The 57243-nt window shown below is 71.1% G+C and carries 50 protein-coding genes and 1 riboswitch (2 of these 51 running past the window's edge); of the genes, 38 read left to right on the top strand and 12 right to left on the bottom strand.

What is annotated here, in order from left to right:
* The 11 genes from lepB (ACIRR8_RS04640) to ACIRR8_RS04590 form a co-directional block, all read left to right on the top strand.
* Positions 1 to 480, top strand: partial view of a signal peptidase I gene (lepB, locus tag ACIRR8_RS04640; RefSeq protein WP_404058934.1) — the 3' portion only. Its footprint begins 294 nt before the window's first position; 480 of the gene's 774 nt are visible here — the last part of the coding sequence; the start codon falls outside the window, past its left edge; its stop codon occupies positions 478 to 480.
* Positions 473 to 1549 carry a signal peptidase I gene (gene lepB, locus ACIRR8_RS04635; protein WP_404058932.1) on the top strand — a complete coding sequence of 359 codons (1077 nt, stop codon included), beginning with the start codon at positions 473 to 475 and terminating at the stop codon, positions 1547 to 1549. Before lepB (ACIRR8_RS04640) ends, lepB (ACIRR8_RS04635) begins: the two co-directional genes overlap by 8 nt.
* Positions 1452 to 2366: a signal peptidase I gene (gene lepB / locus ACIRR8_RS04630; RefSeq protein ID WP_404060643.1), complete on the top strand. Its 915-nt coding sequence runs from the start codon at positions 1452 to 1454 to the stop codon at positions 2364 to 2366. The genes lepB (ACIRR8_RS04635) and lepB (ACIRR8_RS04630) overlap by 98 nt, the downstream gene beginning before the upstream one ends.
* Positions 2367 to 2416: 50 nt before the next feature.
* Positions 2417 to 3169: a signal peptidase I gene (lepB, locus tag ACIRR8_RS04625; protein WP_404058929.1), complete on the top strand. Its 753-nt coding sequence runs from the start codon at positions 2417 to 2419 to the stop codon at positions 3167 to 3169.
* Positions 3166 to 3651 (top strand): NUDIX hydrolase, encoded by a 486-nt coding sequence (locus ACIRR8_RS04620; protein ID WP_404058927.1) that lies wholly within the window; start codon positions 3166 to 3168, stop codon positions 3649 to 3651. The genes lepB (ACIRR8_RS04625) and ACIRR8_RS04620 overlap by 4 nt, the downstream gene beginning before the upstream one ends.
* A gap of 64 nt (positions 3652 to 3715) precedes the next feature.
* Entirely contained in the window at positions 3716 to 4024 is a 309-nt protein-coding gene (locus ACIRR8_RS04615) for a DUF2469 domain-containing protein (protein ID WP_003965949.1), read from the top strand.
* 164 nt (positions 4025 to 4188) lie between these two features.
* Entirely contained in the window at positions 4189 to 4548 is a 360-nt protein-coding gene (locus ACIRR8_RS04610) for a YraN family protein (protein WP_356752729.1), read from the top strand.
* On the top strand, positions 4548 to 6170 hold the full coding sequence (locus tag ACIRR8_RS04605) for a YifB family Mg chelatase-like AAA ATPase (protein ID WP_404058924.1): 1623 nt from the start codon (positions 4548 to 4550) through the stop codon (positions 6168 to 6170). Before ACIRR8_RS04610 ends, ACIRR8_RS04605 begins: the two co-directional genes overlap by 1 nt.
* Before the next feature lie 164 nt (positions 6171 to 6334).
* The gene (dprA, locus tag ACIRR8_RS04600; protein ID WP_404060641.1) at positions 6335 to 7447 is read left to right on the top strand and encodes a DNA-processing protein DprA; all 1113 of its coding nucleotides are present in this window, start codon (positions 6335 to 6337) and stop codon (positions 7445 to 7447) included.
* A gap of 254 nt (positions 7448 to 7701) precedes the next feature.
* The gene (gene whiG, locus ACIRR8_RS04595; RefSeq protein ID WP_356752733.1) at positions 7702 to 8538 is read left to right on the top strand and encodes an RNA polymerase sigma factor WhiG; all 837 of its coding nucleotides are present in this window, start codon (positions 7702 to 7704) and stop codon (positions 8536 to 8538) included.
* 95 nt (positions 8539 to 8633) lie between these two features.
* Positions 8634 to 9191, top strand: coding sequence for a TetR/AcrR family transcriptional regulator (locus tag ACIRR8_RS04590; protein WP_018488723.1), 558 nt, complete (start codon positions 8634 to 8636; stop codon positions 9189 to 9191).
* Here ACIRR8_RS04590 and ACIRR8_RS04585 read toward each other — a convergent pair.
* Positions 9142 to 9975, bottom strand: a complete 834-nt coding sequence (locus ACIRR8_RS04585) for a M23 family metallopeptidase (protein ID WP_404058920.1) — start codon at positions 9973 to 9975, stop codon at positions 9142 to 9144. The two genes, ACIRR8_RS04590 and ACIRR8_RS04585, sit on opposite strands and share 50 nt — an antisense overlap.
* A gap of 278 nt (positions 9976 to 10253) precedes the next feature.
* On the opposite strand from ACIRR8_RS04585, the gene rpsB reads away from it, so the two are divergent.
* From rpsB to ACIRR8_RS04540, 9 genes are all read left to right on the top strand, one after another.
* On the top strand, positions 10254 to 11168 hold the full coding sequence (gene rpsB / locus ACIRR8_RS04580) for a 30S ribosomal protein S2 (protein ID WP_006127913.1): 915 nt from the start codon (positions 10254 to 10256) through the stop codon (positions 11166 to 11168).
* Between the two features lie 99 nt (positions 11169 to 11267).
* The gene (gene tsf / locus ACIRR8_RS04575; protein WP_404058917.1) at positions 11268 to 12104 is read left to right on the top strand and encodes a translation elongation factor Ts; all 837 of its coding nucleotides are present in this window, start codon (positions 11268 to 11270) and stop codon (positions 12102 to 12104) included.
* A gap of 161 nt (positions 12105 to 12265) precedes the next feature.
* Positions 12266 to 13039, top strand: a complete 774-nt coding sequence (pyrH, locus tag ACIRR8_RS04570) for a UMP kinase (protein ID WP_356752740.1) — start codon at positions 12266 to 12268, stop codon at positions 13037 to 13039.
* Between the two features lie 116 nt (positions 13040 to 13155).
* Positions 13156 to 13713, top strand: coding sequence for a ribosome recycling factor (gene frr, locus ACIRR8_RS04565; RefSeq protein ID WP_404060638.1), 558 nt, complete (start codon positions 13156 to 13158; stop codon positions 13711 to 13713).
* On the top strand, positions 13713 to 14798 hold the full coding sequence (locus ACIRR8_RS04560) for a phosphatidate cytidylyltransferase (protein ID WP_404058913.1): 1086 nt from the start codon (positions 13713 to 13715) through the stop codon (positions 14796 to 14798). Before frr ends, ACIRR8_RS04560 begins: the two co-directional genes overlap by 1 nt.
* A 111-nt stretch (positions 14799 to 14909) precedes the next feature.
* A complete protein-coding gene (rlmN, locus tag ACIRR8_RS04555; RefSeq protein WP_030569530.1) occupies positions 14910 to 16016 on the top strand; it encodes a 23S rRNA (adenine(2503)-C(2))-methyltransferase RlmN in 1107 nt (368 codons plus the stop codon).
* 89 nt (positions 16017 to 16105) lie between these two features.
* A riboswitch (TPP riboswitch) is annotated at positions 16106 to 16222 on the top strand.
* A 94-nt stretch (positions 16223 to 16316) separates the two neighbouring features.
* A complete protein-coding gene (locus tag ACIRR8_RS04550) occupies positions 16317 to 17420 on the top strand; it encodes a thiamine ABC transporter substrate binding subunit (RefSeq protein WP_404058910.1) in 1104 nt (367 codons plus the stop codon).
* Between the two features lie 98 nt (positions 17421 to 17518).
* Positions 17519 to 19132, top strand: coding sequence for an ABC transporter permease (locus tag ACIRR8_RS04545; protein WP_404060635.1), 1614 nt, complete (start codon positions 17519 to 17521; stop codon positions 19130 to 19132).
* A 5-nt stretch (positions 19133 to 19137) separates the two neighbouring features.
* On the top strand, positions 19138 to 20160 hold the full coding sequence (locus tag ACIRR8_RS04540; protein WP_404058908.1) for an ABC transporter ATP-binding protein: 1023 nt from the start codon (positions 19138 to 19140) through the stop codon (positions 20158 to 20160).
* A gap of 63 nt (positions 20161 to 20223) precedes the next feature.
* Here ACIRR8_RS04540 and ACIRR8_RS04535 read toward each other — a convergent pair whose 3' ends face one another.
* From ACIRR8_RS04535 to ACIRR8_RS04520, 4 genes are all read right to left on the bottom strand, one after another.
* Positions 20224 to 21384, bottom strand: a complete 1161-nt coding sequence (locus tag ACIRR8_RS04535; RefSeq protein WP_404058905.1) for a hypothetical protein — start codon at positions 21382 to 21384, stop codon at positions 20224 to 20226.
* Positions 21366 to 22103, bottom strand: a complete 738-nt coding sequence (locus ACIRR8_RS04530) for an ABC transporter ATP-binding protein (RefSeq protein ID WP_404058903.1) — start codon at positions 22101 to 22103, stop codon at positions 21366 to 21368. The genes ACIRR8_RS04535 and ACIRR8_RS04530 overlap by 19 nt, the downstream gene beginning before the upstream one ends.
* 244 nt (positions 22104 to 22347) lie before the next feature.
* Entirely contained in the window at positions 22348 to 23727 is a 1380-nt protein-coding gene (locus tag ACIRR8_RS04525) for an aspartate aminotransferase family protein (RefSeq protein ID WP_237328176.1), read from the bottom strand.
* Positions 23712 to 24218: an Lrp/AsnC family transcriptional regulator gene (locus ACIRR8_RS04520; RefSeq protein WP_404058900.1), complete on the bottom strand. Its 507-nt coding sequence runs from the start codon at positions 24216 to 24218 to the stop codon at positions 23712 to 23714. Before ACIRR8_RS04520 ends, ACIRR8_RS04525 begins: the two co-directional genes overlap by 16 nt.
* Before the next feature lie 161 nt (positions 24219 to 24379).
* Here ACIRR8_RS04520 and ACIRR8_RS04515 point away from each other — a divergent pair, with 161 nt between their 5' ends.
* Positions 24380 to 25819, top strand: a complete 1440-nt coding sequence (locus ACIRR8_RS04515; protein ID WP_404058897.1) for a gamma-aminobutyraldehyde dehydrogenase — start codon at positions 24380 to 24382, stop codon at positions 25817 to 25819.
* 166 nt (positions 25820 to 25985) lie between these two features.
* On the top strand, positions 25986 to 27149 hold the full coding sequence (locus ACIRR8_RS04510) for a spermidine/putrescine ABC transporter substrate-binding protein (protein WP_404058895.1): 1164 nt from the start codon (positions 25986 to 25988) through the stop codon (positions 27147 to 27149).
* Positions 27150 to 27168: 19 nt separating this feature from the next.
* On the opposite strand, the gene ACIRR8_RS04505 is transcribed toward ACIRR8_RS04510, so the two are convergent.
* The 3 genes from ACIRR8_RS04505 to ACIRR8_RS04495 all read right to left on the bottom strand — a co-directional run bounded on the left by ACIRR8_RS04505 (position 27169) and on the right by ACIRR8_RS04495 (position 29873).
* Complete coding sequence (locus tag ACIRR8_RS04505) at positions 27169 to 27972, bottom strand: SAM-dependent methyltransferase (RefSeq protein WP_404058892.1); 804 nt, start codon at positions 27970 to 27972, stop codon at positions 27169 to 27171.
* A gap of 59 nt (positions 27973 to 28031) precedes the next feature.
* Positions 28032 to 28745 (bottom strand): glycerophosphodiester phosphodiesterase, encoded by a 714-nt coding sequence (locus ACIRR8_RS04500; protein WP_404058889.1) that lies wholly within the window; start codon positions 28743 to 28745, stop codon positions 28032 to 28034.
* 93 nt (positions 28746 to 28838) lie between these two features.
* Positions 28839 to 29873, bottom strand: a complete 1035-nt coding sequence (locus ACIRR8_RS04495; RefSeq protein WP_404058886.1) for an adenosine deaminase — start codon at positions 29871 to 29873, stop codon at positions 28839 to 28841.
* A 139-nt stretch (positions 29874 to 30012) separates the two neighbouring features.
* On the opposite strand from ACIRR8_RS04495, the gene ACIRR8_RS04490 reads away from it, so the two are divergent.
* On the top strand, positions 30013 to 30708 hold the full coding sequence (locus ACIRR8_RS04490) for a DUF4190 domain-containing protein (RefSeq protein ID WP_404058883.1): 696 nt from the start codon (positions 30013 to 30015) through the stop codon (positions 30706 to 30708).
* 89 nt (positions 30709 to 30797) lie between these two features.
* On the opposite strand, the gene ACIRR8_RS04485 is transcribed toward ACIRR8_RS04490, so the two are convergent.
* Positions 30798 to 31346, bottom strand: a complete 549-nt coding sequence (locus ACIRR8_RS04485) for an NADAR family protein (RefSeq protein ID WP_404058880.1) — start codon at positions 31344 to 31346, stop codon at positions 30798 to 30800.
* A gap of 207 nt (positions 31347 to 31553) precedes the next feature.
* Between ACIRR8_RS04485 and ACIRR8_RS04480 the strand changes: the two genes are divergently transcribed.
* From ACIRR8_RS04480 to ACIRR8_RS04445, 8 genes are all read left to right on the top strand, one after another.
* Positions 31554 to 33068, top strand: a complete 1515-nt coding sequence (locus ACIRR8_RS04480) for a gamma-aminobutyraldehyde dehydrogenase (protein WP_404058877.1) — start codon at positions 31554 to 31556, stop codon at positions 33066 to 33068.
* Positions 33069 to 33138: 70 nt separating this feature from the next.
* A complete protein-coding gene (locus ACIRR8_RS04475) occupies positions 33139 to 34383 on the top strand; it encodes a PotD/PotF family extracellular solute-binding protein (RefSeq protein WP_404058875.1) in 1245 nt (414 codons plus the stop codon).
* 73 nt (positions 34384 to 34456) lie between these two features.
* Positions 34457 to 35611: an ABC transporter ATP-binding protein gene (locus tag ACIRR8_RS04470; RefSeq protein WP_404058873.1), complete on the top strand. Its 1155-nt coding sequence runs from the start codon at positions 34457 to 34459 to the stop codon at positions 35609 to 35611.
* Complete coding sequence (locus ACIRR8_RS04465) at positions 35608 to 36549, top strand: ABC transporter permease (RefSeq protein WP_404058870.1); 942 nt, start codon at positions 35608 to 35610, stop codon at positions 36547 to 36549. The genes ACIRR8_RS04470 and ACIRR8_RS04465 overlap by 4 nt, the downstream gene beginning before the upstream one ends.
* Complete coding sequence (locus ACIRR8_RS04460) at positions 36549 to 37352, top strand: ABC transporter permease (protein WP_404058867.1); 804 nt, start codon at positions 36549 to 36551, stop codon at positions 37350 to 37352. Before ACIRR8_RS04465 ends, ACIRR8_RS04460 begins: the two co-directional genes overlap by 1 nt.
* 23 nt (positions 37353 to 37375) lie before the next feature.
* A complete protein-coding gene (locus tag ACIRR8_RS04455) occupies positions 37376 to 38791 on the top strand; it encodes an NAD(P)/FAD-dependent oxidoreductase (RefSeq protein ID WP_404058865.1) in 1416 nt (471 codons plus the stop codon).
* A 136-nt stretch (positions 38792 to 38927) separates the two neighbouring features.
* Positions 38928 to 39392 (top strand): hypothetical protein, encoded by a 465-nt coding sequence (locus tag ACIRR8_RS04450; RefSeq protein WP_404058863.1) that lies wholly within the window; start codon positions 38928 to 38930, stop codon positions 39390 to 39392.
* Between the two features lie 143 nt (positions 39393 to 39535).
* Positions 39536 to 41362, top strand: a complete 1827-nt coding sequence (locus tag ACIRR8_RS04445; protein ID WP_404058861.1) for a chitinase — start codon at positions 39536 to 39538, stop codon at positions 41360 to 41362.
* A 206-nt stretch (positions 41363 to 41568) separates the two neighbouring features.
* Here ACIRR8_RS04445 and ACIRR8_RS04440 read toward each other — a convergent pair whose 3' ends face one another.
* Positions 41569 to 42144, bottom strand: coding sequence for a phosphatase PAP2 family protein (locus ACIRR8_RS04440; RefSeq protein ID WP_404058858.1), 576 nt, complete (start codon positions 42142 to 42144; stop codon positions 41569 to 41571).
* Positions 42145 to 42553: 409 nt separating this feature from the next.
* Entirely contained in the window at positions 42554 to 43894 is a 1341-nt protein-coding gene (gene gabT / locus ACIRR8_RS04435; RefSeq protein WP_404058856.1) for a 4-aminobutyrate--2-oxoglutarate transaminase, read from the bottom strand.
* Positions 43895 to 44174: 280 nt separating this feature from the next.
* On the opposite strand from gabT, the gene ACIRR8_RS04430 reads away from it, so the two are divergent.
* From ACIRR8_RS04430 to ACIRR8_RS04420, 3 genes are all read left to right on the top strand, one after another.
* Positions 44175 to 46742 carry an ATP/GTP-binding protein gene (locus ACIRR8_RS04430; protein WP_404058853.1) on the top strand — a complete coding sequence of 856 codons (2568 nt, stop codon included), beginning with the start codon at positions 44175 to 44177 and terminating at the stop codon, positions 46740 to 46742.
* Positions 46743 to 46899: 157 nt separating this feature from the next.
* Positions 46900 to 48474 (top strand): PucR family transcriptional regulator, encoded by a 1575-nt coding sequence (locus tag ACIRR8_RS04425; protein WP_404058850.1) that lies wholly within the window; start codon positions 46900 to 46902, stop codon positions 48472 to 48474.
* 223 nt (positions 48475 to 48697) lie between these two features.
* On the top strand, positions 48698 to 50143 hold the full coding sequence (locus ACIRR8_RS04420) for an aldehyde dehydrogenase family protein (protein ID WP_404058847.1): 1446 nt from the start codon (positions 48698 to 48700) through the stop codon (positions 50141 to 50143).
* Positions 50144 to 50554: 411 nt separating this feature from the next.
* On the opposite strand, the gene ACIRR8_RS04415 is transcribed toward ACIRR8_RS04420, so the two are convergent.
* Entirely contained in the window at positions 50555 to 51139 is a 585-nt protein-coding gene (locus ACIRR8_RS04415; RefSeq protein ID WP_404058845.1) for a DinB family protein, read from the bottom strand.
* Positions 51140 to 51607: 468 nt separating this feature from the next.
* Between ACIRR8_RS04415 and ACIRR8_RS04410 the strand changes: the two genes are divergently transcribed.
* The 4 genes from ACIRR8_RS04410 to ispG all read left to right on the top strand — a co-directional run.
* Positions 51608 to 53563 carry an acyl-CoA dehydrogenase family protein gene (locus ACIRR8_RS04410; protein ID WP_404058842.1) on the top strand — a complete coding sequence of 652 codons (1956 nt, stop codon included), beginning with the start codon at positions 51608 to 51610 and terminating at the stop codon, positions 53561 to 53563.
* A gap of 132 nt (positions 53564 to 53695) precedes the next feature.
* Positions 53696 to 54949, top strand: a complete 1254-nt coding sequence (gene dxr, locus ACIRR8_RS04405) for a 1-deoxy-D-xylulose-5-phosphate reductoisomerase (RefSeq protein ID WP_404058840.1) — start codon at positions 53696 to 53698, stop codon at positions 54947 to 54949.
* Positions 54946 to 56256 carry a M50 family metallopeptidase gene (locus tag ACIRR8_RS04400; RefSeq protein ID WP_404058837.1) on the top strand — a complete coding sequence of 437 codons (1311 nt, stop codon included), beginning with the start codon at positions 54946 to 54948 and terminating at the stop codon, positions 56254 to 56256. Before dxr ends, ACIRR8_RS04400 begins: the two co-directional genes overlap by 4 nt.
* Positions 56257 to 56432: 176 nt before the next feature.
* Positions 56433 to 57243, top strand: the 5' portion of a protein-coding gene (ispG, locus tag ACIRR8_RS04395) for a flavodoxin-dependent (E)-4-hydroxy-3-methylbut-2-enyl-diphosphate synthase (protein WP_404058835.1). It continues 347 nt past the right edge of the window; the window shows 811 of its 1158 coding nt (coding positions 1–811); the start codon lies at positions 56433 to 56435; its stop codon lies beyond the right edge, outside the window.

Genomic DNA, 57243 nt, shown 5'->3' with positions numbered 1-57243 from the left:
GACGTCGTGGTCTTCGACGGGACCGGTTCCTTCGTACGGGAGGACCTGGACGCGAACCCGGTGGCCGAGCTGGCGCGCGGGGTGGCCGCCTCCCTGGGCCTCACCGCGCCTCCTGACACCGACTTCGTGAAGCGTGTGGCGGGCGTGGGCGGCGACCGGGTCGTCTGCTGCGACGCGCGGGGGAGGCTCCGGGTGAACGGGGTGGCGGTGGACGAGACGTACCTCCAGCCCGGGGACACCGCCTCCGAGGCCCCCTTCGACATCGTCGTCCCGCAGGGCACGCTCTGGATGCTGGGCGACCACCGCAGCCGCTCCAGCGACTCCCGCGACCACCTCGGATCGCCCGGCGGCGGGATGGTTCCCGTCGAGCGCGTGATCGGCCGGGTGGACTGGCTGGGCTGGCCGCCCGCCCGGATCGGCGGCCTGGAGGGGGCCGGCGCCTTCGACGGCGTACGGGAGCCCGGCAGGGCGCATGGGTAACCGGGGGCGCCCGCGCGGCGCCCCGGCCCCCGACGCGTCCCTGCCGACCGGGAGCCGGCCCACCACGCCCCGCTCGCTGCCGACCCGGGCCGAGCGCCGCAGGCTCGCCAAGAAGGTCCGGCGCAAGCGGCGCAGGTCCGCGGTGAAGGAGATACCGGTCCTCATCGTGATGGCGCTGCTGATCGCGCTCGTCCTGAAGACCTTCCTCGTCCAGGCGTTCGTGATCCCGTCCGGATCGATGGAACAGACCATCAAGATCGGCGACCGCGTCCTGGTCGACAAGCTGACCCCGAACTTCGGGGCGAAGCCGCAGCGCGGTGACGTCGTCGTCTTCAAGGACCCCGGCGGCTGGCTCCAGCAGGAGAACGCGGCCGGCAAGGAGGACCCGCCCATCGGCGTCAAGCAGGTGACCGAGGCACTGAAGTTCATCGGGCTGCTGCCCTCCGACGACGAGCAGGACCTGATCAAGCGCGTGGTGGCCGTCGGCGGCGACACCGTGAAGTGCTGCGGCACCGACGGCCGCGTCACCGTCAACGGCGTACCGCTGAACGAGGCCTATCTGCACCCGGACGACCGGCCCTCGACCGTCCAGTTCGAGGTGGAGGTTCCGGCGGGCCGCCTCTTCATGATGGGTGACCACCGGTCCAACTCCGCCGACTCCCGCTTCCATCTCGACGAGCCCGGCAAGGGCACGGTCTCCGAGGAAGAGGTGGTGGGACGGGCCGTCGTGATCGCCTGGCCGTTCTCCAACTGGACCACTCTGGAGGAGCGCGAGACCTTCGCCGCCGTGGCGCGGGCGAGCGGATCGGAGGCTGCGATTCCGGGGCCGTCGCATAGGGTTGCCACTCTGGATCGCGACGGAATGGTCCGGCTCCCGACCCCTGCGGAACTCCCGCTCGTTATGGGAGTGGTGGGCCTGCACCGGATCGGTCGCGGGCAGTGGCACGTACTGAGGAGTGGATGTGGGGGATTTGGCGGTCGGCGCACGATCCGGACACGACGAACCCGAGGACCGGCCGGAGCGCGACGACTCTCCCGCGGGCGGGGCGGCGGTCCCGCCGGACGGTGACGGCGGTGGTGGTCCGGGCGGTGACGGCGGCACTCCGGGCGGTGGCAGGCCTCCCCGGAAGCAGCGCTCCTTCTGGATGGAGCTGCCGCTGCTCATCGGGATCGCGCTGATTCTGGCGCTGTTGATCAAGACCTTCCTCATCCAGGCGTTCTCGATCCCCTCGGACTCGATGCAGAACACGCTGCAGCGTGGCGACCGGGTGCTGGTCGACAAGCTGACGCCCTGGTTCGGCTCCGAGCCGGAGCGCGGCGAGGTCGTGGTCTTCCACGATCCGGGCGGCTGGCTGCAGGACACCGCGACTCCGGAACCCAACGTCGCGCAGAAGTTCCTCAGCTTCATCGGACTGATGCCCTCCTCCGAGGACAAGGACCTGATCAAGCGGGTCATCGCGGTCGGCGGCGACACCGTCGAGTGCAAGGAGAACGGGCCGGTCACGGTCAACGGCAAGGTGCTCGACGAGAAGTCGTTCATCTTCCCGGGCAACACCCCGTGCAACGACAAGCCCTTCGGCCCGATCAAGGTCGAGGAGGGCCGGATCTTCGTCATGGGCGACCACCGGCAGAACTCCCTGGACTCCCGCTACCACCAGGAGCTCCCCGGCAAGGGCACCGTCTCCAACGACGAGGTCGTCGGCCGCGCCATCGTCGTCGCCTGGCCCGTGGGCCGCTGGGCGACGCTGCCGATCCCCAGCACGTTCGACCAGCCCGGGCTGAACGCCGCCGCCGCGATGGCCCCGGCCGCACTGGGAGTGGCCGGAGCGCTGCCCCTCGTGCTCTGGCGGCGCCGGAGGCTGACCGTCGGGCGTACCGCCGGGTAGGGTGCCGACTCGGATCAGCGATTGTCGATCTCCGATGGGGGAGCGCTGGGATGAGCCGTACGCAACGTGAGGACGACGGCCGCGGCCGGACCGGCACCATGGTGTCCGGCCTGGCCGTGGCCGTCGGCTGTGTCCTCTTCCTCGGAGGTTTCCTCTGGGCGGCGGTGGTGTACAAGCCGTACGCCGTCCCGACCGACTCCATGTCTCCCACGGTCAACGCCGGCGACCGGATACTCGCGGAGCGGATAGGCGGCGCCGATGTCCGGCGCGGTGACGTGGTGGTCTTCACCGACAGCGTCTGGGGCGACACCCCGATGGTGAAGCGCGTGGTCGGCGTCGGCGGGGACACGGTCGCCTGCTGCGACCAGGACGGCCGCCTCACCGTCGGCGGGATCCCGGTGGAGGAGCCGTACATCGACCGTGGGCCCGCCGCCGCGGGGACACGTGCGCCCGCCTCGCCGCAGGACTTCTCCGCCAAGGTGCCGGAGGGCCAGATCTTCCTGCTCGGCGACGAGCGGTCCACCTCGCTGGACTCCCGGGTCCATCTGGAGGACGCCGGGCAGGGCTCCGTACCGCTGAGCGCCGTCCAGGCCCGGGTCGACGCGGTGGCCTGGCCGATGAACGGCATGATCGGCCGCCCCGCCTCGTTCGCCGCGCTGCCCGGCGGGGTCTCCGCCGACGGCCCGCTCCCGCTCCAGGTGGGGGCGGTGCTGGTCGGCGTGGTCCTCATCCTGGGCGGAGCGGCGTACGGACCCGTCGCCGCCCGCTCCGCCCGCAGGCGGAGAGCCGGGTCCGCCCGGTGACCGCCGTGCGCAGGGTCGCCCGGGTGGTGCTCCTGGACCCCGACGACCGCATCCTCCTGCTCCACGGCCATGAGCCCGGCGATCCCGGGAACGACTGGTGGTTCACGCCCGGTGGCGGCCTGGAGGGCGACGAGACCCATGAGGAGGCGGCCCGCCGCGAGCTGGCAGAGGAGACCGGGATCACCGACATCGAGCTGGGCCCGGTGCTCTGGAAGCGGACCTGCTCCTTCCCGTTCGACGGGCGGCGCTGGGACCAGGACGAGTGGTACTTCCTCGCCCGTACGGCACAGACCGCCACCGCCCCGCAGGGCCTCACCGAGCTCGAATTGCGCAGCGTCTCCGGTCTGAGGTGGTGGACTTCCGCCGAACTTCTCGCGGCGCGTGAGACGGTGTACCCGACCAGACTCGCCGAGCTGCTGCGCACGCTCCTCGACGAGGGTCCCCCGAGTATTCCGTTGGTCCTCGCCGCCGAGATCGCCTGATCGTCCAGGGGCGCCGGAGGCTGACGCACAATGGGGGGACGCACGGCTGAAGGGGAAACATGCCATGAGCGCCGAGGACCTCGAGAAGTACGAGACCGAGATGGAGCTGAAGCTCTACCGGGAGTACCGCGATGTCGTCGGTCTGTTCAAATATGTGATCGAGACCGAACGGCGCTTCTACCTCACCAACGACTACGAGATGCAGGTGCACTCCGTCCAGGGTGAGGTTTTCTTCGAGGTGTCCATGGCGGACGCCTGGGTCTGGGACATGTACCGGCCCGCGAGGTTCGTCAAGCAGGTCCGTGTGCTGACCTTCAAGGACGTCAACATCGAAGAGCTCAACAAGAGCGATCTGGAACTTCCGGGAGGCTGACCCCGCGCGGTCCGCACGTCCTGGGACCGCCGACTCGTGCGAGATGCGGAACAGACCCGGTCACCCGTGAGGGTGGCCGGGTTTTCCACATCCGGAGGGTTATCCACCAAGATCCACAACTTCCGGCCGGCCGGGTCAGAGTCGGTGGCGGAGGTGGTGCCGATATGAACGCACGGGGGGCACTCGGGCGGTACGGCGAGGATCTGGCGGCACGGCTGCTGACCGACGCCGGAATGGCCGTGATCGAGCGCAACTGGCGGTGTCGCGCCGGTGAGGTCGACATCGTCGCCAGGGACGGTGACGCACTGGTCTTCTGCGAGGTGAAGACCCGGAGGTCGGACGCGTTCGAACATCCGATGGCCGCGGTCACGCCGGTCAAGGCGGACCGGCTGCGCCGGCTCGCCGAGATCTGGCTGGAGCGGCACGGCGGACCGCCGGCCGGCGGGGTCCGGATCGATCTGATCGGCGTGATCGTGCCCCGGCGAGGGGCGCCCGTCACCGAGCACGCACGGGGGGTGTCCTGATGGGGTACGCACGGGCGTGTTCCGTGGCGCTGGTGGGTGTCGAGGGCGTGGTGGTGGAGGTCCAGGCGGACCTGGAGCCCGGGGTGGCGGCCTTCACGCTGGTCGGGCTGCCGGACAAGAGCCTGATCGAGAGCCGGGACCGGGTGCGGGCCGCGGTGGTCAACTCCGGGGCCGAGTGGCCGCAGAAGAAGCTCACGGTGGGGCTCTCGCCGGCCTCGGTCCCCAAAAGCGGATCGGGTTTCGACCTCGCCGTCGCGTGTGCGGTGCTCGGCGCGGCGGAGCGGATCGACCCTGCCGCGCTCGCCGACGTGGTGATGATCGGCGAGCTGGGGCTGGACGGCCGGGTCCGTCCCGTACGGGGAGTGCTGCCGGCCGTCCTCGCGGCGGCCGAGGCCGGATACCAGCAGGTCGTCGTCCCCGAGCAGACGGCCGGTGAGGCGGCCCTGGTCCCGGGCGTCTCGGTCCTCGGCGTCCGGAGCCTGCGCCAGCTCATCGCGATCCTCTGCGACGAACCGGTCCCGGACGAGCCCGTCGACGACCGGGGGCGCCCCGACGCCATGCTCGCGGGACTCATGGTCCCGGGCACGGGCCTCGGCGCGGGCCTGGCCCCGGCCTCGGTGCGCGGCGAGGGCCACACGCCGGACCTGGCGGACGTGGCGGGGCAGCCGCGCCCGCGCAAGGCGCTGGAGGTGGCGGCGGCAGGGGGACACCATCTGCTTCTCTCGGGTCCGCCGGGCGCGGGCAAGACGATGCTGGCCGAGCGGCTCCCGGCGGTCCTGCCGCCGCTGACCCGGCAGGAGTCCCTCGAAGTGACGGCGGTCCACTCCGTGGCGGGCATCCTTCCGCCGGGTGAACCGCTCGTCTCCCGGCCGCCCTACTGCGCTCCGCACCACTCGGCGACCATGCAGTCCCTGGTGGGCGGCGGCAACGGGATGCCGAGGCCGGGAGCTGTGTCGCTGGCTCACCGCGGGGTGCTGTTCCTGGACGAAGCGCCCGAATTCTCGGGCAAGGCGCTGGACGCGCTGCGGCAGCCGCTGGAGTCGGGCCATGTGGTGGTGGCGCGGGCGGCGGGGGTGGTGCGGTTGCCGGCGCGGTTCCTGATGGTGCTGGCCGCCAACCCGTGCCCGTGCGGCCGGCACACCCTCTCCGGTGCGGGCTGCGAGTGCCCGCCCTCGGTGGTCCGCCGCTACCAGGCCCGGCTGTCCGGCCCGCTTCTCGACCGGGTCGACCTCCGGGTCGAGGTGGAGCCGGTCGATCGGGCGGACCTGCTGGATCAGGGCGGCCGGGGGGAGCCGACGGCGGTGGTGGCGGCGCGGGTGCGGGAGGCCAGGGCGCGGGCGGCGGAGCGGCTGACCGGGACGCCGTGGACGACGAACAGCGAGGTGCCCGGCCACGAGCTGCGGACCCGTCTTCTGGTGGCACCCGGAGCACTGGTCGCGGCGGAACGGGACCTGGAGCGCGGAATCCTCACGGCCCGGGGTCTGGACCGGGTGCTGAGGGTGGCATGGACGGTGGCCGACCTGAGAGGCGCTCCCCGGCCGGAGGCCCGCGACGTCGCGGTGGCCCTGGAGCTGCGGACCGGCATCCAGCGGGGGGTCGCGATGGGGGCGGGGGCGCTGTGAGGGGGGTTTCGGTTCGGGAGGAGGTTACGGAGCTTGATGCGGCGGGTCCGGAGCTACCGGGGCCCGGGTCCGGTGTGGACCGGGGCCGGCCGGTGCAGGGGCCGGAGCCGCCGGGGGAGCCGGTCCTCGAACCTGAGCGGGTGGCGCGGGCCGCCTTGACCCGGGTGCTGGAGCCAGGTGACGAGCGGGCCGGGGCGTGGCTGCGGCAGGTGGGTCCTGTCGCGCTGCTGCGCGCGCTGCGCGTCGCGGACGGCGCGGCGCGGAAGCTGCCCGGGATGACCGCCGTACGGCTGGAGGGCTGCCGGCTCCGGGCGGCGGCGGCCGAACCCGAGCGGGACCTGGCGGCGGTGGCAGCCCTGGGCGGGCGCCTCGTCTGCCCGGGGGACCGGGAGTGGCCGAGCCAGCTTGACGACCTGGGGGACGCTCGGCCCGTCGGACTCTGGGTGCGGGGCCGGCCCGACCTGCGGCTGTGGGCCCTGCGCTCGGTCGCGGTGGTCGGTGCGCGGGCCTGCACGCCGTACGGGGCGCACATGGCGGCGACCCTCGGTGCCGGGCTCGCGGAGCGCGGCTGGGTGGTGGTGTCGGGCGCCGCGTTCGGCGTGGACGGGGCGGCGCACCGCGGGGTCCTGGCGGCGGGCGGCGCGACGGCAGCGGTGCTGGCCTGCGGGGTCGACGTCCCATATCCGCGCGGCCACGCGGAGTTGATCGGCCGGGTGGCCCAACAGGGCTTGGTGGTGGCGGAGTTGCCGCCCGGCTCCCACCCCACCCGCAGCCGGTTCGTCCTCCGCAACCGTGTGATCGCCGCGCTGACCAGAGGAACGGTCGTCGTGGAGGCCGAGTACCGCAGCGGCTCCCTCGCCACCGCCCGTCAGGCCCAGCGCCTCGGCCGGTTCGTGATGGGCGTGCCGGGACCCGCCACCAGCGGACTGTCGGCCGGAGTCCATGAACTGCTCCGCGGCGAGGGGGTGCTGGTCACCGACGCGTCCGATGTCGCCGAGCTGATCGGCGACATCGGCGACCTGGCACCGGACCGCCGCGGCCCGGTACTGCCGCGGGACCGGCTGGACCCGGTGGCGGCGAGGGTCCTTGACGCCCTCCCGTACCACGGCCTGATCAGCCCCCGTGACCTCGCCCGCGGCGCCGGGACCTCCGCCGATGAGACGCTCGGGCGGCTGTACGAACTGCACTCACTGGGGTTCGTCGAACGCGAGGGCGACCACTGGCGGTTGACGCCTTCGTCACCTCGCGACGGCGACGCGCGGCGAGGCGGTTCTTGACCTGGAGCATTCGGGTGAAAAGGTAAGGCCGATGACCTCGCACGATCGATCGGTGACGTGCTGGGGGCCGTCGCTTGTCGCGATGGCCCCGGCTCCCGGCAGGCGCGGGTGGTGTGAACGGCGGAACGCCATCACGCGGCCCCGATCTCCGCTCCTGTGCGGACTGCGACACCGCAGTCACGCTACGCTCACAGGGATTCCGCCCCAGACAGAAGTCCCCCAGCACTTCACGGCAGAACGGCTCAAGGCACCACATGCCCCAGCACACCTCCGGGTCTGACCGCGCGGCAGTACCACCGGTTGCGCGTGGCACTGTGCGCCCTCCCGCCCCCTCCTCGCTCGACGAACTGTGGCGTTCGTACAAGACCACCGGCGACGAGCGGCTGCGGGAGCAGCTGATCCTGCACTACTCGCCGCTCGTCAAGTACGTCGCGGGCCGGGTGAGCGTGGGACTGCCGTCCAACGTCGAGCAGGCGGACTTCGTCTCCTCCGGGGTCTTCGGACTGATCGACGCCATCGAGAAGTTCGACATCGAGCGGGCCATCAAGTTCGAGACGTACGCGATCACGCGGATCCGCGGCGCGATGATCGACGAACTGCGCGCGCTCGACTGGATTCCACGCTCCGTGCGGCAGAAGGCGCGGAATGTGGAGCGCGCCTACGCCACGCTGGAGGCGCAGCTGCGGCGTACCCCGTCCGAGTCCGAGGTCGCCGCGGAGATGGGCATCGCCCTGGAGGAACTGCACGCGGTATTCAGCCAGTTGTCCCTGGCCAACGTGGTCGCCCTGGAGGAGCTGCTGCACGTGGGCGGTGAGGGGGGCGACCGGCTGAGCCTGATGGACACCCTGGAGGACACCGCCGCCGACAATCCGGTGGAGGTCGCCGAGGACCGCGAGCTCAGACGGCTGCTCGCACGCGCCATCAACACGCTCCCCGACCGTGAGAAGACGGTCGTGACCCTCTACTACTACGAGGGCCTGACTCTTGCGGAGATCGGCAACGTCCTCGGCGTCACCGAGAGCCGCGTCAGCCAGATCCACACCAAATCCGTCCTCCAGCTCCGGGCCAAACTGGCCGACGCCGGACGCTGAATCCGTCCCCTCCGGCCCCCGGAGAGAGGCTGAGCCCTTCCCTCCGGCAGCCGCCGCCGTAGAGTGGATGCGTGCCCAGGATTCGAGCGGCCTCCGTGGCCGAGCACCGGACCATGCAGCGCGGCGCCCTCCTGGACGCCGCGCGCTCCCTGCTGTCCGAGGGCGGTACGGAGGCGCTGACCTTCCCCGCACTCGCCGAGCGCACGGGCCTCGCCCGGTCCTCCGTGTACGAGTACTTCCGCTCCCGCGCCGCCGTCGTCGAGGAGCTCTGCGCCGTCGACTTCCCCGTCTGGGCTGCCGAGGTCGAGAACGCGATGGAGCGCGCCGAGACCCCCGAGGCGAAGATCGAGGCGTATGTGCGCCGCCAGCTCGACCTCGTCGGCGACCGCCGCCACCGCGCGGTCGTCGCGATCTCCGCGAGCGAGCTGGACGCCGGAGCCCGGGAGAAGATCCGGGCCGCGCACGGCGGGCTGATCGCCATGATCGTCGAGGCGCTCGGCGACCTCGGCCACACCCAGCCGAGGCTCGCCGCGATGCTCCTCCAGGGCTCGGTGGACGCCGCGGTGCGCCGGATCGAGCTGAGCGTGGCGGAGGAGCCCGGCGTCATCGCGGACACCGCCGTCGCGATGATCCTGCGCGGCGTACGCGGCTGAACGCGTCGGTCCCCGCCGCCGCTCCCGGTCCCGCCGCCGCCACCTCTTCCGGCTCCGGCACCCCGAACACCGGCAGCAGCCGCGACGGGCCGCGCCGCAGCAGGGAGGGTGGCAGAAGGGAGAGCGGGTCGAGGTAGGCGTCGCCCCGCCGCAGCCCCCAGTGCAGACAGCCCTCCGCGCAGTGGAACGGCCCCGCCTCCAGCAGGCCGACCGCCCGCCCCGCGGCCACCTCGTCACCCCTCGCCACCAGTGCCCGCACCGGCTCGTACGTCGTGCGCAGCGCGGGCGTCCCGCTCCCGGCCAGCTCGACGACGACCACCCCGCGCCCGGCCACCCGCCCCGCGAAGGAGACCCGGCCGGTGGCGGCGGCCAGTACCGCGTCGCCCGGCCGGGCCGCCAGGTCGACGCCGCGGTGACCGGGCCCGTACGGGCCGGCGGGCGGCTCCCACCCCCGTAACACCGCAGGCCTTCCGGCCAGCGGCCAGACCGGCCCACCGTCCAGCTCGGCGTATCTCCCCTCGAAGCCGTCTCCGCCCCCGCCCGCACCCTCTGTCGACGAGGGCACCTCATCGGCCACCCCCGCCTCCGGCGGTACCTCCTCCCCGGCCCGGACCGCCGGAAGAAGCCGAGCCTCGGCGGACAGCCCCACCGAGGGCGGCGGCAACGCGGCCGCCGACAGCACGACGGCCAGCAGCACCGTCGGCAGGCCCCACCGGCGCGGGCCGGTGGAACGGGACGGGAGCCGCAAGCATCGCGGCAATCGCTGGAATCGCTGGAATCGCATGGATCAACGCTCCCCCGGAGGCCCGGATTCCGGGGATCTTGGTCCGCGCCTGTGGACTACCCGCCGGTTGTGGATATCGCCGTCACCCGGCACCCGGCGGGTCCCGTACACTTCTTACGGCGATCCGGGTCACCGGGTCGACTTCGCACGCCCCGCCACCTCCCTCTTCCGGGACGGTGGCCGCGCCCCTCGGTCCCTTGTGGCACGGCGCGATCGGGGCGTCAGGCGCGAACGCAAACCTGCGGTCGCGATAACCGAGCACCTCAAGGAGTACGGCCATGGCCGTCGTCACGATGCGGGAGCTGCTGGAAAGCGGCGTCCACTTCGGTCACCAGACCCGTCGCTGGAACCCGAAGATGAAGCGCTTCATCTTCACCGAGCGCAACGGCATCTACATCATCGACCTGCTCCAGTCGCTGTCGTACATCGACCGCGCCTACGAGTTCGTCAAGGAGACCGTCGCGCACGGCGGCTCCATCATGTTCGTGGGTACGAAGAAGCAGGCCCAGGAGGCCATCGCCGAGCAGGCGACGCGCGTCGGCATGCCGTACGTCAACCAGCGTTGGCTCGGTGGCATGCTCACCAACTTCTCCACCGTCTACAAGCGCCTTCAGCGTCTGAAGGAGCTCGAGCTCATCGACTTCGAGGACGTGGCCGCCTCCGGCCTCACCAAGAAGGAGCTCCTGGTCCTCTCGCGTGAGAAGGCCAAGCTGGAGAAGACCCTCGGTGGTATCCGCGAGATGCAGAAGGTGCCCAGCGCCGTCTGGATCGTCGACACCAAGAAGGAGCACATCGCCGTCGGTGAGGCGCGCAAGCTCCACATCCCGGTCGTCGCGATCCTCGACACCAACTGCGACCCCGACGAGGTCGACTACAAGATTCCGGGCAACGACGACGCGATCCGCTCCGTCACCCTGCTCACCCGCGTGATCGCCGACGCCGTCGCCGAGGGCCTCATCGCCCGCTCCGGTGCCGCCACCGGTGACTCGAAGCCGGGCGAGAAGGCCGCCGGCGAGCCGCTGGCCGAGTGGGAGCGCGACCTGCTCGAGGGCGACAAGAAGGACGAGACCGCGGCTGCCGCCGAGGTCCAGTCCTCCGCCGAGACCGAGAAGGTCGCGGACGCCGAGAAGCCGGCCGAGGCCGTCGCCGAGGCCGAGGCTCCGGCCGCCGACGCGGACGCCGAGCAGGCCTGACACCCGTCACGGCTGCTGACGGCGGGGGCCGGCGCCACCAGCGCGGCCCCCGCCGTTCACCCGTAGATCTTTCAGACTTCGAGAGAGACATACAGACTCATGGCGAACTACACCGCCGCTGACGTCAAGAAGCTCCGCGAGCTCACCGGCGCCGGCATGATGGACTGCAAGAAGGCGCTCGACGAGGCCGACGGCAACGTCGACAAGGCCGTCGAGGCGCTCCGTATCAAGGGCCAGAAGGGCGTCGCCAAGCGCGAGGGCCGTTCCGCCGAGAACGGTGCCGTCGTCTCCCTCATCTCCGAGGACAAGACGTCCGGCGTCCTCCTGGAGCTGAAGTGCGAGACGGACTTCGTCGCCAAGGGTGACAAGTTCCAGACCGTCGCCAACACGCTCGCCGCGCACGTCGCCGCGACCTCCCCGGCCGACATCGCCGCGCTCCTCGCTTCCGAGATCGAGCCCGGCAAGACCGTCCAGGCGTACGTGGACGAGGCCAACGCCAACCTCGGCGAGAAGATCGTCCTGGACCGCTTCGCGCAGTTCACCGGCGACTTCGTCTCCGTGTACATGCACCGCACCATGCCCGACCTGCCCCCGCAGATCGGTGTCCTGGTCGAGCTGGACAAGGCCGACGCCGAGCTGGCCAAGGGCATCGCCCAGCACATCGCCGCCTTCGCGCCGAAGTACCTCTCCCGCGAGGACGTCCCGGCCGAGGTCGTCGAGGCCGAGCGCCGCGTCGCCGAGGAGACCACCCGCGCCGAGGGCAAGCCCGAGGCCGCCCTCCCGAAGATCGTGGAGGGTCGCGTCAACGGCTTCTTCAAGGAGGCCACGCTCCTCGGCCAGCCGTACGCGCTGGACGCCAAGAAGTCCGTCCAGAAGGTCCTGGACGAGGCCGGTGTCACCCTGAAGCGCTTCTCGCGCATCAAGGTCGGCATCTGAGTCCGTCCGGGCGAACAGCACCGGACCCGATAGGGTCTGGTGCAGTCGACGGCCGCACCCACGCCGGACGACCGCAGATCTGACGAGGAGGCCATTGCCGCTGTAGGGACACCAGACCCACCGGCAATGGCCTTCTTCGTATGTGCACGAGGAGAATTTTCATGGACATGGGCGCGGACGCCACTCAGGCCGACGACAAGCGCGACGACACGTTTTCCGGGCGCTTCATGCTGAAGCTCTCCGGCGAGGCCTTCGCCGGCGGTGGCGGCCTCGGCGTCGACCCCGACGTCGTGCACACCATCGCCCGCGAGATCGCCGCCGTCGTACGCGACGGCGCCCAGATCGCGGTGGTCATCGGGGGAGGCAACTTCTTCCGCGGTGCCGAGCTCCAGCAGCGCGGCATGGACCGGGCCCGGTCCGACTACATGGGCATGCTCGGCACCGTCATGAACTGCCTGGCGCTCCAGGACTTCCTGGAGAAGGAAGGCATCGACTCGCGCGTCCAGACCGCCATCACCATGGGCCAGGTCGCCGAGCCGTACATCCCGCTCCGCGCCGTACGGCACCTGGAGAAGGGGCGCGTCGTCATCTTCGGCGCCGGCATGGGCATGCCGTACTTCTCCACCGACACCACCGCCGCCCAGCGCGCCCTGGAGATCGATGCCGAGGCGCTGCTCATGGGGAAGAACGGTGTGGACGGGGTCTACGACTCCGACCCGAAGGCCAACCCCGACGCGGTGAAGTTCGACGCGCTGGAGTACAGCGAGGTGATCACGCGCGACCTGAAGGTCGCCGACGCCACCGCCATCACGCTCTGCCGTGACAACAAGCTGCCGATCCTCGTCTTCGAGCTGACCGCCGAGGGCAATATCGCCCGTGCCGTCAAGGGTGAGAAGATCGGCACGCTCGTCAGCGACGAGAGCACCCGGGCCTGACGGCCCCCCAGGATGGACAACGGCCTGCCGGTCGGACACCGTGCAGGTGAGGACGCGACTCAGGACCCGCAGGGCCCGTCGATGACGGGTCCGCTCAAGACACGCAGGAGCACGTGGTGATCGAAGAAATCCTCCTCGAAGCCGAGGAGAAGATGGAGAAGGCCGTCGTCGTCGCGAAAGAGGACTTCGCCGCGATCCGTACCGGCCGTGCGCACCCGGCGATGTTCAACAAGATCGTCGCCGACTACTACGGCGCGCTGACCCCGATCAACCAGCTGGCCTCGTTCTCGGTTCCCGAGGCGCGGATGGCCGTCGTGACGCCGTTCGACAAGTCCGCGCTGCGCAACATCGAGCAGGCGATCCGTGACTCCGACCTCGGCGTCAACCCGAGCAACGACGGCAACATCATCCGGGTGACGTTCCCCGAGCTCACCCAGGACCGCCGCAAGGAGTACATCAAGGTCGCCAAGACCAAGGCCGAGGACTCCAAGATCTCCATCCGCTCCATCCGCCGCAAGGCCAAGGAAGCGCTCGACAAGCTCGTCAAGGACAAGGAGTCCGGCGAGGACGAGGTGCGCCGCGCCGAGAAGGAGCTCGACGACACCACCGCGAAGTACGTCGCGCAGGTGGACGAGCTGCTCAAGCACAAGGAAGCCGAGCTGCTCGAAGTCTGATGAACGACTCTTCCTGGGGTGCACCGCAGGGAGCCGGTCACCGGGGTGCCCCCGAGATGGGGGTCGCTCCGGCGGGTCCCGCTTACGATGCGCATGAAGCCCAGCAGACTCGGCCCATGCCCAACGTGCCGGACGTCCCCGACGCAGGTAGAGACGCACAGAGCCGCGCCAACCGGAACGGGGACGCCGCGCACGTCGGCGGCCCCCTGTTCCGTGACGAGATGCCGCAGGAGCCCATGTCCACCCCGCTGCCGTCCCCGCCGCAGAAGAAGCGTGCGGGGCGTGATCTGCGCGCCGCCATAGGGGTCGGCGTGGGGCTCGGCGCCGTCATCGTCGCCTCGCTGTTCATCGTGAAGGCCGTCTTCGTCGGTGTCGTCGCCGTCGCCGTCGTCGTCGGCCTCTGGGAGCTCACCTCCCGGCTCCAGGAGCAGAAGGGCATCAAGGCGCCCCTGATCCCGCTGGCCGTCGGCGGGGCCGCGATGGTCGTCGCCGGCTACGCGCGCGGTGCGGAGGGCGCCTGGGTCGCCATGGCGCTGACGGCCCTGGCGGTGCTGGTCTGGCGGATGACCGAGCCGCCGGAGGGGTATCTCAAGGACGTCACGGCGGGCGTCTTCGCCGCGTTCTACGTCCCGTTCCTGGCCACCTTCGTCGCCATGATGCTGACGGCGGACGACGGGCACTGGCGGGTCCTGGTCTTCCTCGTCCTCACGGTCGTCAGCGACACCGGGGCGTACGCGGTCGGCTGGCGCTACGGCACCCACAAGCTCGCCCCCCGCATCAGCCCAGGCAAGACCCGCGAGGGCCTGCTCGGCGCCGTCTCCTTCGCGATGGTGGCCGGTGCGCTGTGCATGGAGTTCCTCATCGACGGCGGCGCCTGGTGGCAGGGCCTGCTCCTCGGCCTCGCGGTCGCCGTCAGCGCCACCCTCGGCGACCTGGGTGAGTCCATGATCAAGCGGGACCTCGGGATCAAGGACATGGGCACCCTGCTCCCCGGCCACGGCGGCATCATGGACCGGCTGGACTCGCTGCTGCCGACCGCGCCGGTGGTCTGGCTGCTGCTGGTGCTGTTCGTCGGCTCCGGCTGAGCGTCCCTTCAGGGCCGCGCACCACGTCTCACCTGCACGTTCCACGAGTGAGGGTCCGTCGTCCACAGGGCGGCGGGCCCTCACCCGTCTGTCTGCGACACTGGATGAACCATGCCTAAGCCCGGAGAACTCACTTTCGTCGCGCCCCGCGGAGCCAAGAAGCCGCCGCGGCATCTCGCCGACCTCACGCCCGCCGAGCGCAAGGAAGCGGTCGCCGCGACCGGCGAGAAGCCGTTCCGCGCCCAGCAGCTCTCGCAGCACTACTTCGCGCGGTACGCGCACGACCCGGAGCAGTGGACCAACATCCCCGCCGGGTCCCGGGAGAAGCTCGCCGAGGCGCTGTTCCCCGACCTGATGTCCGTGGTGCGGCACATCAGCTGCGACGACGACACCACCCGCAAGACGCTGTGGAAGCTGCACGACGGGACGCTCGTCGAGTCCGTCCTGATGCGCTACCCGGAGCGCGTCACCATGTGCATCTCCTCGCAGGCGGGCTGCGGGATGAACTGCCCGTTCTGCGCCACCGGGCAGGCCGGTCTCGACCGCAACCTGTCGACCGCCGAGATCGTGCACCAGATCGTCGACGGCATGCGCGCCCTGCGCGACGGCGAGGTGCCCGGTGGTCCGGCCCGGCTCTCCAACATCGTCTTCATGGGCATGGGCGAGCCGCTCGCCAACTACAACCGGGTCGTCGGCGCCATCCGCCGGCTCACCGACCCCGAGCCGGACGGCCTCGGCCTCTCCCAGCGCGGGATCACCGTCTCGACGGTCGGGCTCGTCCCGGCCATGCTGCGCTTCTCCGACGAGGGGTTCAAGTGCCGCCTCGCCGTCTCACTGCACGCCCCGGACGACGAGCTGCGCGACACCCTCGTCCCGGTCAACACCCGGTGGAACGTACGCGAGGTGCTCGACGCCGCCTGGGAGTACGCGGAGAAGTCCGGCCGCCGCATCTCCATCGAGTACGCCCTGATCCGGGACATCAACGACCAGGCCTGGCGCGGCGACCTGCTCGGCCGGCTGCTCAAGGGCAAGCGGGTGCACGTCAACCTGATCCCGCTGAACCCCACGCCCGGCTCCAAGTGGACCGCCTCGCGGCCCGAGGACGAGAAGGCGTTCGTCGAGGCCATCGCGGCCCACGGCGTGCCCGTCACCGTCCGGGACACCCGCGGCCAGGAGATCGACGGGGCCTGCGGACAGCTGGCGGCCTCCGAGCGCTGATCACACGGCGGCTTCCGAGCGCCGATCACACAGCGGCCTCAGGCGACCGGCCGGAACCGCCGGTGTAGCCTGAGCGCGAAATCAACTTCATATTCCGACAGGGGAGCGCCACAGCGCTGAGAGTGCGGCACCAAGGACAGGTTGGCCGCAGACCCTCTGAACCTCGCCCGGGTCATTCCAGGTAGGAAGTTCGGACCTTACTCAAGCTGTTGCGCCCTGCCCGCTTCCGGTTACGTCTGTCACGTCTCCGGAGGGCGGGCGGGGCCGCGTCTCTTCCTGGTCACCTCCAGGAGGAATCACATGAACACCACCAAGAAGTACGCCGCAGCCGCGCTCGCCGCGGCGCTCGGCGTCACCGTCCTCGCGGGCTGCGGCGACTCCGGCGACGACACCTCGGCGGGCTCCGGCGCGTCGAAGGGCAGCGGCTCCAAGACCGTCACCCTGGTCACCCACGACTCCTTCAACGCCTCGGAAGACGTGCTGAAGCAGTTCACCAAGGAGAGCGGCTACACCGTCGAGCTCCTCAAGAGCGGCGACGCCGGTGCCGCCCTCAACCAGGAGATCCTCACCAAGGGCTCCCCGCGCGGCGACGTGTTCTTCGGCGTCGACAACACCCTGCTCTCCCGAGCCCTCGACAACGGCCTCTTCACCGCGTACGAGGCCAAGGGCCTGGACCGGGTCGCGAAGGGCACCGAGCAGGACGACCAGCACCGCGTCACGCCCGTCGACACCGGTGACATCTGCGTCAACTACGACAAGAAGTACTTCGCCGGCAAGAAGCTCGCGCCGCCGCAGACCTTCGAGGACCTGCTCAAGCCCGCGTACAAGAACCTCCTCGTCACCGAGAACGCGGCCGGCTCCTCGCCCGGCCTCGGCTTCCTCCTCGGCACCATCGCCTCCCAGGGCGAGGACGGCTACCAGGACTACTGGAAGAAGCTGAAGGCCAACGGCGTCAAGGTCGTCGACGGCTGGGAGCAGGCCTACAACGAGGAGTTCTCGGGCTCCGCGGGCGGCAAGAAGGCCAAGGCGGACCGGCCGCTCGTCGTCAGTTACGCCTCCAGCCCGCCCGTCGAGGTCCTCTACGCAGACCCGCAGCCCAAGGAGGCCCCCACCGGCGTCTCCACCGGGACCTGCTTCCGGCAGACCGAGTACGCCGGGCTGCTGAAGGGCGCGAAGAACGAGGCGGGCGGCAAGGCGCTGCTCGACTTCCTGATCAGCAAGACGTTCCAGGAGGACGTGCCGCTGAACATGTTCGTCAACCCGGTCGTCACCGACGCGAAGCTGCCGGAGATCTTCACCGAGTTCGGTGAGACCGTCGACAAGCCGGCCACGGTGGCCCCGGACAAGATCGCCGCCAACCGTGAGCAGTGGGTCCAGGCGTGGCACTCGATCGCCGTGAAGTAGACGGCCCCACCAAGGCCGACGAAGCCGCCGAGCCCGCCGCCGGGTCCAAGGGTGGGACCGGCGGCGGGCGGCGCGGAGCGGCGGTGCGGCTCGGCCTGATGGCCGTGCCCGTCGCGTTCTTCGCCGTCTTCTTCGCCTACCCCGTCTCCGCGATCGTCGGACGCGGGCTGAAGGCGGACGGTGTCTGGCAGTTCGGGCGGATCGGCGAGGTGCTGTCCCGCCCGGACATCCTCGACGTCCTCTGGTTCACCACCTGGCAGGCGCTCGCCTCCACCGCGCTCACCCTGCTGGTCGCGCTGCCCGGCGCGTACGTCTTCGCGCGCTTCGACTTCCCCGGAAAGCAGGTGCTGCGCGCGGTCGTCACCGTGCCGTTCGTGCTGCCCACGGTCGTCGTCGGCACCGCGTTCCTGGCGCTGCTCGGGCGCGGCGGGCTCCTGGACGAGCTGTGGGGTCTGCGGCTCGACACCACGGTGTGGGCGATTCTGCTCGCGCACGTCTTCTTCAACTACGCCGTCGTCGTGCGGACGGTCGGCGGCCTCTGGTCGCAGCTCGACCCGCGTCAGGAGGAGGCTGCCCGGGTCCTCGGCGCCGGACGGTTCGCCGCCTGGCGCCGGGTGACGCTGCCCGCGCTCGGTCCGGCGGTGGCGGCGGCCGCGCTGATGGTCTTCCTCTTCACGTTCACCTCGTTCGGTGTCGTGCAGATCCTCGGCGGCCCCGCCTACTCCACCCTGGAGGTGGAGGTCTACCGCCAGACCGCCCAGCTCCTCGACCTGCCGACGGCCGCCGTGCTGACCATGGTCCAGTTCGTGGCGGTCGGCGGGATCCTCGCCGTGCACGCCGTGACCGTACGCCGCCGGGAACGGGCGCTGAAGCTCGTCGACCCGGCCCAGACCTCCCGCCGGCCGCACGGCGCCGGACAGTGGGCGCTGCTCGGCGGGGTGCTGCTCACCGCGCTGCTGCTGATCCTGCTGCCGCTCGGCGTGCTGGTGGAGCGGTCGTTCGACGGGCCGCAGGGGTACGGCCTCGGCTACTACGAGGCACTCCAGACGGCCGACGGCAGCGGCTCGACCTTCCTCGTACCGCCGCTGGAGGCCGTCGGCAACTCCCTCCGGTACGCGTTCGTCGCCACCTTCATCGCCCTGGTCGTCGGAGGTCTCGCGGCGGCCGCCCTGACCCGCCGGGCGGGACGGCTCGTACGCGGCTTCGACGCGCTGCTCATGCTGCCGCTCGGGGTCTCCGCCGTCACCGTCGGCTTCGGCTTCCTCATCACCCTCGACCAACCGCCGCTGGACCTGAGGACCTCCTGGATCCTGGTCCCGCTGGCCCAGGCGCTGGTGGGCGTCCCCTTCGTCGTACGCACCATGCTTCCCGTCCTCCGCGCGGTGGACGACCGGCTGCGCGAGGCCGCCGCCGTGCTGGGGGCCTCGCCGCTGCGGGCCTGGCGCGAGGTCGATCTGCCCTTGGTGCGGCGGGCGGTGCTGGTCGCGGCGGGCTTCGCGTTCGCCGTGTCGCTCGGCGAGTTCGGCGCCACCGTCTTCATCGCCCGGCCCGACAACCCGACCCTGCCGGTCGCCGTGGCCCGGCTGCTGGGCCGGTCCGGTGAACTCAACTACGGGCAGGCGATGGCCCTCAGCACGATCCTGATGCTGGTGTGCGCAGTGTCGCTGCTGCTCCTCGAACGCATCCGTACCGACCGATCCGGGGAGTTCTGACCACCATGCTGAGCTTGCAGGCAGCCACCGTACGGTTCGGGAAGCGGGCCGCGCTCGACGCGGTCGACCTGGAGGTCGCCGAGCACCGCATCGTCTGCGTGCTCGGCCCCAGCGGCAGCGGCAAGTCCACCCTGCTCCGGGCCGTTGCCGGGCTCCAGCCGATGGACGGCGGCCGGGTGCTGCTGGCCGGGCAGGACCAGGCGGGCGTCCCGGTGCACCGGCGCGGCCTCGGCCTGATGTTCCAGGACCACCAGCTCTTTCCGCACCGTGACGTCGGCGCCAACGTCGCCTTCGGGCTGCGGATGCACGGCACCGGCCGAGCGGAGTCCGAGCGCCGGGTCCGTGAACTCCTGGAGCTGGTCGGCCTTCCCGGCGCCGAACGCCGTGCCGTCGCCGCCCTCTCCGGCGGCGAGCAGCAGCGCGTCGCCCTGGCCCGGGCGCTGGCCCCGCGCCCCAAGCTCCTGATGCTGGACGAACCCCTCGGCCAGCTCGACCGCAGCCTGCGCGAACGGCTCGTCATCGAACTGCGCACCCTGTTCCAGGAGTTGGGCACGACCGTGCTGGCCGTCACCCACGACCAGGGTGAGGCGTTCGCACTCGCCGACCGGGTCGTCGTGATGCGGGACGGCCGGATCGCCCAGGAGGGCAGCCCGCTGGACGTCTGGCAGCGCCCCGCCTCCGCGTTCGTCGCCCGCTTCCTCGGCTTCGACAACGTGACCCCGGCGACGGTGACCGGCCGGGCTGCCGCGACCGCCTGGGGCAAGGTGCCGGTCCCGGAGGGCTCGCCCCAGGGCGAGGTGGACCTGCTGGTCCGCCCGGCCGGGGTGCTGGTCGGCGCCCAGGAGGACGGGCTGCGCTGCACGGTCGGCGTCCGCACCTTCCGCGGGAACCACGTGACCGTGCGGCTGACCCCGGAGAACGCCCCGGTGCTGGAGGCCGAGTGCGCCCTGCGGGACACCCCGGACGAGGGTGCGGTGGTGGGTGTGCGGTTCGACGCGGCGGAGACGGTGGTGCTGGCGGGGGAGTGACAGGGCCTTCACGAGCCGCGCCCACCGGTGAGCCGCCCGTCCCTGAGCTCCGCCCCCCCCGGCCTACCCAGCCAGCGGCAGCGCCGCCAGTTCCGCGATCACCCAGGTCAGCGGGGCGAACAGGGCCAGCAGCGCGGCGGCCCGTAGCGCGGTCGCGGAGCGCAGGGTGGAGGCCGGGGCGCCCATCCGCAGCAGCGCCTCGGCGGTGTGGGCGCGGGCCTGCTTCGCCTCCAGGGCCGAGGTCAGCAGCGTCGCCACCGTGCAGCCGAGGACCAGCACCGCACCGAGCGCGGTGAGCGGGCCGTAAGGGCGCTCGTCGCCTCCGTACAGCGCCGAGGCGGCGATCACCGCGGCGACCACCGCGCAGACGATGCCGAGCGGGCGGCCGATCCGGCGCGCCTCGTCCATCAGGACCCGGCCCGCCAGCAGACGTACGGCACCGGGACGCACCGCCTGGAGCGCCTTCCCGCACAGGTAGGTCAGCCCCGGCCCCGCCATGGCCAGGCCGGCCGCGGCCAGCGTCCAGCCGGCCAGTACCGCCACCGGAGTGGCGTCGAACCGGCCCGGCAGCGGGAACGCGCTCCCCGACCCGTCCCGGGACGCGTACGCCTCGACCGCCAGCCCGGCGGCCACCAGCGCCACCCCCCACGGCAGCCCGCTCGGCACAGGTGCGGGCTCCGGCAGCTCCTCGGAGCCGAAGGTGGCCCGGGCAGGGTCGGGCCGGGAACGCAAGGCCAGCGCGCTCGCCGTCGCCGACAGCACCGGTACGAGGGCGAGCAGCATCAACGCGGCGGCCAGCGGCAGCGGGGTGCCCGCGCCGAGGAACTCGGCCGCGCCGCCGTCGAACGGCATCCCGGTCAGATCGCCCCGCAGATGCAGGAAGAAGAGCAGCGCCACCATCGAGCCGAGCGTCGTGGAGACGGCCGTCGAGACCGCGGCCAGCACCGAGAGCCGCACCGGACCGAGGCCCAGTGAGGAGAGACCGGGGCGGGGCCGGGTGCTCGGATCCGTGCGGGCCACCGCCACGGCGAACATCACGGTGGCGGCGAGCGGGACGAAGCACCACAGCAGCCGCAGCACCGAACCGGCGGAGGCGGGATGCGCCGAGGCGTATCCGAGCGAGCAGAGGAGGAGGAAGCCGACACCGGCCGATGCGGCGGCGACGAGCAGCCGCCGGACCAGGACGAGGGGATGCGTACCGAGGGTCAGACGGAGAGCGAGCACGCCGCGCTGCCCTCCGCATCGGGTTCGGCGGGGAGGGCGACGGTGGAGACGCGGCGGCCGTCCAGCAGCCGCACGGTCCGGTCGGCGAGGGCGGCGACCTCGGCGTCATGGGTGGCCAGGACCATCGTGATGCCGTGCGAGCGGGCCGCGGCGGTCAGGGTGCGCAGGAGCTGCGAGCGCTCGGCGCGGTGCAGGGTCGCGGTGGGCTCGTCGGCGAAGACGACCGTCGGCTGCGCGCAGAGGGCCCGGGCGACGGAGACGCGCTGGCGTTCGGCCTGGAGGAGCGCGTGCGGGCGCTTCTTGGCGAGCGGCGCGATGTCCATGCGCTCCAGCCACTCGGTGGCGGCCTTCTTCGCGGCCCGGTGCGAGGCGCCGCGCAGCAGCAGCGGAAGGGCCGCGTTCTCCCAGGTGGTCAGCTCGAGGACGAGCTCGGGGTCGGCGCCGATCCAGCCGAACCGCTCCCTCCGCAGCTGCTCGCGCACTCGGGGGGCCATGGTGTGCACGGGGACGCTGTTGAACCAGACCTCGCCCTGGTCGGGCACCAGACGGCCCGACAGGCAGTGCAGCAGCGTGCTCTTTCCGCTGCCGCGCGGGCCGGTCACGGCCAGGATCTCGGCGTCGCGGACGGAGACGGAGACACCGCCGAGACCGGGCGATCCGTTGTGGGAGTGGTGCAGGGAACGTGCCCAGATCACGTCGTTGTCCGGCGGGGCCACCATGGCGTACACCTCGGTTCGGATGAGTTTTCCCGTTCCCCCGTACGGGGGAACGAGGACGCGGCCGATCGGTCACTGGGCACCGTAGATAGTCGGACCGGTGAGTGCGCACAGCACGCGGCCCGGACGCTCCCCTTCTCACTCGAAAGGGCGCATCCGGGCCGGGTGGACCGTATGAAATGACCGCTGAATGATGATCATCCAGAGAGGGTCATGAGGGTCATGAGGGGCGCGAGGGCCCCGGAGGTCAGAGCTTCGTCCACGCTTCCGTCAGCACGGCCCGCAGGATGCCCTCGATCTCGTCGAACGTCGACTGGTCCGAGATCAGCGGCGGCGCGAGCTGCACGACCGGGTCACCGCGGTCGTCGGCCCGGCAGTACAGGCCGTTCTCGTACAGCGCCTTGGAGAGGAAGCCGTACAGGACGCGCTCGGTCTCCTCGTCGGTGAACGTCTCCTTGGTGGCCTTGTCCTTCACCAGCTCGATGCCGTAGAAGTACCCGTTGCCGCGGACGTCGCCGACGATCGGCAGGTCGTGCAGCTTCTGCAGCGTGGTGAGGAAGGCGTTCTCGTTGTCCAGGACGTGCTGCGTGAGGTTCTCGCGCTCGAAGATGTCCAGGTTGGCGAGGCCGACCGCCGCGGAGACCGGGTGGCCGCCGAAGGTGTAGCCGTGCAGGAAGGTGTTGCCGCCCTTGTAGAACGGCTCGGCGATCTTGTCCGAGACGATGCAGGCACCGATCGGGGAGTAGCCGGAGGTCATGCCCTTCGCGCAGGTGATCATGTCCGGCACGTAGCCGAACTTGTCGCAGGCGAAGATCGTGCCGAGGCGGCCGAAGGCGCAGATGACCTCGTCGGAGACGAGCAGCACGTCGTACTGGTCGCAGATCTCGCGGACCCGCTGGAAGTACCCGGGCGGCGGCGGGAAGCAGCCGCCCGCGTTCTGCACGGGCTCCAGGAAGACCGCCGCGACGGTCTCCGGGCCCTCGAAGAGGATCTCCTGCTCGATCTGGTCGGCGGCCCAGCGGCCGAAGGCCTCCGGGTCGTCGCCGAAGAGCGGGGCGCGGTAGATGTTGGTGTTCGGCACCTTGTGCGCGCCGGGGACCAGCGGCTCGAAGGGGGCCTTCAGGGCCGGGAGGCCGGTGATGGACAGGGCGCCCTGCGGGGTGCCGTGGTAGGCGACCGCACGCGAGATGACCTTGTACTTGGTCGGCTGGCCCTTGAGCTTGAAGTACTGCTTGGCCAGCTTCCAGGCGGTCTCGACGGCCTCGCCGCCACCGGTGGTGAAGAAGACCTTGTTGAGGTCGCCCGGCGCGTAGTCGGCGAGACGCTCGGCCAGCTCGACGGCCTTCGGGTGGGCGTAGGACCACACCGGGAAGAAGGCGAGCTCCTGGCCCTGCTTGTACGCCGTCTCGGCGAGCTCGTGGCGGCCGTGGCCGGCGTTGACCACGAACAGGCCGGAGAGGCCGTCCAGGTAGCGCTTGCCCTTGTCGTCGAAGATGTACGTTCCCTCGCCACGCACGATGGTGGGAACGGGCGCGTTCTCGTAGTCCGACATGCGGGTGAAGTGCATCCACAGGTGGTCGTACGCGGTCCGGCTGAGGTCCTTGCTCACGGCTATCGGGTTCCCCACATATAGGTCTGCTTCTTGAGCTTGAGGTAAACAAAGCTCTCGGTGGAGCGCACGCCGGGAAGGCTCCGGATGCGTTTGTTGATCGTCTCCAGCAGGTGGTCGTCGTCCTCGCAGACGACCTCCACCATCAGGTCGAAGGAGCCCGCGGTCATCACCACGTACTCGCACTCGGCCATGGCCGCCAGGGCTTCGGCCACCGGATCGAGGTCGCCCTCGACATTGACGCCGACCATCGCCTGGCGCCGGAACCCCACGGTGAGCGGGTCCGTGACGGCGACGATCTGCATCACGCCCTGGTCGAGCAGCTTCTGCACCCGCTGGCGCACAGCCGCTTCGGAGAGGCCGACGGCCTTGCCGATCGCGGCGTACGGACGGCGTCCGTCCTCCTGGAGCTGCTCGATGATCGCGAGGGAGACGGCATCGACCGCTGGCGGTGATCCGTTCCCGTTCCTGGAGTCTGCGCTGCGACTGGCCACACATCCACTGTGCACCGCACTCGTCTGTCTCGCAACCCCAGATCGATGAAATTCGTTGAGTGCGTGCGCAGAACCGACTGAATCCGAAGCTGGGGGTGGTTACCTATGTCGAAAGCGTCACCGGAACGATTAGGGTGGGTGTCTCACCCATCGGACAGCCGACAGGAGGGGTGGTCATGACCACCGAGGTGCGCCGTCTGCGCAACTACATCAACGGGGAGTTCCGGGACGCCGCGGACGGGCGGACCATCGATGTGGTCAGCCCGGTGACGGAAGAGGTCTACGCGACCTCGCCGCTCTCCGGCCAGGCCGATGTCGATGCCGCCATGGAAGCCGCCGCGGCCGCCTTCCCGGCCTGGCGCGACACGACGCCCGCCGAGCGCCAGAAGGCCCTGCTCAAGATCGCGGACGCGATCGAGGAGCGCGCGGAGGACCTGATCGCGGCCGAGTCGGAGAACACCGGCAAGCCGATCGGGCTCACCCGCACCGAAGAGATTCCGCCGATGGTCGACCAGATCCGCTTCTTCGCGGGCGCCGCCCGGCTGCTCGAAGGCCGCTCGGCCGGCGAGTACATGGAGGGCCTGACCTCCATCGTGCGCCGCGAGCCCGTCGGCGTATGCGCGCAGGTCGCGCCGTGGAACTACCCGATGATGATGGCCGTCTGGAAGTTCGCCCCGGCGCTCGCCGCGGGCAACACCGTCGTCATCAAGCCGTCCGACACCACTCCGGCGTCGACCGTGCTGATGGCCGAGATCATGGGCCAGATCCTGCCCAAGGGCGTCTTCAACGTCCTGTGCGGCGACCGGGACACCGGCCGCGCGATGGTCGAGCACCCGACCCCGGCGATGGCCTCCATCACCGGTTCGGTCCGGGCCGGCATCCAGGTCGCCGAGTCCGCCGCCAAGGACGTCAAGCGCGTCCACCTGGAGCTCGGCGGCAAGGCGCCGGTCGTCGTCTTCGAGGACGCCGACATCGCCAAGACCGTCTCGGGCGTCTCGGAGGCGGGCTTCTTCAACGCGGGCCAGGACTGTACGGCCGCGACCCGCGTCCTGGTCCACGAGTCCATCCACGACGAGTTCGTGACCGCGCTCGCCAAGGCCGCCGCCGACACGAAGACCGGGCAGCCGGACGACGAGGACGTGACGTACGGCCCGCTCAACAACGCCAACCAGCTGAAGCAGGTCAGCGGCTTCATCGAGCGGCTCCCGGCTCACGCCAAGGTCGAGGCGGGCGGCCACCGGGTCGGCGAGAAGGGCTACTTCTACGCCCCGACCGTCGTCTCCGGCCTCAAGCAGGACGACGAGATCATCCAGAACGAGGTCTTCGGGCCCGTCATCACGGTCCAGTCGTTCAGCGACGAGAAGCAGGCCGTGGAGTACGCGAACGGCGTCGACTACGCGCTCGCCTCCTCCGTCTGGACGACGAACCACTCCCGCGCCATGCGCATGTCCAAGAACCTGGACTTCGGCTGCGTGTGGATCAACACGCACATCCCGCTGGTCGCGGAGATGCCGCACGGCGGGTTCAAGAAGTCCGGCTACGGCAAGGACCTCTCGGCGTACGGCTTCGAGGACTACACCCGCGTCAAGCACGTCATGACGTCCATCGAGGACTGATCCGCGGATCGTCGTCACGCGTACGGCCCCGGGCTCCGGCCCGGGGCCGTACGCGCATCTGGACAACGTGTGCGGAACGGTCCCGTCCCGCTGGACGCTTGGTCCATTGCCCGCCGCCGTGGCCGAGGGGCATCCTGCGCGGGTGCCAGTGATCCCGAAGAACCCCATGTCCCGCCGTTCCCTGCTGCGCGCCCTCGGGGCCGGGGCCGCCGGGGCCTCCCTGGCCGGCTGCGGGGTGCCCGCGGCCTATGTCGAGCCGGGGGACCGGGCCGGACGCGACAGTTCCGCGACCGACCACAGCCTGCACTTCGCCAACTGGCCGCTCTACATCGACACCGACGACGAGAACACCTCGAAGCGGCCCACGCTGGACGCCTTCACCGAGCGGACCGGGATCTCCGTCACGTACACCGAGGAGATCAACGACAACGACGAGTTCTTCGGGAAGATCAGCCCGGCCCTGATGAACCGCCAGCAGACCGGCCGGGACCTGATCGTCATCAGCGACTGGATGGCCGCCCGCTTCGTCCGGCTCGGCTGGGTCCAGGAGATGGACCGGGCCAAGCAGCCGAACGTCGCCAAGTACCTGGACCCGCAGCTGCGTTCGCCCGCCTTCGACGCCGGGCGGCGCCACAGCGTCCCGTGGCAGTCCGGGATCACCGGCATCGCGTACAACCGCAAGCGCCTCGGCCGCGAACTCCGCTCCACCAGCGACCTGTGGGCCGACGACCTGCGCGGCAAGGTGACGCTGCTGTCCGGGCTCGACGAGTCGTTCGCACTGCTCATGCAGGGCGACGGCGTCGACATCACCCGGTGGACCGCCGACGACTTCCACACCATGTGCGAGCACATCGAGAAGCGGGTCCGGTCCAAGCACATCCGCCGCTTCACCGGCAACGACTACATCAAGGACCTCTCCACCGGCGATGTGCTGGCCTGCCAGGCGTACTCCGGCGACGTCATCCAACTCCAGGCGGACAACCCGGACATCGAGTTCCTCGTGCCCGAGGAGGGCGCCGAACTCTGGGCCGAGTCGCTGATGATCCCCAACCTCGCCCGCCACAAGCGCAACGCGGAACGGCTGGTCGACCACTACTACGACCCCCAGATCGCCGCCGAACTCGCCACCTGGGTCAACTACGTCTGCCCGGTGCCCGCCGCCCGTGACATCCTCGCCTCGTCCAAGGACGAGGAGACCGCCGCGCTCGCCGAGGACCCGCTGATCTTCCCCGACGACGCGATGCGCGAACGGCTCGCCATCGCGCGCGACATCACCGCCGAGGAGCGGACGGACTTCGCCAAGAAGTGGAACGCCATCGTCGGGTTGTGAAATGCGTGGCTCCGGGACCTCACGGCTTCCGGGCCACCACGCCGAACTGCGCCACCTCCGGCTCCCGCGGGTTCGTACGCCAGCGGGAGCAGGAGACGAGGCCCGGCTCCAGCAGGTCGAGGCCGTCCAGGAAGGACGCGACCTCGTCGCGGGTGCGGGCGGTGATCGGCGGAGTGGCGTTCTCGTTCCAGAAGCGCATCGCCGCCTCGTTGCCCTCGCCGCCCAGCTCCAGCGTCGGGTGGGTGAGCACCAGGTGGCTGCCCGAGGGGACGGCCGTCATCAGCGTGCGGACGATGGAGCGCGCCTCGTCCGTGTCCAGCACGAAGTTGAGGATGCCGAGCATCATCACCGCGACCGGCCGGCCCAGGTCCAGCGTGGGCTCGGCCGCCTTCAGGATCCGCTCCGGATCGTGCGCGTCCGCGTCGACGTACTCCGTCGCGCCCTCCAGCGAACCGCTGAGCAGGGCCCGCGCGTGGGCCAGCACGATCGGGTCGTTGTCGACGTAGACGACCCGGGCGTGCGGCGCGGTGTGCTGGGCGATCTCGTGGGTGTTGTCGGCCGTCGGCAGGCCGGTGCCGATGTCCAGGAACTGGTCGACGCCCACGTCCCCGGCCAGGTGCCGCACCACCCGGCCGAGGAACGCCCGGTCGGCGCGGGCCACTTCACCGATGCTCGGGTACATCCCGGTCACCTGGTCGCCCACCGCCCGGTCCACCGGGTAGTGGTCCTTGCCGCCCAGCCAGTAGTTCCACACCCGGGCGTTGTGCGCGACGTCGGAACGTATCCGGGCCGGGGCCTCGGCCCGCGGTCGGCTCTCACTCACGTCTGATGCTCCTCGTCCCCGTCCGGCGCTTCACGGCACCGACCATCATGCCGGACGAATCAAGAGGCCCTCAGCGCAGGGGAGTTGGAACGCACCTGGTGCAGCGCGTCGATCCGGTTGGTGGTGATCGAGTCGACGCCCCGCTCGATCAGCCGGCGCATCGTGCGCTTGGTGTCGGCCGTCCAGGCGGAGACGAGGAGCCCGTCCCGGTGCGCCCGCTCGGCCAGTTCGCGGCTGACGAGCCCGAAGCGGTAGTTCAGCCAGCGCGGCTTCACCGCCGCCAGCAGGACCGGACGCGGCGGAGCGAGGGTGTTCCAGGTCAGCGCGATCTCCGCGGCCGGATCCGCTCCGCGCACCCGCAGCATCGCGTCCGCGCCGGCGCAGTAGTACGCCCGGTCGCCCGCCCCGTACTCCAGGACCGTACCGACGACCTTCTTCACCGAGGCGTCCGTGGAGCCGGGCAGGTCCACCATCACCCGGTGCCCCTCGGTGGCCTCCAGCGCCTCGCGCAGGGTCGGCACCCCGCCGCCGGTCAGCTCCAGCACCTCCTGGTGGGTCAGCCGGTCGACGCGCCGGTCATGGCCCCACAGCCGCTCCAGCGTCGTGTCGTGGAGCAGGACGGGCACGCCGTCGCGGGTCACCCGTACGTCGATCTCGACCGCGTCCGCCCCCCGGTCGAGGGCGGAGCGGATCGAGGGCAGCGTGTTCTCGCGGGCCCGGTACGGATCGCCGCGGTGCGCCACGGCGGTGAGGCGGGAGGTGGTGTCGGCCATGGGGCCATTGTGACGACCGGGGCGCGCGGGCGGGGCGCCGGAGGCGATTCTCCGGGTACGTGTCCCGGTCAGCGGGGCGGTTGCGTGTCCGGGTCAGCGGGCGGGGCCCCGGAGCCAGTTCGCCGTGTACGTGTCGATCTCCTCGGCCAGCCGGCGCTTGCCGGCCGGGTCCAGGAACGAGGCCTCCACCGCGTTCTTCGCGAGGACGGCGATGCCCTGCTCGTCCAGCTTCAACAGCCGGGCGGCGACCGCGTACTCGTTGTTGAGGTCGGTGCCGAACATGGGCGGGTCGTCGCTGTTGACGGTGACCAGGACACCCGCCTGCACCATCTCCCGGATCGGGTGGAGCTCGATGTCGGTGACCGCGCGGGTCGCGATGTTCGACGTCGGGCAGACCTCCAGGGCGATGCGGTGCTCGGCCAGGTGCTCCAGCAGCTTCGGGTCCTGGACGGAGCTGGTGCCGTGGCCGATGCGCTCGGCGCGCAGCTCGGTGAGCGCGTCCCAGACGGTCTGCGGTCCGGTGGTCTCCCCGGCGTGCGGCACCGAGTGGAGGCCCGCGTCGATGGCCCGGTCGAAGTAGGGCTTGAACTGCGGACGCTCCACCCCGATCTCCGGCCCGCCGAGGCCGAAGGAGACGAGTCCCTCGGGCCGCAGGTCCACCGCCAGCCGGGCGGTCTCGTCGGCGGCCGGGGTCCCCAGCTCACCCGGGATGTCGAAGCACCAGCGCAGGATGACGCCCAGCTCGGCCTCGGCCGACTTGCGGGCGTCCTCGATGGCCTCCATGAAGGCCACCTCCGGGATGCCGCGCAGGGTCGAGCTGAACGGGGTCACGGTCAGCTCCGCGTACCGGATGTTCTGCCGTGCCATGTCCCGCGCCACCTCGAAGGTGAGCAGCCGGACGTCCTCGGGGGTGCGGATCAGCTCCACCACCGAGAGGTAGACCTCGATGAAGTGCGCGAAGTCGGTGAAGGTGAAGTAGTCGGTCAGCGCCTCCGGGTCCGTGGGGACCTTCGAGTCCGAGTGCCGGGCGGCCAGTTCGGCGACGATCCGGGGTGAGGCGGACCCGACATGGTGGACGTGGAGCTCGGCCTTGGGCAGCCCGGCGATGAAGGGGTGCGGATCGGTCATGTGTCTGTCTCCCACAGTTCGGCGTGTACGTCGGCGGAGCCCCAGGGGTGGTCCCGGCCGGCTGCACCGATCATCGTAGGCGGGGTGAGGCGGTGCGGAACCGGGCCGTAGCATGACGGGACCACGATGGGGGAGGCCCATGTCAGACAACACAGAGCAGCCCGGGGGCGGGGCCGCGCCGCGCGATCCGTGGGCACCGCCGGACAGCAGGGTGGAGCTGGGCAAGCAGGACGCCGCTCCGCCGCCGCCCGCCGTCCATGACCAGCAGACCGTGACGTCGATGCCGAGCGCGGGGCCCGCCGCCGACGGCACCGGCCCGATACCGACGGGCGGCGGCTTCGGCCCGCCGCCCTCGGCCGTACCGCCGCCGCCGATCGGCCCGGGCGGCCCCGGCCACCAGCCACCGCCGCCCCCGACCACCGGGCACTACGGCTACCCGGCCCCGCCGGCGCAGCCGTACGGCGGCTACCCGGGCTATGACGCCTACGGCGGCCAGCAGCCCTGGGGGCCGCAGCCCTCGAACGGCCTCGGCACGGCCGCGCTGGTGCTCGGCATCATCTCGATCGTCGGGTTCTGCATGTACGGGGTGAACATCATCCTCGGCATCCTGGCGCTGATCTTCGGCCTCATCGGCCTCGGCCGGGCCAAGCGCGGCGAGGCCACCAACCGGGGCATGGCGATCGCCGGGATCATCACGGGATCCGTCGGCATCGTGGTCGGATCCGTGCTCCTCGGCTTCATCATCTGGGCCATCGCCAACGGCGACTCCAGCTTCGACGAGACCTACGACGACGACCCGTTCGCCACGTCGCTGGTCATCGAGGGCCGCGGCTAGCCACCGGGACGTACCGCATCCGCCGCCCGGTCCGGCAGGGAACCCCTCCCCGCCGGACCGGGCGGCGCTGTCGTACCAGAGGGTGGGGGCTAAGCCACCCGCAGCCGCTCCCGGGCCTCCATCAGCGCGAACCCCAGCAGATTCAGCCCCTGCCACTCCTGCGGCCGCTCCACCCGCTCGTCGTCCGCCGCCAGCCCGATGCCCCAGATCCGGTCCAGCGGAGACGCCTCCACCAGCACCCGGTCGCCCGTGGACAGCAGATAGCCGGCCAGCTCAGGGCTCTGCCCGAACTTGTGGACGCTGCCCTCCACGACCAGGGCGAACCGCTCCCGTATCCACCGGTCCTCGTCGAAGCCGCGCACCAGCCGCCCGGCCTTCTTCGCCGCCGCCGGGCTCGACGCCGTGACGGCCGCCTGCTCCGCCTCCGTATCGCCGAAGAGGCGAGCCTTGCCGGCCATCATCCAGTGCTCGGCGCCGGCGTACGTCACCCCGTCCACCGTGAAGGGCGAGGGCCACCACTGGCTCAGGCAGCTCGGCCCCAGCCGGCCGTCCGGGCGCGGGCGGTGGCCCCAGAACGGCAGATACTTCACCCGCTTGCCCCGCGCCACGTCCGCCACAAGCTCATCGATCGGTCCCATGGCATGTGAGTGTGGCATCCGCCACTGACACTCCGTACGGGGATTTCCGCACCGACACGACACATGGTCGACAGATTCCGTCGCGTAACCAAAAGGCAACAACGGAATCACTTGTTGGGCCTGGACCCCTCTGTCAGGATCGGCACTCAATTCACGAAGAGGCTACGCCGACCCCGCGCAGCGGGTACAGCGGCGGAGGAGAGCGTCATGAGCAACGGCTTCCAGGTTCAGGACCGCTTCGCGGAAGGTGCGCAGTACATCGGCGGCAAGCTGCTCCCGGGCACGTCCGGCCGCCACCACGACGTGGTGGACCCCGCGACCGGCGAGAGCGTCCTGCGGTACGAGCTGGCGGGCACCGAGGACGTGGACGCGGCCGTCGCCGCCGCCCGCGCCGCCTTCCCCGGCTGGTCGGGCGCCACCCCCGGCGAGCGCTCCGAGGCCCTGCACCGGTTCGCCGCCGTCCTCGCCGAGCGGGCCGACGACTTCGCGTACGCCGAGTCCCTCCAGTGCGGCAAGCCGCTCAAGCTCTCCACCGAGTTCGACGTGCCCGGGACCGTCGACAACGCCGCCTTCTTCGCGGGCGCCGCCCGCCACCTGGAGGGCAAGGCCGCCGCCGAGTACGACGGTGACCACACCTCGTACGTACGCCGAGAGGCGATCGGCGTCGTCGGCTCCATCGCACCCTGGAACTACCCCCTCCAGATGGCCGCCTGGAAGATCCTCCCGGCCGTCGCCGCGGGCAACACCATCGTCCTCAAGCCCGCCGAGCTGACCCCGCTCACCTCGCTGATGTTCGCCCAGGCCGCCACCGAGGCCGGCATCCCGGACGGCGTGATCAACATCGTCAACGGCGCCGGAAAGGAGGCCGGAGAGCACCTCGTCGGCCACCCGGACGTCGTCATGACCTCCTTCACCGGCTCCACCGCCGTCGGCAAGCGGGTCGCGGAGATCGCCACCGCCACCGTCAAGCGCCTCCACCTGGAGCTCGGCGGCAAGGCCCCCTTCGTGGTCTTCGACGACGCCGACCTGGAGGCCGCCGTGCACGGCGCGGTCGCCGGTTCGCTCATCAACACCGGCCAGGACTGCACCGCCGCCACCCGCGCCTATGTCCAGCGCCCGCTGTACGACGCCTTCGTCCGAGACGTCGCCGCCCTCATGGAGACCGTCCGCCTCGGCTCGCCCTTCGACGCGTCCACCGACCTCGGCCCCCTCATCAGCCACGCCCAGCGCGACCGCGTCGCCGCCTTCGTCGAGCGGGCCCGCGGCTACGCCCAGGTCGTCACCGGCGGCGAGGCACCCGGCGGCGACCTCGCGGACGGCGCGTACTACCGGCCGACACTGATCGCGGGCGCCGCCCAGGACAGCGAGATCGTCCAGTCGGAGATCTTCGGCCCGGTCCTCGTCGTCCTCCCCTTCGACACCGACGACGAGGGCATCGCGCTCGCCAACGACACCCCGTACGGACTGGCCGCCTCCGCCTGGACCCGCGACCTGTACCGCGCGAACCGCGCCACCCGCGAGATCCAGGCGGGCTGTGTGTGGGTGAACGACCACATCCCGATCCTCTCCGAGATGCCGCACGGCGGATACAAGGCCAGCGGCTTCGGCAAGGACATGTCGGCGTACTCCTTCGAGGAGTACACGCAGGTCAAGCACGTCATGTACGACAACACCGCGGTCGCCCGCAAGGACTGGCACCGCACGATCTTCGGGGACCGATAGCAGCTGCCGCACGATCGGGGCCTGTTCACGGCAGGCCCCGGCGGCCTCCCACCCGAAAGGGCACACGCGTATGGAGAGTTACGAGCCCGAGCGCCTCTCGCCGGTCCAGCTGGCGGCCATGAGGCGTTCCCTGACCAGCGGCCGGGGCGCCCTCACCCGCCGCTCCCTGCTGCGCGCCTCCGGTATGGGCGCCCTCGCGCTGGGCGGGATAGCCACCCTCGGCGCCTGCGGCATCCCGCCCGCCGGACGCGCCGAGGGAGCCGCCGCCGACGACCACTCGGAGAAGGAGAAGGAGGTCGCCTTCTCCAACTGGACCGAGTACATGGACGTCAGCGACGACGAGAAGACCCGCCCCACCCTCGCCGCGTTCACCAAGCGCACCGGGATCAGGGTCAAGTACACCGAGGACATCAACGACAACGTCGAGTTCTTCGGGAAGATCAAACCGCAGCTCGCCGCCGGCCAGAACACCGGCCGCGACCTCATCTGCGTCACCGACTGGCTGGCCGCCCGCATCATCCGGCTCGGCTGGGCGCAGAAGCTCGACCCCTCGAACCTCCCGCACGCCTTCGCCAACATCTCCGCCCAGTTCCGCACCCCCGACTGGGACCCCGGCCGCGCCTACTCCTACCCCTGGACCGGCATCCCCACGGTCATCGCGTACAACGCGAAGGCGACCGGCGGCCGGAAGGTCGACTCGGTCACCCAGCTCCTCGACGACCCGAAGCTCAAGGGACGCGTCTCCTTCCTCTCCGAGATGCGCGACACCATCGGCATGACCCTCCTCGACCAGGGCAAGGACCCGGGGAAGTTCACCGACACCGACTTCGACGGGGCGATCGGCCGGCTCCAGAAGGCCGTCGACAAGAAGCAGATCCGCCGCTTCACCGGCAACGACTACACCGCCGACCTCAGCAAGGGCGACATCGCCGCCTGCGTCGGCTGGGCCGGGGACATCATCCAGCTCCAGGCCGACAACCCGGACATCAAGTTCGCCATTCCGGCCGCCGGTTACATCACCTCCAGCGACAACCTCCTGGTCCCCGCGCAGGCCCGGCACAAGACCAACGCCGAGAAGCTCATCGACTACTACTACGAGCCGCCGGTCGCCGCCCAGCTCGCCGCGTACATCAACTACGTCTGCCCGGTCGACGGCGTACGCGACGAACTCGCCAAGATCGACGAGTCGATGGCCTCCAACACGCTGATCCTCCCCGACCGGGAGATGGCGGCGAAGTCCCGCTCCTTCCGCTCCCTGAGCACGGAGGAAGAGACGGCATACGAAGAGAAGTTCACCAAACTCATCGGCGCCTGACCCGGTAACCGCCGGTACCCCACCGGCCCCGCCTCTCTCCGAACTCCCCCCGAACACACTGGGACCGCGACCCATGACACAGCAGCAGCAGACCGCGGGCGGCGATGTCCGCCTCGTCGGGATCAGCAAGACCTACGGCTCCTTCACCGCCGTCCAGCCGCTCGACCTGACCGTCCCCGAGGGCTCCTTCTTCGCCCTGCTCGGCGCCTCCGGCTGCGGCAAGACCACCACCCTGCGGATGATCGCGGGGCTGGAGGAGGCCACCACCGGCACGGTCTACCTCGGCGGCAAGGACATCACCGACCTGCCCCCGTACAAGCGGCCGGTCAACACCGTCTTCCAGAGCTACGCGCTCTTCCCGCACCTGGACATCACCGAGAACGTCGCTTTCGGGCTGCGCCGGCGCGGCATCAAGTCGGTGAAGAAGCAGGTCGACGAGATGCTGGAGCTGGTCCAGCTCGGCGACTTCGCCCGCCGCAAACCGCACCAGCTCTCCGGCGGCCAGCAGCAGCGCGTCGCCGTGGCCCGCGCGCTCATCAACCACCCGCAGGTCCTGCTGCTCGACGAACCGCTCGGCGCTCTCGACCTCAAGCTGCGCCGTCAGATGCAGCTGGAGCTCAAGCGGATCCAGACCGAGGTCGGCATCACCTTCGTGCACGTCACCCACGACCAGGAGGAGGCCATGACCATGGCCGACACCGTCGCGGTGATGAACGGGGGACGTGTCGAGCAGCTCGGCGCCCCCGCCGACCTCTACGAGAACCCGCGCACCACCTTCGTCGCCAACTTCCTCGGCACCTCCAACCTCATCGCGGGCGAGATCGTGTCGAGCGGCGAGGACCTGGTGGTGGCCGCGGGCGGCGGGAAGCTCACGCTGCCCCGCGAGCGATGTTCGGCGCCGATCACGAGCGGCGGCCGGCTCCTCCTCGGCATCCGGCCCGAGAAGATCTCCCTGGCCCACGCGGACGACGCGGATGCCATCGCCGCAGGCCGCAACCGCGTCACCGGCCGCATCACCGACTCCAGCTTCATCGGCGTCTCCACGCAGTACGTGGTCGAGAGCCCGGCCGGAACGGCCCTCCAGGTGTACGAGCAGAACGTCGACAGGCGCGCGGGACTCCTTCCCGGTGCCGAGGTCGTCCTGCACTGGAACCCCGCCCACACCTTCGGCCTCGACGCCGCCCAGGACATCGACGCGGGAGCGACGAGCGTGGAGGACGCGGAGTGAGCGCCACGAAGGCGCCGCCGGCGCCGTCCCCCGGCCCCGAGGAGCCCCGGGAGCTCACGCTCCGCAAGCCCTCCACCCGTAAACGGCTCATCCCGTACTGGCTGCTGCTCCCCGGCATCCTCTGGCTGCTCGTCTTCTTCGCGCTGCCGCTGGTCTACCAGGCCTCCACCTCCGTACAGACCGGCTCCCTGGAGCAGGGCTTCGAGGTCACCTGGCACTTCCAGACGTACGTGGACGCGCTGCGCGACTACTACCCGCAGTTCATCCGGTCCCTGCTGTACGCGGGCACCGCCACGATCCTGTGCCTGCTGCTCGGCTACCCGCTCGCCTACCTCATCGCCTTCAAGGCGGGCCGCTGGCGCAACCTGGTGCTGGTGCTGGTCATCGCCCCGTTCTTCACCAGCTTCCTCATCCGTACGCTGGCGTGGAAGACGATCCTCGCCGACGGCGGCGCGGTCGTGGACGTGCTCAACACGCTGCACGTCCTGGACGTCACCAGCTGGCTCGGCTGGACCGAGTCCAACCGGGTCCTCGCCACCCCGATGGCCGTCGTCTGCGGCCTGACGTACAACTTCCTGCCGTTCATGATCCTGCCGCTCTACACCTCGCTGGAGCGGATCGACGGCCGGCTGCACGAGGCGGCGGGCGACCTCTACGCCACCCCCGCCACCACCTTCCGCAAGGTGACGTTCCCGCTCTCCATGCCCGGCGTCGTCTCCGGCACCCTGCTGACCTTCATCCCGGCCAGCGGCGACTACGTCAACGCCGAGCTGCTGGGCTCCACCGACACCAAGATGGTCGGCTCCGTCATCCAGAGCCAGTTCCTGCGGGTCCTGGACTATCCGACGGCCGCCGCGCTCTCGTTCATCCTCATGGCGATCGTCCTGCTGATGGTCACCTTCTACATCCGCCGCTCCGGGACGGAGGACCTGGTCTGATGCCCGTACTGCGCTGGATACGCCGGAACCTGATCGTCATCGCGGGTCTGCTGACCCTCGCGTACATGATCCTGCCGAACATCGTCGTGATGGTGTTCTCGTTCAACAAGCCCAACGGGCGCTTCAACTACGAGTGGCAGCGGTTCTCGCTGGACGCGTGGAAGGACCCCTGCGGCGTAGCCGATCTCTGCGGCTCCCTTTCCCTCTCGCTCCAGATCGCCTTCTGGGCGACGCTCGGGGCCACCGCGCTCGGCACGGCGGTCGCCTTCGCGCTGGTCCGCTACCGCTTCCGGGCGCGCGGCGCGATCAGCTCGCTGATCTTCCTGCCGATGGCGATGCCCGAGGTCGTCATGGCCGCGTCGCTGCTCACGCTCTTCCTGAACATGGGCGCCCAGCTCGGCTTCTGGACCGTGCTGATCGCGCACATCATGTTCTGCCTCAGCTTCGTGGTGACGGCCGTCAAGGCACGCGTGATGTCGATGGACCCGAGACTGGAGGAAGCCGCCCGCGACCTCTACGCGGGACCCGTGCAGACTTTCCTCAGGGTGACCCTTCCCATCGCCGCACCGGGAATCGCGGCGGGCGCGCTGCTTGCCTTCGCGCTCTCCTTCGACGATTTCATCATCACGAATTTCAACGCGGGCTCCACCGTCACGTTCCCCATGTTCGTCTGGGGATCGGCGCAGCGCGGCACGCCCGTGCAGATCAACGTCATCGGCACCGCGATGTTCATCATTGCGGTACTGATGGTCCTCGGCGGTCAGCTCATCGCGAGCCGCCGAAAGAGCAACGCTCGAAACTGAAAGTTCTGAAGGAGTTGGAAACCATGGCCCCAGCTGCCATGAGTATCGCCGCCCGATCACTCTCCGGCGCCAAGCCGGTCTCCTACTGGCTCGACGACCCGGCCAAACCCGCCGCGCTGCCCGCCCTCACCGGCGACGAGCACGCCGACCTCCTGGTCATCGGCGGCGGCTACAGCGGCCTGTGGACCGCGCTCATCGCGAAGGAGCGCGACCCCGGCCGGGACGTCGTCCTCATCGAGGGGCACGAGGTGGGCTGGGCCGCCTCGGGCCGCAACGGCGGCTTCTGCGCCGCCTCCCTCACGCACGGCCTGGCCAACGGCGTCGAGCGGTGGCCGGACGAGATCGCGAAACTGGAGGAGCTGGGGGAGCGGAACCTCGACGCCATCGAGGCCGCCGTCGCCCGCTACGGCATCGACTGCGAGTTCGAGCGGACCGGCGAGATCGACGTCGCCACCGAGCCGCACCAGCTCGAAGAGCTGCGGGAATGGCACGAGGAGATCGTCAAGCTCGGCATCACCGGCGTGGACTTCCTGGACCGTGAGGCCCTGTGCGCCGAGGTCGACTCGCCCACCTTCCTCGGCGGCCTCTGGGACCGGAACGGCGTCGCGATGCTGCACCCGGCCAAGCTCGCCTGGGGCCTGAAGCGGGCCTGCGAGGAGCTGGGCGTACGGATCTACGAGCACACGCCGGGGCTGGACCTGGTCCGCTCCGGGACCGGGATGGCGGTGCGCACGCCGTACGGCCGGATCTTCGCCCGCCGGGTCGCGCTCGGCACCAACATCTTCCCGTCGCTCGTCAAGCGGGTCCGCCCGTACACCGTTCCGGTCTACGACTACGCGCTGATGACCGAACCGCTCACGCCCGAACAGCTCGAATCCATCGGCTGGAAGGGCCGCCAGGGACTCGGCGACAGCGCTAACCAGTTCCATTACTTCCGGCTCTCCGCGGACAACCGGATCCTGTGGGGCGGATACGACGCGATCTATCCGTACGGAGGCCGTCTCAGCGCCGATCTGGACCAGCGGCCGGAGACGTTCCTCAAGCTCGCGGAGCAGTTCTTCGACTGTTTTCCGCAGCTTTTCGGAGTGAATTTCTCGCACGCCTGGGGCGGTGCGATCGATACGTGCTCGCGCTTCACGGCTTTCTTCGGAACGGCCCACCAGGGACGGGTCGCCTATGCCGCCGGATACACGGGACTCGGCGTCGGCTCCACGCGTTTCGGAGCCGATGTGATGCTCGATCTGCTCGCCGGTGAGGAGACCGAGCGGACCCGCCTGGAGATGGTCCGCTCGAAGCCGATGCCGTTCCCGCCGGAGCCCTTCGCCTGGGCCGGGATCGAGATCACCAAGCGGTCCCTCGCCCACGCCGACGCCAACGGCGGGCACCGCAATCTCTGGCTGAAGACCATGGACAAGCTGGGGCTCGGCTTCGACAGCTGACACCTTGTCCAACAGTGTGACTCACGTCACGGTCATTCGTGGCCCCGACCCGCGTCATAGTCGGGGCTGACCGCTCTCTCGCACGTGTACCCACCGGTAGACCCCTGCCGGTGTTCACGTCAACGGGAGGCTGGTCATGACGGGACCGGAAACGAAAGCCGCGATCGAGTGGCTCACATCAGTGGCACCGGACCCCGCCGCCTGCCGGTGGGAATGGGAGCGCAACCCCCAGGGGATCGCTCTTCTTCCCGCCGGCAGGCGCTGGGACGTGCTGATCCTCCCCGGTGAGCTCGGCTATCCGACGCTCGACGTGCTCACCCGTCTCATCGACCGGCCCGGGCCGGTCCTCGCCGACTTCGGCGAGTCCCGCATGGGCTTCTTCGTCCCGCCCGGCACCGCGTCCCGCTGGCTCGGCACCGGCATCCGCGGCGCGGGCCCCGGCACCTGGATCGTCGTTCCGCACCCGGGCCGCGCCGCCGGAGGGGTGCGCTGGCTGATCCCGCCGGACGGCTCGGGAACCCTTACGGACGCGGCGCTGCTGGAGCTGGCGATGCACGAGGCGGCCGGAGCCGCCGCCCAGGACGACCGGGAGGGAGGATGACCCGCCGCCGGAGGTCGTGAGGGGCGTGATCCCGCCAGGGGCCGCGAAAGGGCGGTCCCATCGCCAGAGGTCTTGACAACCTGATTGGTCTGGACCATGTTGTGCGCACGCCACACCCAATTTCCCCCTGCACGGAGGCTGTTGTGGAACGCACCGGACCAACCGTCAGATTTTCCGGACTTCTGGCCACCTGTACGGCCGCGGTGCTCGCCGCCGGTGCCCTGGTCGCCACGGCACCGGCGGCGAGCGCGGCGGACGTGGACGTGGCGCGCAACGGCGGCTTCGAGGCCGGTCTCGACGGCTGGAGCTGCACCGCGGGCAGCGGAGCGGCCGTCTCCACCCCCGTACACGGCGGTACGAAGGCGCTGAAGGCGACGCCTGCGGGCAACGACAACGCCCGGTGCTCCCAGCCGGTCACGGTCAAGCCCAACTCCCGCTACACGCTGAGCGCCTGGGTGCAGGGCAGCCCGGTCTACCTCGGCGCCACCGGCACCGGCACCACCGACGTCTCCACCTGGACCCAGTCCACCGGCGCCTGGAAGCAGCTCACCACCAGCTTCACCACCGGCCCCTCCACCACCTCCGTGAGCGTCTACACCCACGGCTGGTACGGCACCCCCGCCCACTACGTCGACGACCTCACCCTCGTCGGCCCCGGCGGCGACCCGGTGGTCGTCCCCGCAGTCCCCGCGGGCCTGCGCACCACCGCGATCACCTCCTCCTCGGTCGCGCTCTCCTGGAACGCCGTCTCCGGCGCGACCGGCTACAACGTCTACCGAGGCGGTACGAAGGTGGCCTCGGCCACCGGCCCCTCCGCCACCGTGACCGGGCTGACCGCCTCCACCGCGTACAGCTTCCAGGTCACCGCCACCAACGCGGCCGGCGAGTCCGCGAAGTCGGCCGCCGTCACCGCGACCACCGCGACGGGCGGCGGAGGCGGCGGCGGCACCAAGCTCCCCGCCCGCGCGCTGGTCGGCTACCTCCACTCCAGCTTCGCCAACGGCTCCGGCTACACCCGCATGGCGGACGTTCCCGCCTCCTGGGACGTCATCAACCTCGCCTTCGGTGAGCCCACCACCGTGACCTCCGGCGACATCCGCTTTTCGCTCTGCCCGGTCACCGAGTGCCCGAACGTCGAGTCTGAGGCGGAGTTCAAGGCCGCCATCAAGGCCAAGCAGGCGGCGGGCAAGAAGGTCCTGATCTCCATCGGCGGCCAGAACGGCCAGGTGCAGCTCGCCTCCACCGCCGCCCGGGACGCCTTCGTCACCTCGGTCTCGAAGATCATCGACACCTACGGCCTGGACGGCCTGGACATCGACTTCGAGGGCCACTCCCTCTCGCTGAACACCGGCGACACCGACTTCCGCGCCCCGACCTCACCGGTGATCGTCAACCTGATCTCGGCGGTGAAGACCCTCAAGGCGAAGTACGGCTCCGACTTCATCCTGACCATGGCGCCGGAGACCTTCTTCGTGCAGCTGGGCTACCAGTTCTACGGCTCCGGCCCCTGGGGCGGCCAGGACCCGCGCGCCGGCGCCTACCTGCCGGTCATCCACGCCCTGCGCGACGACCTGACCCTGCTCCACGTCCAGGACTACAACTCGGGTCCGATCATGGGCCTGGACAACCAGTACCACTCGATGGGCGGCGCGGACTTCCACATCGCGATGACCGACATGCTGCTCGCCGGCTTCCCGGTCGCGGGCAACACCAGCCGGGTCTTCCCGGGCCTGCGCCCCGACCAGGTCGCCATCGGCCTCCCGGCCTCGACCAACGCGGGCAACGGCCACACCTCACCGGCCGAGGTCAACAAGGCGCTCAACTGCCTGATCAAGAAGACCGACTGCGGCTCCTACCAGACGCACGGCACCTGGACGGACCTGCGGGGCCTGATGACCTGGTCGATCAACTGGGACCGGTTCAACAACTGGGAGTTCAGCCGGAACTTCAACTCCTACTTCGGCCGCTGAGGCACCCCTGAGGCAGCCCACCAGACCGATGCCCGTCGCCGGGGTGAAGAGGATCGCGGCGACGGGCATCATCCATGCCGTCCTGCCCGTCCTGGGGTGATCACGCGCGGAGGGGTGCTACGAGGCGCTGGGCACGGGTACGGCAGAGCACCTGCATCCGCACCTCTGCGGCCGCTTCGCCACGATCGGCCACGACACCCCGGAGCTCACCGAGTGGCTCGCGGCCCACTTCGACGCCATCGGCTGACCCACCACAGCGGCGCGAGCAGCACCGGCCCCAGGCACCAGCTCGCCAGCACGTCCAGCGGCCAGTGGTAGCCGTGCAGCACCAGCCCGACGCCCGTCACCGCCGTCAGCAGCACCGCGGCGGCGGGCGGCATCCACGCACGCAGCCACGCCGGCCGGTCCACCGCGAGGAGGAGCAGCGCCGAAGCCCCGTACGCCACCGCCGCCGTCGCCGTATGGCCCGACGGGTAGTAGTTGACGGCCTCGGTCAGCGGACCCTGCCGGGCGGTGGCCACCTTCAGCGGGATCACCAGCGCCGGGACGGCCGCCATGGTGAGGGCCGCGTACACCGGCAGCCGCCGCGCACCGCGCCAGAGCGCGTACGCCATCGCGCAGACGAGCACCGGGAGCGCCACCGGCACCCCGCCGAGGTCGGAGAAGAGCTGGGTCAGAGCGGCCGGGCCGCGCCGGAAGAGGCTGTCGCCGACGCGTTCGTCCAGCCGGACCAGCGGGCCGTCGGCCACCACCTGCCAGGTGATCAGCCCGAACAGGGCCACCAGGACCACCAGCGGGGCGAGAACGAGAGAGGCCGGCCACCCGGGAACAGGGGGGGTTGTTCCGGGATGGCCGGCGGGACCGGTTCGCCGCGCGCCCCGGGGGGTGTGGGGCGGGCGGCCGTCCGATCGGTGAGGAGTACCGGAGCGCGAGGCTCCGGCGCCGTGCCCGAGGGCACGCCCGGGACGGTGCTGGGGAAGCCCCGACCCGGAATCACCCGCGGTTTCCCGTGGGCGATGTGTTTCTCTCATCTGCAGAAACCGTACGGCAGCGGAGGGGTGGCCGACAGCCGCAGCCGCCACCCGCCATCGCCCCCGCACACCTTCTTCACAGGCCCTCACCCGGATGCCGTACGGCGGCGGCGCGGGACCACCGCCGTACGGCATCCGGGTCCGAAGGATCCGCAGAGGATCAGAGCGTGCCGAAAGCCTGCTCGATCACGTCGAGGCCCTCGCCGAGGAGGTCCTCACCGATCACCAGCGGCGGCAGGAAGCGCAGGACGTTGCCGTAGGTGCCGCAGGTCAGGACCATGACGCCCTCGGCGTGGCAGGCCTTGGCGAGCGCGCCGGCCGCCTCCGGGTTCGGGTCCTTCGTGCCGGACTTGACCAGCTCGATCGCGATCATGGCGCCACGGCCGCGGATGTCGCCGATGATGTCGCCGTTCGGGAGCTTCGCCTGCATCTGCGCGAGGCGGTCCTTCATGACCTCCTCGATCCGCTTGGCCTTCGCGTTCAGGTCCAGCTCGCGCATCGTCTCGATCGCGCCGAGCGCCCCCGCGCAGGCGACCGGGTTGCCGCCGTACGTACCGCCGAGGCCGCCCGCGTGCGCGGCGTCCATGATCTCGGCGCGGCCGGTCACGGCGGAGAGCGGCAGACCGCCGGCGATGCCCTTGGCGGTGGTGATCAGGTCCGGGACGATGCCCTCGTCCTCGCAGGCGAACCACTGGCCGGTGCGGCAGAAGCCGGACTGGATCTCGTCCGCGACGAAGACGATGCCGTTGTCCTTGGCGAACCGCGCGATCGCCGGGAGGAAGCCCCTGGCCGGCTCGATGAAGCCGCCCTCGCCGAGCACCGGCTCGATGATGATCGCGGCGACGTTCTCCGCGCCGATCTGCTTGGTGATCGCGTCGACGGCCTGGGCGGACGCCTCGGCACCGGCGTTGTCGGCGCCGGTCGGCCAGCGGTAGCCGTAGGCGACCGGGACGCGGTAGACCTCGGGCGCGAACGGGCCGAAGCCCTGCTTGTACGGCATGTTCTTGGCCGTCATACCCATGGTGAGGTTCGTCCGGCCGTGGTAGCCGTGGTCGAAGACGACGACGGCGGTGCGCTTGGTGTAGGCGCGGGCGATCTTCACCGCGTTCTCGACGGCCTCGGCGCCCGAGTTGAACAGCGCCGACTTCTTCGCGTGGTCGCCCGGCGTCAGCTCGGCGAGCTGCTCGCAGACCTCGACGTACCCCTCGTACGGCGTGACCATGAAACAGGTGTGGGTGAAGTCCGCGAGCTGCGCGGAGGCGCGGCGTACGACGGCCTCGGCGGAGGCGCCGACCGAGGTCACGGCGATGCCGGAGCCGAAGTCGATCAGCCGGTTGCCGTCCACGTCCTCGATGATCCCGCCGCCCGCGCGGGCGGTGAACACCGGCAGGGTGGAGCCCACACCTGCGGCGACGGCGGCGAGCCGGCGAGCCTGGAGCTCGACGGACTTCGGGCCGGGGATGGCAGTGACGACGCGGCGCTCCTGCGGGATTGCGGTCATGAGGGGCTCCTGGGGGTGTTTCGGACGCTCTTCTCATCGCAGGCTAGGGGTGGGTGGCGGACCCGGGCATGCTCCGATCGGGAGTGGTGGGTGCGTGTCGTTGTCCGTCGCGGACAGAAGGCGGTGTGCAGCCCCGCCGACCTGGTGCGATGCGGATCCGTGGCGGCCGGTGGCGGCCCGGGGACGGTCGCTCTTCGGGCGGGTTGCTGAACTCCCCGTGCGCGCGCACTAGATTGACCGGGGCAGCGGACGGACCGGCAGGTCAAGGGGGCAGTGGTTCATGGACGACGAGGGCACGCGGGGCGTACGGGGCACGAACGCGGACAGGGTGCCCGGCCAGGCCGTGCCACCACCGCCGCCGGAGCCGCCGCGGGCGGAGCCGCCCGCGCACCCCGGGGCATCGTGGGCGGCTCCGCCTGCGGACCCGGGGGCGGCATGGGGCGGGCAGCAGTCCGCCGGGCAGCCCTCGCCGGGACGGGCTGCGGCCGGGGAGCCCGCCGCGCCGCCGTTCGGGCAGCCCTCCGCGTGGACCTCCCCGCCCCCGCCCGGACCGCCCCCCGCCCGCCCCGCCACCCCACCACCCCCCGTCGAGCAGCCCGCCGCCGGCGCCCCGGCCCTCGACGCCTGGCTGCGTACACCCCGCCCACCCCAGGCCCCCGGCGTCTGGCGGTTCGGGTTCACACCGCGCCCGGCCGAGCAGAGCGAGGAGGTCTCCGACCGCTCCCTCCTCGTGGGCGCCGTCATCACCCTCCTCTCCGCCCTCCTCCTCTGGTCGCTCTGGCGCAACGGCTACCTCCCGTACCGCCTCGTCCCCCTCAAGCTCTTCACCCCCGGTGAGTGGTGGAACCCGGGCACCTCCGGCGGCCCCCGCACCATCGAGGGCTCCGACGCGCTCACGGTGTACGAGGCACTCCTCTTCGGGCTCCTCGTGTACGGGTGCGGCCGGATCGGCAACTTCTCCGAGCTCTTCCGCCGCCATGTCGTCCAGCGCGGGCAGCCCTTCCTCGCCCTCGCGGCGGCCGTGGCGGCGGGCCTCACCCAGCTCCTGGTCTGGAAGGAGACCCTGCCGGTCGTCCGCCCGGTCCTGGTGCTGGTCGCCGCCGTCGCGGGCGGCGAGATCTACCAGAGCCAGACCGTCGTCAACGTCATCTACGCGCTGATCACCGCCGCCGTGCTGTACCCCTTCGCCCGCCTCGGCCGCTGGCGCGAACTCCTCGCCGCCCGCAAGGGTGCCGAAACCCCCGCCCCGGCCGATACCACCCCGGCCCCCGCCACCGCGACCTCCGCCGACCAGTGGCCCGAGCTGCGCGCGGCCGGCTGGACCGACGCGGCGGAGACCCTCACCGCCGAGGTCCGCACCGGCCGCATGAACGACGTGGACGTGGCCCGGCTGCGTCACGCCTGGACGCAGGCCACGCGCAGCCCCGACCGCCTCGCCCCCCTCGCTGAGGCCGTCCTGCGCACCGGGGGAGCGGCCGCCCCGCACCCCTCCGGCGACCGCGACCTGCCCCGCCGCACCGCCCGCCACGACGTGCTCACCGGCCAGGTCCGCATCGGCCGCTGCGCGGACGACCCGCACAACCCCTACGCCCGCCGGTCCACCGGTATCGCCCTGGACCCCACCCTGCTCGGCACCTCGCTGCTGGCCGTCGGCCCGCCCGGCTCCGGCAAGTCCGCCCGGCTGGTGCGCCCCGCCGTGGAGGCCCTCGGGCTGCGCGCCCTGGCCGGCCAGGCGGCCGTCCTCGCCGTCGGCGGCACGGGCGCGCCCGTCGGCCCGGACGAGGCCTTCGACGTCGTCGTACGCGTCGGCAACCCCGCCTCCGCCCACGACCTCGACCTCTACGGCGGCACCTCCGACCCCGACGAGGCCGCCGCCGTCCTCGCGGAGGGGCTCGTCGGCGATGTCGGCAGCCTGGACAGCCGCCGCGCGGCCACCGTACTGGCCCAGCTGCTCGGCCCGTACCGGACGGCCCACGGCCACTTCCCCTCCGTACCGGAACTGCGCGAACTCCTCGACGGCACCCCGGCCGCGCTCACCGCGCTGCGTGCCACGCTCGAAGCCGCCGGACACCACGCGATGCTCCGCGAGCTGGAGGCCCGGACCCGTCAGGCGGGCGGCCCCGGCGACCCCGCACCGGCCCTCGCGGACCGGGTGGCGCTGCTGGACCGGCCCGCGTTCGCCGGATTCTTCGCCACCGGCCCGGACGCCCGGCCCTTCGCGCTGCGCTCGCTCGGCCAGTACCCGCTGCGGGTCCGCGTCGACCTGCCGGAGCGCGGCCACGCGGAAGCGTCCCGCCTCCTCACCCGGCTGCTGCTCGCCCAGTTCACCGCGATCACCGCCGCCCGCACCGACACCACGCTCTTCGTCGGCCTGGTCCTGGACGACGCGACCCACGCGGTGACCGCCGAGACCGTACGCGGCATCCGCCGGCTGCGCTCCGTCAACGCGGGGGCCGTCCTCACCCTCCGTACCGTCGACGACGTCCCCGAACCCCTGCACACCCCGCTTCTCGGCGCGGTCGGCTGCACGGCTGCCCTCTCCGGCATCACCACCTGGGACGGCAAGCGGTTCGCCGAGGCCTGGGGCAAGGAGTGGGTGGAGACCCGCGAGGTCGCCCAGCACACCGTCTTCGCCGACCAGCCGTTCACCCGCGCCCTGCACGCGCTGCGCAAGCTGGTGACCGGCAAGGCGGTGACGACGGACGCGGTGACCGTACGGCAGGTGGAGAAGGAGCGCTGGTCGGCCTCGGAGCTGGCGTACGCGGTCCCGGCCAGCCACGCGGTGATCCGGCTGACCACGGTCGACGGCGAGCACGCACCGCCGCTGCTGGTGGAGCTGGGCGGCTGAGAAAGGCCCCCGAGGACGGAGAGCGGTTACCGGAACTCTGCCGCCCTGGCAGAATCGGTGGCAGCCGTTCATACGGGACGGCGTAATAGCCACCACCGATCCGGCAGGGCAGCCCCTCGCCGGCCACGCGTCTCCGACACCGAGAGTTCCCGCTCCCATGCCCCCCACGCTCGCCTCGCTCGTCCAGCACTCGGCGCTCAAGCTCACGGTGCGGGCGGGCGCGGACCGGCTCGACACCCCGGTGCGCTGGGCCCATGCCAGCGAGCTCGCCGACCCCGTCCCGTACATGGACGGCGGCGAACTGCTCCTGGTGACCGCCACCAACCTGGACGCCGAGAACGCCGAGTCCATGCGCCGGTACGTGCGGCGGCTGGCCGGAGCGGGCGTCGCCGGGGTCGGCTTCGCGGTCGGCGTCAACTACGAGGACGTCCCGGACGCGCTCGTCGAAGCCGCCGAGGAAGCGGGACTTCCGCTCCTCGAAGTGCCGCGCCGCACGCCGTTCCTCGCCATCAGCAAGGCCGTATCCGCCGCCATCGCCGCCGACCAGTACCGCGCGGTCACCGCCGGCTTCGAGGCCCAGCGCGAGCTGACGAAGGCCGCGCTCGCCGGTGACGGCCCCGCCGGCCTCCTCGCCCGCCTCGCCACCCACATCGACGGGTGGGCCGCGCTGTACGACACCTCCGGCGCGGTGCTCGCCGCCGCCCCCGACTGGGCCGCGCGCCGGGCCGCCCGCCTCACGCCGGACGTCGAACGCCTCCGGGACAGACCCGCGCCCGCCAGCGTCGTCGTCGGCGACAGCGAGGACCGGGTCGAACTCCAGTCGCTCGGCACGGGCCGCCGGGCGCGCGGCGCACTGGCCGTCGGCACGGGAGCGGCCCTGGGCACCGCCGAGCGGTACGCGGTCCACTCCGCCGTCGCCCTCCTCACCCTCACCACCGCACGCTCCGGCGCGCTCCAGGGCGCCGAACAGCGCCTGGGCGCCGCCGTCCTGCGCATGCTGCTGGCCGGCCAGCCCGACCACGCCCGCGCGGTCGCCGGAGATCTGTACGGCGAGCTGCTCGACGCGCCATTCCGGCTGATCATCGCGGAGACGGTCGCGCCCGCCGCGTACGAACTGCTCACCGAGACCATGGAGGCCGCCGCCGCCCGCTCCGGCGAGGCGCTGCTCATGGTCCCCGAAGGCGAGCGCGTGGTGATCCTGGCGGCCGACGGCGGCACGGCGGTCGCCGCCTGCGCGGCCTACGCCGAGGCCCAGGACGACCGCGCGCCGCGCGAGGGAGCCGCCGAGGACAGCGACGTGATCGTGGGCCTCTCCGCCCCGTGCGGCCCGATCGCCGTCTCCGCCGCGTACAAGCAGGCGGAGCAGGCCCTCTCGGTCGCGCGCCGCCGGGGCAGGGCCCTGGTCGAGCACGAGGAGCTGGCGGCCGGGTCGGTCCTGCCGCTCCTCGCGGACGACGCCGTACGGGCCTTCGCCGACGGCATGCTCCGCGCCCTGTACGAGCACGACGCCAAGGGCCGTGGCGACCTCGTGGCCTCCCTGCGCGCCTGGCTCTCCCGCCACGGCCAGTGGGACGCGGCCGCCGCCGACCTCGGCGTACACCGCCACACCCTGCGCTACCGCATGCGCCGGGTGGAGGAGATCCTGGGCCGCTCGCTGGACGACCCGGACGTGCGGATGGAGCTGTGGCTGGCGCTGAAGGCGACGGAGGCGGCGACTCCGCCGGAGGAGTAGGCCCAGGCCTCCTCGGCCGCCGCGGCCTCCTTGGCCTCCTCGGCCTCCTTCGCCAATCCGTAGCAGGGGAGGCCGATCCCACTCCACCCCGGCTAAACGCGATCGCGGCAGCCTCGCCCTACCGTGGAAGTCGGTCGGGGAGCCTCAAGGGCACCCACGACCTCCTCGACAAAGACCTCCTGGTCAAAGACCTCCTCACGACCTCCGAAGGGCCGGAACCTCCATGACTTCGCCCCACGCCTTCTGGGTGGCCGGCCGCCAGGCCACCGGTGCCGACAGCTTCGACGTCACCAACCCGTACGACGGACGCCTCGTCGGCACCGTCAGCGTGCCGACCGACGCCCAGGTGGAGGAGGCCGTCGCCGCCGCCCACGCGGTACGCGATGAGTTCGCGGCGACCCCGGCGCATGTACGGGCGGCCGCGCTCGACCACGTCGTACGGCGGCTGGGGGAGCGCACGGAGGAGATCGCGCAGCTGATCTCGGCGGAGAACGGCAAGCCGATCAAGTGGGCGCGCGGCGAGGTCGGCCGGGCGGTCTCGGTGTTCCGGTTCGCGGCGGAGGAGGCCCGGCGCTTCAACGGTGGCGAGGCGCAGCGCCTGGACACCGACCTCGGCGGCACCGGCCGCCTCGGCCTGACCCGCCGCTTCCCGCGCGGGGCGGTCCTCGGCATCGCGCCCTTCAACTTCCCCCTCAACCTCAGCGCCCACAAGGTGGCCCCGGCCATCGCGGTAGGCGCCCCGATCATCCTGAAGCCGGCCCCGGCCACCCCGATCTCCTCGCTCGTCCTCGGCGAGCTGCTGGCCGAGACCGACCTCCCGGCGGGCTCCTGGTCCGTCCTGACGGTCCCGAACGACAAGATGCCCGCCCTGGTCCAGGACGAGCGGCTGCCGGTCATCTCCTTCACCGGCTCGGGCCCGGTCGGCTACGCGATCATGGAGTCGGTGCCGCGCAAGCACTGCACCCTGGAGCTGGGCGGCAACGGCGCGGCGGTCGTCCTCGGCGACTACGCCTCGGACGAGGACCTGGACTGGGCGGCGACCCGGATCGCCACGTTCTCCAACTACCAGGGCGGCCAGTCCTGCATCTCGGTGCAGCGGGTCATCGCCGACGCCTCGGTCTACGACCGGCTCGTCCCGAAGATCGTCGCCGCCGTCGAGGCCCTGGTCACCGGCGACCCGGCGGACGCCACCACGGACGTCGGCCCCCTGGTCAGCGAGGACGCGGCGAAGCGCGTGGAGTCCTGGGTGGACGAGGCGGTCCAGTCCGGAGCCGAACTCCTCACCGGCGGCAAGCGCGACGGCGCCACCTACGCCCCGACGGTCCTGGCGGCCCTCCCGGACGACGTGAAGCTCTCCTGCGAAGAGGTCTTCGGCCCGGTCATGTCCCTCCAGAAGGTGGACGGCGAGGCGGAGGCGTTCGCCGCCGTCAACTCCTCCAAGTACGGCCTCCAGGCAGGCGTCTTCACCCACGACCTCCAGACCGCCTTCCGCGCCCACCGCGCCCTGGAGGTGGGCGGCGTGATCATCGGCGACGTCCCCTCGTACCGCGCCGACCAGATGCCGTACGGCGGCGCCAAGCAGTCCGGAGTCGGCCGCGAGGGCGTCCGCTACGCGATGGACGACTACACCTACGAGCGCGTCCTGGTCCTCACGGGCCTGGCCCTGTAACACCCCGCAACGACCCCGCCGCGCCTCCCGCCCGGACAGCGGGTGCGGGGCGGGGCAGGCACAAGACGAACGGCCGGAGCCCACTGTGCGGGGGCTCCGGCCGTTCTCTGCCCCTTGACCCACTGACCTCTTCGTCCCGAGGTAGATCGGCCAGGGACGGCACACTGCCTTGGGCGTCTGCGCCGCTCACCTGGGCGGATGGCCGGCAGCCGTTCGCGTTCGTTCGCCGAGGTGCGTCGTGGTTGTCACGCAGTGAGACGCTGTCGAAGCCGTCCGACGTCCTGTGCCCCGAGCGGCGACTCGCCGGCCTCAGGCTTTTTGAGCCTTGAGGATGCTCCCGGCAAGGTCATCGACGGGCTGGCGCAGCTCTCGTTCCGACAAGGAGTCCTTGGGAGCGAATGGGACAGCCTTCTATGCCTTGACCGATTCGGCCGACCTTGCGGCCTGCTCGATCTTCGCGCGGTAGGAGGTGCGGGCTTCCTCATCGATCTGCATCTCGTGTTCGGGGCGCATCCCGGTTCGGCCGTCGACGGCTTCGCGCAGGATGTCGGCGTGCCCGGCATGCCGGTTGGTCTCGCCGAGGACGTGGACCAGGATGGCGAACAGGTTTGTGTCGGCATGAGGCTCCGGCCACCACGGCACGTGGCCGGGGGCATCGAGGGCAAGCTCGTCGATCGTCGTGTCCGAGTGTTCCCACGTGCGCCGGTAGGACTCGATGATCTGATCGCGCGCCTCGTCCGCAGCCGCCCACAGATCGCTGCCGTCGTGGTCCTGCCATCGGACCAGCGGTTCCGGAGACGGCCGGTCGAAGACCTCACCGAAGTACCTGGCCTCAACGCTGGCCACGTGTTTGACCAGGCCGAGGAGGTTGGTCCCGGTCACTGTCAAAGGTCGGCGGGCGTCGTACTCGGACAGGCCGTCGAGTTTCCAAAGCAGCGCCTTGCGGTCCCGCCGCAGTCTGCCGTGCAAGCTGGTCTTCGCGAACGCATCGATCATGCGCCATGAGCCTGCCACGGGCTACTCGTGGCCTCAAGATCCTGTGCGTGGACCGCAGCGGCCGGCGGAGCCGGAGCCTTCACCATGCGCGGATTCGACGTCGTCACGGCGCGGCTCGACGACGGGCCCTCGTCGGGCACGTCCACGGGGTCACGCTCACCCCGGACCGCGCCTGGTGGGCGTCCATCGCCCATGACCTGCCCGCCGACGCCAAGCAGGCCGCCGAGGCAGGCGACGTCTTCTGGCCGCGGGAACTCATGGTCCTCCCGAAGGCGACCAACCTACGACCCGATGCTCCTGCGGCCCGGCCGGCTCGGCTGACGGAAGGGGGACGCCCGCCAGGCCTGGTGCGGGTGCCGAACTCCGGGTACATGGGTTACATACGGACCAGTAAGCAGCCAGCCCCTACGCAGTCCGCGCGTCCAGGTGCCTGTCCGTCCTGGTGGCACGCGGCGAGGTGAGGTCCCCATGTCCGCACCACACAACACCCCCCAGGTCCCCAGAGCGCCCAAGGTCACCGAGCGTGAGGCGCGGCGGGTCGCCGAGGCCGCCCGGGAGCAGGACTGGCGTAAGCCCAGCTTCGCCAAGGAGCTGTTCCTCGGGCGCTTCCGGCTCGACCTGATCCATCCGCACCCCTTGCCGCCGCCCGACGACATCCGGCGCGGCGAGGAGTTCCTGGCGCGGCTGCGTGCCTTCTGCGAGGCGCACGTCGACAGTGCGCGGATCGAGCGCGAGGCCAAGATCCCCGACGAGGTGGTCAACGGGCTCAAGGAGCTCGGCGCGCTCGGTATGAAGATCGAGACCAAGTACGGCGGTCTCGGGCTCACCCAGGTGTACTACAACAAGGCGCTCGCCCTGGTGGGCTCCGCGAGTCCCGCGATCGGTGCGCTGCTCTCGGCGCATCAGTCGATCGGCGTACCGCAGCCGCTCAAGATCTTCGGCACCCAGGAGCAGAAGGACGCCTTCCTGCCCCGGCTCGCCACCACCGCCGTCTCCGCGTTCCTGCTGACCGAACCCGACGTCGGCTCCGACCCGGCCCGCCTCGCCACCACCGCCGTACCTGACGGGAACGACTACCTCCTGGACGGTGTGAAGCTCTGGACGACGAACGGGGTCGTCGCCGATCTGCTCGTCGTCATGGCTCGGGTGCCTGCCTCCGACGGGCACTCCGGCGGCATCACCGCCTTCGTCGTCGAGGCGGACGCCCCCGGCGTCACCGTCGAGCACCGCAACGCCTTCATGGGACTGCGGGGCATCGAGAACGGCGTCACCCGCTTCCACCAGGTCCGCGTCCCCGCCGCCAACCGGATCGGACCCGAGGGCGCCGGGCTGAAGATCGCGCTCACCACCCTCAACACCGGGCGTCTGTCGCTGCCCGCCATGTGCGTCGGCGCCGGCAAGTGGTCCCTGAAGATCGCCCGCGAATGGTCCGCCGTACGGGAGCAGTGGGGGCGGCCCGTCGCGAAGCACGAGGCGGTCGGCGCGAAGATCTCCTTCATCGCGGCCACCACCTTCGCCCTGGAGGCGATCGTCGACCTCTCCTCCCAGATGGCCGACGAGGACCGCAACGACATCCGTATCGAAGCCGCCCTCGCCAAGCTGTACGGCTCCGAGATGGGCTGGCTGATCGCCGACGAACTCGTCCAGATCCGCGGCGGCCGCGGCTTCGAGACCGCCGAATCGCTCGCCGCCCGCGGGGAGCGCGCCGTTCCGGCCGAGCAGATGCTCCGCGACATGCGGATCAACCGGATCTTCGAGGGCTCCACCGAGATCATGCACCTGTTGATCGCCCGCGAAGCCGTCGACGCCCACCTCAAGGTCGCCGGCGACATCATCGATCCGGAGAAGGCACTCGCCGACAAGGCCAAGGCCGGTGCCAACGCAGCGGCCTTCTACGCCCGTTGGCTGCCTCAGTTGGTGACCGGGGCTGGGCAACTTCCGCGTACGTACGGTGAGTTCAAGCCCGCCGGGCACCGCGACCTCTCCGGGCATCTCCGGTACGTCGAGCGCTCCTCGCGCAAGCTCGCCCGGTCCACCTTCTACGCCATGTCCCGCTGGCAGGGGCGGATGGAGACCAAGCAAGGCTTCCTCGGCCGGATCGTCGACATCGGCGCCGAACTCTTCGCGATGAGCGCCGCCTGCGTCCGCGCCGAGCATCTGCGGGGCGCGGGGGAGCACGGCCGGGAGGCGTACCAGCTCGCGGACGCCTTCTGCGAGCAGGCCCGCATCCGGGTCGAGGAGCTGTTCACGCGGCTCTGGTCCAACACCGACGACCTGGACCGGCGCGTGGTGGACGGCGTGCTCTCCGGTACGTACACCTGGCTGGAGGAGGGCGTCATCGACCCCAGCGGCGACGGCCCCTGGATCGCGGACGCCACCCCCGGGCCCTCCGCCGGGGAGAACCGGCACCGGCCGGTCCGCTGAGCCGCCACCCGTAACCCGTCAAGGGAGCGCGCCCGCACACCGGGCGCGCTCCCTCCGTGCCGAAGCCACCTAATCGCCGCCCCACCGGGACGCGCTGTCCACGCACACAGCCGGAGCGGCAACAATGGGGGCATGAGCGACAGCCCCGCCCCCCTCGCCGATCCGCATCTCCTCTTCGACGCCGCGGACGGCCGCCGGGATCTGGTGATCCTCGGCTCCACCGGGTCCATCGGCACCCAGGCCATCGACCTGGTCCTGCGCAACCCCGACCGCTTCCGGGTCACCGCGCTCTCCGCCGCCGGCGGCCGGACCGCCCTCCTCGCCGAGCAGGCCCACCGGCTGCGGGTGGACACGGTCGCCGTCGCCGACCCCGGCGCGGTCGGAGGACTCCGCGAGGCGCTGCGTGAGCGGTACGGGGCCGGGGAACCGCTCCCGGAGATCCTCGCAGGCCCCGACGCGGCGGCCACCCTCGCCGCGAGCGACTGCCACACCGTGCTCAACGGGATCACCGGCTCCATCGGGCTCGCCCCGACGCTGGCCGCGCTGCGGGCGGGCCGGACGCTCGCCCTCGCCAACAAGGAGTCGCTGATCGTCGGCGGCCCGCTGGTGAAGACGCTCGCCGCCCCCGGCCAGATCATCCCGGTCGACTCCGAGCACGCCGCGCTCTTCCAGGCGCTGGCGGCCGGGAAGCGTGCCGATGTCCGCAAGCTCGTCGTCACCGCCTCCGGCGGGCCCTTCCGGGGCCGTACGCGCGAGGAGCTGGCCGACGTCACCCGCGAGCAGGCCCTCTCCCACCCCACCTGGGCCATGGGCCCGGTCATCACGATCAACTCCGCGACGCTCGTCAACAAGGGGCTTGAGGTCATCGAGGCGCACCTCCTCTACGACATCCCCTTCGACCGCATCGAGGTCGTGGTCCACCCGCAGTCCTACGTGCACTCCATGGTCGAGTTCACCGACGGCTCCACCCTCGCCCAGGCCACCCCGCCCGACATGGGCGGACCCATCGCCATCGGCCTCGGCTGGCCCGAGCGCGTCCCGGACGCCGCCCCCGCCTTCGACTGGTCGAAAGCGTCCACGTGGGAGTTCTTCCCGCTGGACACCGAGGCCTTCCCGTCGGTCGGCCTCGCCCGCCACGTCGGTACGCTCGGCTCCACGGCACCCGCCGTTTTCAACGCGGCCAACGAGGAGTGCGTCGACGCCTTCCTCGCCGGACAGCTGCCCTTCAACGGAATCATGGATACGGTCACCGCTGTGGTGACCGAACACGGCACCCCCGCCCCGGGAACCCCGCTCAGCCTCGCGGACGTCCTCGAAGCGGAAACCTGGGCCCGCGCACGGGCCCGGGAACTCTCGGCGAAAGCGACAGCGGAGGCGCGCGCATGAGTCTGACCTCGATCCTGCTGACGGTCCTGGGGATCGCCGTCTTCGTCGTGGGCCTGCTGTTCTCCATCGCCTGGCACGAGCTGGGCCACCTCTCCACGGCCAAGATGTTCGGCATCCGGGTCCCGCAGTACATGGTCGGATTCGGCCCGACGCTCTGGTCGAAGAAGAAGGGCGACACCGAGTACGGCATCAAGGCCATCCCGGCCGGCGGCTACATCCGCATGATCGGGATGTTCCCGCCCGGCGCCGACGGCCGCCTCGAAGCCCGCTCCACCTCACCGTGGCGCGGCATGATCGAGGACGCCCGCTCCGCCGCGTACGAGGAGCTGGAGCCCGGCGACGAGAAGCGGCTCTTCTACACGCGCAAGCCGTGGAAGCGCGTCATCGTGATGTTCGCCGGCCCGTTCATGAACCTGATCCTCGCCGTCGCGATCTTCATGGGCGTCGCGATGACCTTCGGCTTCCAGACGCAGACCACCGAGGTCGCCGGCGTCCAGCAGTGCGTGATCGCGCAGAGCGAGAAGCGCGACACCTGCGAGGGCACCGACCCCGTCTCCCCGGCCAAGGCCGCAGGCCTGAAGGAGGGCGACAAGATCGTCGCCTTCGGCGGGCAGAAGGTCGACGACTGGGCGACGCTCTCGGACCGCATCCGCAACACCATCGGCCCCGCCACCATCACCGTCGAGCGCGGCGGCCAGGAGCTCACCCTCAACGCCGTCCTGCGCGAGAACGCCGTCGCGAAGAAGGACGGCAACGGCGAGGTCATCCCCGATCAGTTCGTCAAGGCCGGCTACCTCGGCTTCGCCGCCCAGACCGAGATCGTGCCGCTCGGCTTCGGTGACTCCGTCGTGCGCATGGGCGACATGATCGAGAACGGCGTCGACGCGATCATCGCGCTGCCCTCCAAGATCCCCGACCTGTGGAACGCGGCGTTCAGCGACGGCCAGCGCGCCGACGACTCACCGGTCGGCGTGGTCGGTGCCGCGCGCATCGGCGGCGAGGTGATGAACCTCGACATCCCGGCGCAGAACCAGGTCGCGATGATGCTGTTCCTGCTCGCCGGCTTCAACCTGTCGTTGTTCCTGTTCAACATGTTGCCGCTGCTCCCGCTCGACGGCGGGCACATCGCGGGCGCGCTCTGGGAGTCGCTGCGGCGCAATGTGGCCAAGGTCTTCCGGCGCCCGGACCCGGGCCCGTTCGACGTGGCCAAGCTGATGCCGGTCGCCTATGTGGTCGCCGGACTCTTCATCTGCTTCACGCTGCTGGTCCTGGTGGCCGACATCGTGAACCCGGTCAAGATCAGCTGAGCCTCCGCGAGGGAGCCCGCAGAGGTGACCGCCGGGCACACACCCCGTGTCCGGTCGGTCACCATCTGGTTGACTTGTCCGTACGGTGCGTGCGCCCAGGCTCCGGTGCCGTAACCTCGAAGCCTGGAGCCCGCCGACATCGGGACCTTGATCCACACCTTGGGGATGCACAGCGCATGACTGCGATTTCTCTCGGAATGCCGGCCGTTCCGACCAAGCTCGCCGACCGAAGGGTCAGCCGACAGATCCAGGTCGGCACGGTCGCGGTCGGCGGCGACGCACCCGTCTCCGTGCAGTCGATGACGACGACGCGTACGTCGGACATCGGCGCCACCCTCCAGCAGATCGCCGAGCTGACGGCCTCCGGCTGCCAGATCGTCCGGGTGGCCTGCCCGACCCAGGACGACGCCGACGCCCTCGCCACGATCGCGCGCAAGTCGCAGATCCCGGTGATCGCCGACATCCACTTCCAGCCGAAGTACGTCTTCGCCGCCATCGACGCGGGCTGCGCGGCGGTCCGCGTGAACCCCGGCAACATCAAGCAGTTCGACGACAAGGTCAAGGAGATCGCCAAGGCGGCGAACGAGACCCGCACCCCGATCCGGATCGGCGTCAACGCCGGCTCCCTGGACGCGCGGCTCCTGAAGAAGTACGGCAAGGCCACCCCCGAGGCCCTCGTCGAGTCCGCCCTGTGGGAGGCGTCCCTCTTCGAGGAGCACGGCTTCGGCGACATCAAGATCTCGGTCAAGCACAACGACCCGGTCGTCATGGTCAACGCCTACCGCCAGCTCGCCGCCCAGAGCGACTACCCGCTCCACCTCGGCGTCACCGAGGCCGGACCGGCGTTCCAGGGCACCATCAAGTCGGCCGTCGCGTTCGGCGCGCTGCTCTCCGAGGGCATCGGCGACACCATCCGCGTCTCCCTCTCGGCCCCGCCGGCCGAGGAGGTCAAGGTGGGCCTGCAGATCCTGGAGGCGCTCAACCTGA

The organism is Streptomyces sp. NPDC101178 (assembly GCF_044767965.1).
Taxonomy (GTDB): Bacteria; Actinomycetota; Actinomycetes; order Streptomycetales; family Streptomycetaceae; genus Streptomyces.
The sequence above is the reverse complement of the archived record's forward strand: the minus strand, read 5'-3'. Positions and strand labels throughout refer to the sequence as shown.

Bases quoted from the DNA above. Each gene is read 5' to 3' on its own strand.
- ACIRR8_RS04585 (WP_404058920.1), bottom strand. From the start codon at position 9,975: ATGCGATTCCAGCGATTCCAGCGATTGCCGCGATGCTTGCGGCTCCCG.
- ACIRR8_RS04430 (WP_404058853.1), top strand. From the start codon at position 44,175: ATGGACGACGAGGGCACGCGGGGCGTACGGGGCACGAACGCGGACAGG.
- ACIRR8_RS04455 (WP_404058865.1), top strand. From the start codon at position 37,376: ATGGCCCCAGCTGCCATGAGTATCGCCGCCCGATCACTCTCCGGCGCC.
- ACIRR8_RS04410 (WP_404058842.1), top strand. From the start codon at position 51,608: ATGTCCGCACCACACAACACCCCCCAGGTCCCCAGAGCGCCCAAGGTC.
- whiG (WP_356752733.1), top strand. From the start codon at position 7,702: ATGCCCCAGCACACCTCCGGGTCTGACCGCGCGGCAGTACCACCGGTT.
- ACIRR8_RS04480 (WP_404058877.1), top strand. From the start codon at position 31,554: ATGAGCAACGGCTTCCAGGTTCAGGACCGCTTCGCGGAAGGTGCGCAG.
- ACIRR8_RS04450 (WP_404058863.1), top strand. From the start codon at position 38,928: ATGACGGGACCGGAAACGAAAGCCGCGATCGAGTGGCTCACATCAGTG.
- dxr (WP_404058840.1), top strand. From the start codon at position 53,696: ATGAGCGACAGCCCCGCCCCCCTCGCCGATCCGCATCTCCTCTTCGAC.
- ACIRR8_RS04560 (WP_404058913.1), top strand. From the start codon at position 13,713: ATGAACGACTCTTCCTGGGGTGCACCGCAGGGAGCCGGTCACCGGGGT.
- rlmN (WP_030569530.1), top strand. From the start codon at position 14,910: ATGCCTAAGCCCGGAGAACTCACTTTCGTCGCGCCCCGCGGAGCCAAG.
- ACIRR8_RS04425 (WP_404058850.1), top strand. From the start codon at position 46,900: ATGCCCCCCACGCTCGCCTCGCTCGTCCAGCACTCGGCGCTCAAGCTC.
- ACIRR8_RS04490 (WP_404058883.1), top strand. From the start codon at position 30,013: ATGTCAGACAACACAGAGCAGCCCGGGGGCGGGGCCGCGCCGCGCGAT.
- ACIRR8_RS04460 (WP_404058867.1), top strand. From the start codon at position 36,549: ATGCCCGTACTGCGCTGGATACGCCGGAACCTGATCGTCATCGCGGGT.
- ACIRR8_RS04400 (WP_404058837.1), top strand. From the start codon at position 54,946: ATGAGTCTGACCTCGATCCTGCTGACGGTCCTGGGGATCGCCGTCTTC.
- ACIRR8_RS04615 (WP_003965949.1), top strand. From the start codon at position 3,716: ATGAGCGCCGAGGACCTCGAGAAGTACGAGACCGAGATGGAGCTGAAG.
- ACIRR8_RS04605 (WP_404058924.1), top strand. From the start codon at position 4,548: ATGGGGTACGCACGGGCGTGTTCCGTGGCGCTGGTGGGTGTCGAGGGC.
- ACIRR8_RS04545 (WP_404060635.1), top strand. From the start codon at position 17,519: ATGGCCGTGCCCGTCGCGTTCTTCGCCGTCTTCTTCGCCTACCCCGTC.
- ACIRR8_RS04475 (WP_404058875.1), top strand. From the start codon at position 33,139: ATGGAGAGTTACGAGCCCGAGCGCCTCTCGCCGGTCCAGCTGGCGGCC.
- ACIRR8_RS04540 (WP_404058908.1), top strand. From the start codon at position 19,138: ATGCTGAGCTTGCAGGCAGCCACCGTACGGTTCGGGAAGCGGGCCGCG.
- gabT (WP_404058856.1), bottom strand. From the start codon at position 43,894: ATGACCGCAATCCCGCAGGAGCGCCGCGTCGTCACTGCCATCCCCGGC.
- lepB (WP_404058929.1), top strand. From the start codon at position 2,417: ATGAGCCGTACGCAACGTGAGGACGACGGCCGCGGCCGGACCGGCACC.
- lepB (WP_404058932.1), top strand. From the start codon at position 473: ATGGGTAACCGGGGGCGCCCGCGCGGCGCCCCGGCCCCCGACGCGTCC.
- ACIRR8_RS04530 (WP_404058903.1), bottom strand. From the start codon at position 22,103: ATGGTGGCCCCGCCGGACAACGACGTGATCTGGGCACGTTCCCTGCAC.
- ACIRR8_RS04415 (WP_404058845.1), bottom strand. From the start codon at position 51,139: ATGATCGATGCGTTCGCGAAGACCAGCTTGCACGGCAGACTGCGGCGG.
- ACIRR8_RS04550 (WP_404058910.1), top strand. From the start codon at position 16,317: ATGAACACCACCAAGAAGTACGCCGCAGCCGCGCTCGCCGCGGCGCTC.
- ACIRR8_RS04470 (WP_404058873.1), top strand. From the start codon at position 34,457: ATGACACAGCAGCAGCAGACCGCGGGCGGCGATGTCCGCCTCGTCGGG.
- ACIRR8_RS04495 (WP_404058886.1), bottom strand. From the start codon at position 29,873: ATGACCGATCCGCACCCCTTCATCGCCGGGCTGCCCAAGGCCGAGCTC.
- pyrH (WP_356752740.1), top strand. From the start codon at position 12,266: ATGGACATGGGCGCGGACGCCACTCAGGCCGACGACAAGCGCGACGAC.
- rpsB (WP_006127913.1), top strand. From the start codon at position 10,254: ATGGCCGTCGTCACGATGCGGGAGCTGCTGGAAAGCGGCGTCCACTTC.
- ACIRR8_RS04500 (WP_404058889.1), bottom strand. From the start codon at position 28,745: ATGGCCGACACCACCTCCCGCCTCACCGCCGTGGCGCACCGCGGCGAT.
- ACIRR8_RS04420 (WP_404058847.1), top strand. From the start codon at position 48,698: ATGACTTCGCCCCACGCCTTCTGGGTGGCCGGCCGCCAGGCCACCGGT.
- ACIRR8_RS04485 (WP_404058880.1), bottom strand. From the start codon at position 31,346: ATGGGACCGATCGATGAGCTTGTGGCGGACGTGGCGCGGGGCAAGCGG.
- ACIRR8_RS04510 (WP_404058895.1), top strand. From the start codon at position 25,986: ATGTCCCGCCGTTCCCTGCTGCGCGCCCTCGGGGCCGGGGCCGCCGGG.
- tsf (WP_404058917.1), top strand. From the start codon at position 11,268: ATGGCGAACTACACCGCCGCTGACGTCAAGAAGCTCCGCGAGCTCACC.
- ACIRR8_RS04515 (WP_404058897.1), top strand. From the start codon at position 24,380: ATGACCACCGAGGTGCGCCGTCTGCGCAACTACATCAACGGGGAGTTC.
- ACIRR8_RS04610 (WP_356752729.1), top strand. From the start codon at position 4,189: ATGAACGCACGGGGGGCACTCGGGCGGTACGGCGAGGATCTGGCGGCA.